At 69.6% G+C, this 52,688-nt stretch carries 51 protein-coding genes, 1 tRNA gene and 2 pseudogenes; 23 read left to right on the forward strand and 31 right to left on the reverse strand.

What is annotated here, in order from left to right:
- Positions 1-415 precede the first annotated feature (415 nt).
- The 15 genes from HLA95_RS03745 to HLA95_RS03815 form a co-directional block, all read right to left on the reverse strand.
- Positions 416-931, reverse strand: coding sequence for an NUDIX hydrolase (locus tag HLA95_RS03745; RefSeq protein WP_191061960.1), 516 nt, complete (start codon positions 929-931; stop codon positions 416-418).
- A 4-nt stretch (positions 932-935) separates the two neighbouring features.
- Positions 936-1,703, reverse strand: coding sequence for a nucleotide-binding protein (locus HLA95_RS03750; RefSeq protein WP_222182452.1), 768 nt, complete (start codon positions 1,701-1,703; stop codon positions 936-938).
- Complete coding sequence (locus tag HLA95_RS03755) at positions 1,700-2,626, reverse strand: flagellar biosynthesis protein FlhF (RefSeq protein ID WP_222182454.1); 927 nt, start codon at positions 2,624-2,626, stop codon at positions 1,700-1,702. Before HLA95_RS03755 ends, HLA95_RS03750 begins: the two co-directional genes overlap by 4 nt.
- Positions 2,627-2,628: 2 nt before the next feature.
- Positions 2,629-4,716, reverse strand: coding sequence for a flagellar biosynthesis protein FlhA (gene flhA / locus HLA95_RS03760; RefSeq protein WP_191061603.1), 2,088 nt, complete (start codon positions 4,714-4,716; stop codon positions 2,629-2,631).
- On the reverse strand, positions 4,713-6,074 hold the full coding sequence (locus HLA95_RS03765) for a sigma-54-dependent transcriptional regulator (protein ID WP_222182457.1): 1,362 nt from the start codon (positions 6,072-6,074) through the stop codon (positions 4,713-4,715). Before HLA95_RS03765 ends, flhA begins: the two co-directional genes overlap by 4 nt.
- 28 nt (positions 6,075-6,102) lie before the next feature.
- Entirely contained in the window at positions 6,103-6,423 is a 321-nt protein-coding gene (gene fliN, locus HLA95_RS03770; RefSeq protein ID WP_191062183.1) for a flagellar motor switch protein FliN, read from the reverse strand.
- Between the two features lie 6 nt (positions 6,424-6,429).
- Positions 6,430-7,185 (reverse strand): hypothetical protein, encoded by a 756-nt coding sequence (locus tag HLA95_RS03775; RefSeq protein WP_222182459.1) that lies wholly within the window; start codon positions 7,183-7,185, stop codon positions 6,430-6,432.
- Between the two features lie 10 nt (positions 7,186-7,195).
- Positions 7,196-8,218: a flagellar motor switch protein FliG gene (gene fliG, locus HLA95_RS03780; protein ID WP_223861842.1), complete on the reverse strand. Its 1,023-nt coding sequence runs from the start codon at positions 8,216-8,218 to the stop codon at positions 7,196-7,198.
- 1 nt (position 8,219) lies between these two features.
- A complete protein-coding gene (gene fliF / locus HLA95_RS03785; protein ID WP_222182461.1) occupies positions 8,220-9,863 on the reverse strand; it encodes a flagellar basal-body MS-ring/collar protein FliF in 1,644 nt (547 codons plus the stop codon).
- Between the two features lie 199 nt (positions 9,864-10,062).
- Positions 10,063-10,362: a CtrA inhibitor SciP gene (sciP, locus tag HLA95_RS03790; protein WP_191061931.1), complete on the reverse strand. Its 300-nt coding sequence runs from the start codon at positions 10,360-10,362 to the stop codon at positions 10,063-10,065.
- A 129-nt stretch (positions 10,363-10,491) separates the two neighbouring features.
- The gene (flgE, locus tag HLA95_RS03795; RefSeq protein ID WP_222182463.1) at positions 10,492-11,838 is read right to left on the reverse strand and encodes a flagellar hook protein FlgE; all 1,347 of its coding nucleotides are present in this window, start codon (positions 11,836-11,838) and stop codon (positions 10,492-10,494) included.
- A 54-nt stretch (positions 11,839-11,892) separates the two neighbouring features.
- A complete protein-coding gene (locus HLA95_RS03800; RefSeq protein WP_222182465.1) occupies positions 11,893-12,570 on the reverse strand; it encodes a flagellar hook assembly protein FlgD in 678 nt (225 codons plus the stop codon).
- 14 nt (positions 12,571-12,584) lie between these two features.
- A complete protein-coding gene (locus HLA95_RS03805; protein ID WP_222182466.1) occupies positions 12,585-14,105 on the reverse strand; it encodes a flagellar hook-length control protein FliK in 1,521 nt (506 codons plus the stop codon).
- 175 nt (positions 14,106-14,280) lie between these two features.
- On the reverse strand, positions 14,281-14,724 hold the full coding sequence (dksA, locus tag HLA95_RS03810) for an RNA polymerase-binding protein DksA (RefSeq protein WP_159713694.1): 444 nt from the start codon (positions 14,722-14,724) through the stop codon (positions 14,281-14,283).
- Positions 14,725-14,887: 163 nt separating this feature from the next.
- Positions 14,888-15,676, reverse strand: a complete 789-nt coding sequence (locus tag HLA95_RS03815; protein ID WP_191061816.1) for a HesA/MoeB/ThiF family protein — start codon at positions 15,674-15,676, stop codon at positions 14,888-14,890.
- A gap of 145 nt (positions 15,677-15,821) precedes the next feature.
- On the opposite strand from HLA95_RS03815, the gene HLA95_RS03820 reads away from it, so the two are divergent.
- The 3 genes from HLA95_RS03820 to fliP are packed head-to-tail and all read left to right on the forward strand — an operon-like array spanning position 15,822 to position 17,238.
- Positions 15,822-16,184: a hypothetical protein gene (locus HLA95_RS03820; protein WP_191061817.1), complete on the forward strand. Its 363-nt coding sequence runs from the start codon at positions 15,822-15,824 to the stop codon at positions 16,182-16,184.
- Entirely contained in the window at positions 16,181-16,507 is a 327-nt protein-coding gene (locus HLA95_RS03825) for a hypothetical protein (protein ID WP_222182468.1), read from the forward strand. Before HLA95_RS03820 ends, HLA95_RS03825 begins: the two co-directional genes overlap by 4 nt.
- A complete protein-coding gene (gene fliP, locus HLA95_RS03830; RefSeq protein WP_191061196.1) occupies positions 16,504-17,238 on the forward strand; it encodes a flagellar type III secretion system pore protein FliP in 735 nt (244 codons plus the stop codon). Before HLA95_RS03825 ends, fliP begins: the two co-directional genes overlap by 4 nt.
- A 44-nt stretch (positions 17,239-17,282) precedes the next feature.
- Here fliP and HLA95_RS03835 read toward each other — a convergent pair whose 3' ends face one another.
- Entirely contained in the window at positions 17,283-17,822 is a 540-nt protein-coding gene (locus tag HLA95_RS03835) for a DUF423 domain-containing protein (RefSeq protein ID WP_222182470.1), read from the reverse strand.
- 201 nt (positions 17,823-18,023) lie between these two features.
- Here HLA95_RS03835 and HLA95_RS03840 point away from each other — a divergent pair, with 201 nt between their 5' ends.
- Positions 18,024-18,614, forward strand: a complete 591-nt coding sequence (locus HLA95_RS03840) for a hypothetical protein (RefSeq protein WP_191061197.1) — start codon at positions 18,024-18,026, stop codon at positions 18,612-18,614.
- A gap of 198 nt (positions 18,615-18,812) precedes the next feature.
- Here HLA95_RS03840 and HLA95_RS29045 read toward each other — a convergent pair whose 3' ends face one another.
- The 7 genes from HLA95_RS29045 to gph all read right to left on the reverse strand — a co-directional run bounded on the left by HLA95_RS29045 (position 18,813) and on the right by gph (position 24,690).
- Positions 18,813-18,971, reverse strand: a complete 159-nt coding sequence (locus HLA95_RS29045) for a DUF6471 domain-containing protein (RefSeq protein ID WP_222182472.1) — start codon at positions 18,969-18,971, stop codon at positions 18,813-18,815.
- Positions 18,972-18,986: 15 nt separating this feature from the next.
- Positions 18,987-20,174: a TFIIB-type zinc ribbon-containing protein gene (locus HLA95_RS03850; protein ID WP_191061198.1), complete on the reverse strand. Its 1,188-nt coding sequence runs from the start codon at positions 20,172-20,174 to the stop codon at positions 18,987-18,989.
- Between the two features lie 3 nt (positions 20,175-20,177).
- Positions 20,178-21,287, reverse strand: a complete 1,110-nt coding sequence (locus tag HLA95_RS03855) for an SPFH domain-containing protein (protein WP_222182474.1) — start codon at positions 21,285-21,287, stop codon at positions 20,178-20,180.
- Between the two features lie 3 nt (positions 21,288-21,290).
- On the reverse strand, positions 21,291-22,598 hold the full coding sequence (locus HLA95_RS03860; RefSeq protein ID WP_255591441.1) for a toxic anion resistance protein: 1,308 nt from the start codon (positions 22,596-22,598) through the stop codon (positions 21,291-21,293).
- Positions 22,599-22,711: 113 nt separating this feature from the next.
- A complete protein-coding gene (locus tag HLA95_RS03865) occupies positions 22,712-23,608 on the reverse strand; it encodes a 5-bromo-4-chloroindolyl phosphate hydrolysis family protein (RefSeq protein ID WP_222182477.1) in 897 nt (298 codons plus the stop codon).
- A gap of 235 nt (positions 23,609-23,843) precedes the next feature.
- Positions 23,844-23,918: transfer RNA gene (locus HLA95_RS03870), tRNA-Val, on the reverse strand.
- A gap of 37 nt (positions 23,919-23,955) precedes the next feature.
- Entirely contained in the window at positions 23,956-24,690 is a 735-nt protein-coding gene (gene gph / locus HLA95_RS03875) for a phosphoglycolate phosphatase (protein ID WP_191061631.1), read from the reverse strand.
- Positions 24,691-24,955: 265 nt separating this feature from the next.
- Between gph and glmU the strand changes: the two genes are divergently transcribed.
- The 4 genes and pseudogenes from glmU to HLA95_RS28025 all read left to right on the forward strand — a co-directional run.
- Positions 24,956-26,311 carry a bifunctional UDP-N-acetylglucosamine diphosphorylase/glucosamine-1-phosphate N-acetyltransferase GlmU gene (gene glmU / locus HLA95_RS03880; RefSeq protein ID WP_191061632.1) on the forward strand — a complete coding sequence of 452 codons (1,356 nt, stop codon included), beginning with the start codon at positions 24,956-24,958 and terminating at the stop codon, positions 26,309-26,311.
- Positions 26,308-27,480, forward strand: coding sequence for a tetratricopeptide repeat protein (locus HLA95_RS03885; RefSeq protein WP_222182479.1), 1,173 nt, complete (start codon positions 26,308-26,310; stop codon positions 27,478-27,480). Before glmU ends, HLA95_RS03885 begins: the two co-directional genes overlap by 4 nt.
- Positions 27,481-27,646: 166 nt before the next feature.
- A complete protein-coding gene (locus HLA95_RS03890; RefSeq protein ID WP_222182481.1) occupies positions 27,647-28,942 on the forward strand; it encodes a D-alanyl-D-alanine carboxypeptidase in 1,296 nt (431 codons plus the stop codon).
- 757 nt (positions 28,943-29,699) lie between these two features.
- Positions 29,700-30,737, forward strand: a pseudogene (locus HLA95_RS28025) (transposase); the annotation flags it as partial.
- A 456-nt stretch (positions 30,738-31,193) separates the two neighbouring features.
- Here the strand turns inward: HLA95_RS28025 and HLA95_RS03905 are convergent.
- Entirely contained in the window at positions 31,194-31,445 is a 252-nt protein-coding gene (locus tag HLA95_RS03905; RefSeq protein ID WP_191060713.1) for a hypothetical protein, read from the reverse strand.
- A gap of 184 nt (positions 31,446-31,629) precedes the next feature.
- Between HLA95_RS03905 and HLA95_RS03910 the strand changes: the two genes are divergently transcribed.
- The 5 genes from HLA95_RS03910 to HLA95_RS03930 are packed head-to-tail and all read left to right on the forward strand — an operon-like array spanning position 31,630 to position 36,076.
- A complete protein-coding gene (locus HLA95_RS03910; protein ID WP_223861615.1) occupies positions 31,630-32,826 on the forward strand; it encodes an ABC transporter substrate-binding protein in 1,197 nt (398 codons plus the stop codon).
- 7 nt (positions 32,827-32,833) lie between these two features.
- Positions 32,834-33,703, forward strand: a complete 870-nt coding sequence (locus HLA95_RS03915) for a branched-chain amino acid ABC transporter permease (RefSeq protein ID WP_191060712.1) — start codon at positions 32,834-32,836, stop codon at positions 33,701-33,703.
- Positions 33,703-34,632, forward strand: coding sequence for a branched-chain amino acid ABC transporter permease (locus tag HLA95_RS03920; RefSeq protein WP_191060711.1), 930 nt, complete (start codon positions 33,703-33,705; stop codon positions 34,630-34,632). The genes HLA95_RS03915 and HLA95_RS03920 overlap by 1 nt, the downstream gene beginning before the upstream one ends.
- Positions 34,629-35,372, forward strand: a complete 744-nt coding sequence (locus tag HLA95_RS03925) for an ABC transporter ATP-binding protein (RefSeq protein ID WP_222182511.1) — start codon at positions 34,629-34,631, stop codon at positions 35,370-35,372. The genes HLA95_RS03920 and HLA95_RS03925 overlap by 4 nt, the downstream gene beginning before the upstream one ends.
- Positions 35,369-36,076, forward strand: a complete 708-nt coding sequence (locus tag HLA95_RS03930) for an ABC transporter ATP-binding protein (protein ID WP_222182487.1) — start codon at positions 35,369-35,371, stop codon at positions 36,074-36,076. Before HLA95_RS03925 ends, HLA95_RS03930 begins: the two co-directional genes overlap by 4 nt.
- Positions 36,077-36,079: 3 nt before the next feature.
- On the opposite strand, the gene HLA95_RS03935 is transcribed toward HLA95_RS03930, so the two are convergent.
- Both HLA95_RS03935 and HLA95_RS03940 read right to left on the reverse strand, forming a co-directional pair.
- The gene (locus tag HLA95_RS03935) at positions 36,080-36,571 is read right to left on the reverse strand and encodes a cytochrome b (protein WP_191062356.1); all 492 of its coding nucleotides are present in this window, start codon (positions 36,569-36,571) and stop codon (positions 36,080-36,082) included.
- Between the two features lie 66 nt (positions 36,572-36,637).
- Positions 36,638-37,147 carry a Spy/CpxP family protein refolding chaperone gene (locus HLA95_RS03940; protein ID WP_222182490.1) on the reverse strand — a complete coding sequence of 170 codons (510 nt, stop codon included), beginning with the start codon at positions 37,145-37,147 and terminating at the stop codon, positions 36,638-36,640.
- Between the two features lie 198 nt (positions 37,148-37,345).
- Here HLA95_RS03940 and HLA95_RS03945 point away from each other — a divergent pair, with 198 nt between their 5' ends.
- The 9 genes and pseudogenes from HLA95_RS03945 to HLA95_RS03985 all read left to right on the forward strand — a co-directional run bounded on the left by HLA95_RS03945 (position 37,346) and on the right by HLA95_RS03985 (position 47,034).
- Positions 37,346-38,080, forward strand: coding sequence for a response regulator (locus HLA95_RS03945; RefSeq protein ID WP_191062306.1), 735 nt, complete (start codon positions 37,346-37,348; stop codon positions 38,078-38,080).
- A 229-nt stretch (positions 38,081-38,309) separates the two neighbouring features.
- Positions 38,310-39,497, forward strand: a complete 1,188-nt coding sequence (locus HLA95_RS03950) for a sensor histidine kinase (RefSeq protein WP_222182514.1) — start codon at positions 38,310-38,312, stop codon at positions 39,495-39,497.
- Positions 39,498-39,734: 237 nt separating this feature from the next.
- The gene (locus tag HLA95_RS03955; RefSeq protein WP_191059399.1) at positions 39,735-41,114 is read left to right on the forward strand and encodes an aminotransferase; all 1,380 of its coding nucleotides are present in this window, start codon (positions 39,735-39,737) and stop codon (positions 41,112-41,114) included.
- A gap of 16 nt (positions 41,115-41,130) precedes the next feature.
- Positions 41,131-41,604, forward strand: a complete 474-nt coding sequence (locus tag HLA95_RS03960; protein ID WP_191059398.1) for a heme-degrading domain-containing protein — start codon at positions 41,131-41,133, stop codon at positions 41,602-41,604.
- Positions 41,605-41,742: 138 nt separating this feature from the next.
- Positions 41,743-42,521 (forward strand): annotated as a pseudogene (locus tag HLA95_RS03965) (MBL fold metallo-hydrolase).
- 397 nt (positions 42,522-42,918) lie between these two features.
- A complete protein-coding gene (locus HLA95_RS03970; RefSeq protein WP_191059396.1) occupies positions 42,919-44,409 on the forward strand; it encodes a SulP family inorganic anion transporter in 1,491 nt (496 codons plus the stop codon).
- Between the two features lie 13 nt (positions 44,410-44,422).
- The gene (locus HLA95_RS03975) at positions 44,423-45,280 is read left to right on the forward strand and encodes a universal stress protein (RefSeq protein WP_191059395.1); all 858 of its coding nucleotides are present in this window, start codon (positions 44,423-44,425) and stop codon (positions 45,278-45,280) included.
- 83 nt (positions 45,281-45,363) lie between these two features.
- Entirely contained in the window at positions 45,364-46,551 is a 1,188-nt protein-coding gene (locus HLA95_RS03980) for an acyltransferase family protein (RefSeq protein WP_191059394.1), read from the forward strand.
- A gap of 165 nt (positions 46,552-46,716) precedes the next feature.
- Entirely contained in the window at positions 46,717-47,034 is a 318-nt protein-coding gene (locus HLA95_RS03985; protein WP_191059393.1) for a hypothetical protein, read from the forward strand.
- A gap of 23 nt (positions 47,035-47,057) precedes the next feature.
- Here HLA95_RS03985 and HLA95_RS03990 read toward each other — a convergent pair whose 3' ends face one another.
- From HLA95_RS03990 to HLA95_RS04000, 3 genes are all read right to left on the reverse strand, one after another.
- On the reverse strand, positions 47,058-47,813 hold the full coding sequence (locus HLA95_RS03990; protein ID WP_191059392.1) for an alpha/beta hydrolase family protein: 756 nt from the start codon (positions 47,811-47,813) through the stop codon (positions 47,058-47,060).
- Complete coding sequence (locus HLA95_RS03995; protein WP_222182492.1) at positions 47,810-48,937, reverse strand: DUF3182 family protein; 1,128 nt, start codon at positions 48,935-48,937, stop codon at positions 47,810-47,812. Before HLA95_RS03995 ends, HLA95_RS03990 begins: the two co-directional genes overlap by 4 nt.
- Positions 48,938-49,252: 315 nt before the next feature.
- Positions 49,253-49,723, reverse strand: a complete 471-nt coding sequence (locus HLA95_RS04000) for an Hsp20 family protein (protein WP_191062222.1) — start codon at positions 49,721-49,723, stop codon at positions 49,253-49,255.
- A gap of 263 nt (positions 49,724-49,986) precedes the next feature.
- Here HLA95_RS04000 and HLA95_RS04005 point away from each other — a divergent pair, with 263 nt between their 5' ends.
- The gene (locus HLA95_RS04005; RefSeq protein ID WP_255591442.1) at positions 49,987-50,973 is read left to right on the forward strand and encodes a Tim44 domain-containing protein; all 987 of its coding nucleotides are present in this window, start codon (positions 49,987-49,989) and stop codon (positions 50,971-50,973) included.
- A 23-nt stretch (positions 50,974-50,996) separates the two neighbouring features.
- Here HLA95_RS04005 and HLA95_RS04010 read toward each other — a convergent pair whose 3' ends face one another.
- Both HLA95_RS04010 and HLA95_RS04015 read right to left on the reverse strand, forming a co-directional pair.
- Positions 50,997-51,920: a sulfotransferase domain-containing protein gene (locus HLA95_RS04010; RefSeq protein WP_191061976.1), complete on the reverse strand. Its 924-nt coding sequence runs from the start codon at positions 51,918-51,920 to the stop codon at positions 50,997-50,999.
- Between the two features lie 126 nt (positions 51,921-52,046).
- On the reverse strand, positions 52,047-52,622 hold the full coding sequence (locus HLA95_RS04015; protein ID WP_191061975.1) for a histidine phosphatase family protein: 576 nt from the start codon (positions 52,620-52,622) through the stop codon (positions 52,047-52,049).
- Positions 52,623-52,688: the final 66 nt, after the last annotated feature.

A 52,688-nucleotide genomic window follows, 5' to 3' on the forward strand; every position in this document is an offset into this window, starting at 1 on the left:
GGCGGCGCTCCTTCCTGACCCGGGAAGTGGCTGCTGCCCATAGTCCATCCCGGCGACTGCGGGTCAGCTCCCACGGCGTCATGGTCCCAACGCGGCCTTGGGCCTGCCGCTCAGCTATGCCGCCACCGCCAGCCGAAGGATCCGCCCATCGGCCGCGGGCAACCCGTACAAGAGCGCCGGCACATGGCAGACGGGCGGTGCCGGGTCGGTCGGCTGCCGTGAAGCTGGCCGCTTCGACACGAGGTACATCTCGAGGTGGGGAAGACCAGCCGGCCGTGACGCCAGCGGCATGGTCACAGTCCAGCCGCATTCGGCCGTATGCGCCTGCCCAACGGGATGCGGGATCGGCCGTGTCCGCCGCCTGGATACCACCAATGACACCGGGCCCATCACCGTCCTCGGCCACGGCTGCCGTTCAGCACTGGCCTGCGTCGTCGCGCGCCGCCAGTTCCGGCTCTGTCCGGCTGTCCAGCCAGCCGCGCAGCACCGGATGCAGGCCCGGCTGGGCCCGCAGCTCGGCCGGCTGGTGCCATGACACGGCCACGACCTCCGCGCCGTCCGGAGAAAGGGCCGGCTGCTCCGGGAGCTCCGCCTCGAACAGATGGACCCGCAGGCTGCGCCGCTCATGGACCAGCTCCTGCACCGGCAGGACGCGCAGCCGGTCGGGCGGCAGGACGAGGCCGACCTCCTCGGCAAGCTCGCGCACCATGCCTGCCCTGGGATCCTCGCCCGGGCGAAGCCCGCCGCCTACCAGGCCCAGGCCCTTGCGGAACGACTGGTGCACCACCAGGACCTGGCCCTTTGCCACGATCGCCACCGCCACCCCGGTGGCGCTGGGCCGGGTGAGCCACCACCAGGCGCGGGCGAGCGGGAAGCCCGCGCGATAGACGAGGCGGCGCAGGAGGTTGGCGAGCGGTCGGGCCCTCGCCATCGGCTCAGGCCGGTGCCTGCTGCCGGCTGCCGAGGCTGCTCATGAGCCCCTGCGCCAGCCGGGTGATGTCCTGCGCCACCCGGCTGTTCGGATGGCGGGTCAGGAGCGGGGTCTGCGCCTTGAGCGCCTCGGCGACCCGCGGGTCACGGTGCACGACCCCGAGCAGCCTCGGTTCGCGCGCCAGGAAGTGGGCGCACACCCGCCGCAGCACGCCGTAGGTGGCCCGGCCCTCGGTCTCGGTTTCCGCCATGTTGACGATGATCTGGTGCTCCTGCCGCTCGCGGGCGACCTTGATGAACGCATAGGCATCCGCAAGGGCGGACGGCTCGTCGGCGGTCACCACCAGAGCCTGGTCGGCCAGTGCCGCCAGGCGACGCACCGACCGCTCCAGCCCGCCGCCGAGATCCAGGATGGTGACCTCGAACCGCGCAGCCAAGTCCAGCAGGTCGCAGCCCAGCCGGTCCATGGCCTGGTCCGTCACTTGGCCCACCAGACCGCTGCCGGACCGGCCGGGCACCACGGTGATCCCGCTGCGGGGATCCTGGACCAGGGCATCGGCGAGGCCGGCCCGCCCGGCCAGCACGTCGGCCAGATCGGTGCGCCGGGCCAGGCCCAGATGGAGGTCGACGCTGGCGGCGGTCAGGTCGGCATCGACCAGCAGCACCGAGCGCCCCGCCTGGGCCAGCGCCTGGGCGATGCCGACCGCCAGGAAGGTCCGCCCGACGCCGCCCTTGGCCGAGCCCAGGGCAATAATGGGGTTGCGCGCGCTCATCGGCCGTCTCCCAGCTCGGCCTTGCTCATCAGGAGCCGTGCCAGGCCGATCGCGGTGAGCGGCTTCAGGCCGCTGCCGATCACCGGCCCGATCCCCGCGGCGACCAGTGCCGGCCCCGCCTCGGCCGCGGCCAGCACCCCGCCCAGCCGGCGCGCATTGTCCAGGCGCGAGATCACCATGCGCCGGCAGCCGATCGCGGCGAAGTTGCCGGCGACGTCCCGGGCCTCGCCGGCCGAGAGGCCCGCCGGCAGGACCAGCAGGAGCTCGGCACGCATGGCGGACGCGAGCTCGGCCAGCCGCATCATCTCCTGCGACTGGAACGGGTTCACGCCCTGGCTGTCCACCAGCAGCGGCCCTTCGCCCTCGCCGGCGACGAACGCGCGGGGATCCAGGCCGGAAGGCTGGATCTGCAAGGGACGCAGGAGGTCGGCCAGCTGGGCCAGGCTGCCGGCCTTGGCGCCGTCCGCCGACAGGACGCGCGGGCGGCGGTCCGCCAGCACGAGAGCAGTCGCGAGCTTGGCCACGGTCACCGACTTGCCGGCCCCGTTCGGGCCCACCACCATCAGGACGCCATTGGATGCGGTGAGCTCGCCGAACGGCAGCACCGCCTGAAGCGCCTGGCCCAGCGCCTGCACCGGGTCCTGCCAGCGCTCGGCGCGCACCGCGGCTAGAAGCCGCTGGACCAGATCGGGGGCGGTCTCGTGCCAGCGCAGCCCGTCCTGGATCCGCGCAGTGTCGGGTTCCGGCAGGTCGGTCCGGAGCAGCTTGTCGAGGTCGAGGCCGGGATCGGGCGCCGCGGCGGTCACGCTGACGCCGGTGCGGTCCTCGCGGGTGGCGATGATCACCGCCTGCTCGCCCAGTTCGGCTGCGACACGCGCGATCGCTTCCGAGGCAGACGGGGCATGGAATACGCGGAGTAGCATGGTCACACCTGCCCCATGGTCTTGATGCGGGCCTTGGGATGGATCTCGTTCTGCGACAGCACGCCGGTGCTGGGCCGGAAGCGCTCGATCAGCGAGCGGACATAGGGCCGAAGGGCCGGCGTGGTCACCAGCACTGGTAGCTCGCCGCGCAGCGCCAGCGCCTCGAAGGTCTCGCGCACCGAGCGCACGAACTGCTGCAGCCGGTCCGGTGCGATCGCGAGCTGGCGCTCCTCGCCATTGCCGACCAGTGCCTCGCCCAGCGCCTGCTCCCAGCCGGCCGACAGGGTGACGACCGGGATGTAGCCGCCCTCGCCGGTGAACATGGTGCTGATCTGGCGGGCGAGGCGGCTGCGGACATGCTCGACGATCACCACGGTGTTCTGCGAGTGGGTCAGGGCCTCGCCGATCGCCTCCAGCACGGTCGGCAGGTCGCGGATCGACACGCGCTCGGCGAGCAGGCCCTGCAGGACGCGGTGCACGCCGCCCATGGAGATGCGCGCCGGCACCAGGTCACCCACCAGCTTCTGCCACTCCGGCGGCAGATCGCTTAAGAGCTTCTGGGTCTCGGCATAGGTGAGCAGTTCCGCGAGATTGTCCTTGACCAGCTCGGTCAGATGGGTGGTGACCACCGTGGCCGGATCGACCACGGTCAGCCCGCGAAAGCTCGCCTCCTCGCGCAGTGCCGGGCTGATCCAGGTCGCCTGCAAGCCGAAGGTCGGCTCGGTGGTCGGCTCCCCCGGCAGGCTGATCGGCCGGCCCTGCGGGTCCATCACCAGCAGCATGTTCGCCCGGATGTCACCGCGCCCGGCCTCCATCTCCTTGATCTTGACCGTGTAGCTGTTGGCCGGGAGCTGGATGTTGTCCTGGATGCGCACCGAGGGCAGGACGAAGCCCAGCTCGATGGCGAGCTGGCGGCGCAGCGCCTTGATCTGGTCGGTCAGGCGCGGCGAGGCGTTCTCGCCGATCAGGCCCAGCAGGCCATAGCCCAGCTCGAGCCGGATCGGGTCCATGACCAACACCGACGCGATCGGCTCGTCGCCGGTGGCAGCAGGTGCTGGCTGGGGCTCGGCCGGGACCGGGGCGGTCGCGCGCCGGGTCGCATGCCAGGCGGCATAGAAGCTGCCGGCGGCGATCAGCAGGAACACCAGGGTCGGCAGGCCCGGCAGCACCGCCAGGATCAGGCTGATCACTGCGGTCAGGCCGAGCGCACGGGGATAGGCACCCAGCTGCCGGAGCAGCGCGGAGTCGGTGCGGCCCTCCACACCGGCCTTGGTCACGAGCAGGCCGGCCGCCACCGAGATGATCAGGGCCGGCACCTGCGAGACCAGGCCGTCGCCGATGGTGAGCAGGGTGAAGGTGTGGGCGGCATCGGCCACTCCCATGCCCATCTGGGCCACCCCGATCACCAGCCCGCCCACGAGATTGATCGCGGTGACCAGCAGGCCCGCCACTGCGTCGCCGCGCACGAACTTGGCGGCACCGTCCATCGCACCGAAGAAGGAGCTCTCCTCTTCCAGCTCCTTGCGCCGGCGCTTGGCGGTCTGCTCGTCGATCAGGCCGGCGGAGAGGTCCGCGTCGATTGCCATCTGCTTGCCGGGCATCGCGTCCAGCGAGAAGCGGGCGGCGACCTCGGCGATGCGGCCCGAGCCCTTGGTGATCACCACGAAGTTCACGATCACCAGGATGGCGAACACGATCACCCCGATCACGAAGTTGCCCTGCATCAGGAAGCGGCCGAACGCCTCGATGATGTGGCCGGCAGCGGCGCTGCCCTCGTGGCCGCTGGAGAGGATCAGGCGGGTGCTGGCGAGGTTGAGCGCCAGGCGCAGCATGGTCGCGATCAGCAGCACGGTCGGGAAGGAGTTGAAGTCGAGCGGCCGCTCGATGAACAGCGCGGTCACCAGGATCAGCACGGACAGGCTGACCGAGCAGGCGAGCAGCAGATCGAGCAGCATGGGCGGCAGCGGCACGACCAGGACGGCCAGGATGGTGAGGATGCCGGCGGCCAGCAGCACCTCGCTGCTGGCACCGGAGCGGCGCAGGCCGCCCAGGAGCTCGCGGCCGATGCCGCCGAGTGCGATCGTCCTCACGAGGCGGCTCCATCGAGGCAGGCCAGCCGCACGCCCTCCTGCGCATATTGCTTCAGCTTGTTGCGCAGGGTGCGGATCGAGATCCCGAGCAGCACGGCGGCATGGGTCCGGTTGCCCCGGGCATGCTGCAGGGTGTCGAGGATCAGGTCGCGCTCCACGGCGGCCACGGTGCGGCCGACCAGCGGCCCGCCCACCCGGCCGGTCGTATCGGCCGGTGCCCCGACCGCTGCCGGTACGGCCGGCTCCCCCTGGTGCAGCCGGTCCGGCTGGAACAGGATCGCCTCGGGCCCGATCTCCGGTCCGGAGGCCAGCAGGACGGCGCGGTGCATGCAGTTGTCGAGCTCGCGGACATTGCCCGGCCAGCGGCAGCGGCCGAGTGCCGCCAGTGCCGCAACGCTGAGCGGCCGGTCGGGCAGCTGGTTGGCGCGGGCGTGCTTGCGCTGCAGCCAGCGGGCCAGGGCCGGCAGGTCGCCCGGACGCTCGCGCAGGCTCGGCAACTGCAGGCGCAGCACGTTCAGGCGGAAGTACAGGTCCTCGCGGAACTGCCCGCTGCGCACGCTCTGTTCCATGTCGCGGTTGCTGGTGCCGATCAGGCGGATGTCGACCTTGACCGGCCGCGACCCGCCGAGCCGGTCGATCTCGCGCTCCTGGATGGCGCGCAGCAGCTTCGCCTGCAGGCGCGGCTCCATCTCGCTGATCTCGTCCAGGAGCAGCGTGCCGCCGTTGGCTTCCTCGAACTTGCCGATCCGCCGGGCCAGCGCACCAGTGAATGCCCCCTTCTCGTGCCCGAACAGCTCGGACTCCAGGAGATTCTCCGGAATGGCCGCACAGTTGACCGAGATGAACGGGCCGGCGGCGCGCTTGCTGTGGCGATGGATGAACCGTGCCATCACCTCCTTGCCGGTGCCGCTCTCGCCCGTGATCAGCACGCTGGCATCAGTGGGGGCGAAGCGGCGCGCCAGCTCCAGCACCTCCAGCATCCTGGGGTCCTCGGCCACGAAGTCCGACTGCTCCTGGGTGGTCTCCTCAAGGATCGCGGCGATCAGGTCCGGATCGGGCGGCAGGGGCAGGAACTCGCGCGCCCCCGCGCGGATCGCCTGGGCCGCCTGGCGGGGGTCGGTATGCACGCCGTAGGCGATCACCGGCAGGTGGATGCGCTCGGCAGCCAGCCGGCGCAGCGCGTCGGCGATGTCGCTGCCGACGTCCAGCAGCAGGAGATCGGCGCCCTGACCTTCGCGCAGGCCGACCAGTGCGCTCGGCAGGTCGTCCTGCCGACGGACGCTGGCGCCGCGCCTGGCGGCCATCTCGGCCGCCAGGGTCACCTCGGGCAGGCTCTTGCCGACGATCAGTAGACGCATCGCTGGATCTCCCCCGGGGCCGCGGAGCCTAGTGCTCGCCCTTGATGATCTCGGTCATGGTGACGCCCAGCCGGTCCTCCACGACGATCACCTCGCCGCGCGCCACCAGCCGGTTGTTGACGAAGATGTCGATCGGCTCGCCGACCTTGCGGTCGAGCTCGACCACGGCGCCGCGGCCCAGGCGCAGGAGCTGGTTGAGCGGCATCGACGCCTTGCCCAGCACCGCCGAAAGCTGCACCGGAATGTCGTAGACCGCACCCAGCGGTGCCGGCGAGGCGGGGGCCGGCCGAGGCTCGGGCTCCTCCGGAGTCGGTTCGAAACTGTCGAGAGGCAGGGGCCGGGAGGTCATGCTGATTCACTCCTGAGGGAAAGCGCTGGACTGGTGGGAAGCACGGGACTTGATGCCGACTTCGGCCGGCACCGGCATGGCTGGATCGTCCGCCGGAACGGGCATGCTCTCGAAGGCAGTGAGAAAGTCCCGGCGCAGCTGCTCGAACGACCATTCCGACCAGCCGGATGGCCAGGACATCGCGACATCGCCAGGCAGCATGCCGGCCTGGCCGCGTACCTGGCAGCTGCCGGAGCCGGGGCTGGTCCCGGCCAGCAGGGCCGTCATCGGCTCCACCAGTTCCGGCGCCACCGTCACGACCAGTTCCTGATCGGCCGGCAGCTCCGCCAGCGTCCGGCCCACCGCATCGGCCATGACTTCGGCCGTGGCCCGGCCGCAGAGCTGGTCGAGGCAGGTGCGGGCCAGGGTGGCGAACAGGCCAGTGGCCTCACGGGCGGCCGCATCGGCCACGGCGCGCCTGGCCGCCTGCAGTTCGGCCAGCTGGTCAGCCAGCCGTTGCGCCACGCGCAGCAGGGCTGCCTCGGTGCTGGCGGCCATGGCGCGCCTGGCGGCGGCATCGGCCCGGGCGGCGGCCCAGGCCATCGCCCGCGCCAGTTCCTCTTCGCCGAAGGCGGGCTCTGCTGCGACCGGGCAGACGGGTGCGGGTGTCGCAGCCTCGATGGGCGACGCCGCCGGCCCGGTGAGGTCGGGGAAGACGAAGCGCACCATCCGGGTGCTGGCCGGGAACAGGCCAGGCTCGACGGCAATGGAACCGGGTGCCACGTCGCGCATCTTAGTAGACCAGCTGGTCGTTCTTGTCGTCGGCGACATAGATCTCGCCGGCGGCCGCCAGATCCTTGGCGGTGTTGACCAGGAACTGCTGCGCCTCCTCGACGTCCTTGAGCCGCACCGGGCCCATCGCGGCCATGTCGTCCTTCAGGATCTTGCCGGCGCGCTCCGACATGTTGCCGAGGATCAGGTCCTTCAGCTGCTCGCTGGCCCCCTTGAGCGCCAGGCCGATGCGCTCGTTGCCGACGCTGCGGATCAGCGTCTGGACCCCGGCGGCGTCCAGACGCACCAGATCCTCGAAGGTGAACATCAGCGCCTTGATCCGGTCGGCCGATTCCTTGTCGCGCTCCTCCAGCGAGGTGATCAGCCGGCTCTCGGTCTGCCGGTCGAGGAAGTTGAAGATCTCCGCCATCACCTCGTGATTGTCGCGCCGGTTGGTGCGGGCGAGATTGCTCATGAACTCGGCACGCAGGGTGCGTTCTACATCGCCGATGATCTCGTTCTGCACGACCTCCATGCGCAGCATGCGGGACACGACCTCGAGCGCGAAGTCGTCCGGCAGGTTCGCCAGCACCCGGGCCGCATGGGCGGCCTCGATCCGGGAAAGCACCACGGCCACAGTCTGCGGGTACTCGTTCTTCAGGTAGGAGGCGAGCACCGCCTCGTTGACGTTGGCGAGCTTCTCCCAGACCGTGCGGCCGGCGGGCCCGCGGATCTCCTCCATGATCGCCTCGACCCGCTCGCTCTCCAGGAACGAGGCGAGCAGCCGCTCGGTCGCGTCATAACTGCCGACCACCCCGCTGGTGGCGCCGACCCGCTCGCAGAACTCACCCAGCACCCGCTCGACCGTCGGGCGGTCGGCCCGGCCGAGCGCCGACATCGCCTGGGACAGGGTGCGGATGTCGTCGAACTCCAGGCTCTCCATGAGGCGTCGCGAGCGGTCGGGGTCGAGCGAGAGCATCAGCACCGCCGCCTTGTCGATCCCGCTCATCGCGGCGGGGGTCAGGGTCACCAGCTGGTTGCCCATGTCATTCTCCAAGCCAGGTGCGGATCATCTTGACCGCCTCGTCCAGCCGCTCGTCGACGATCCGCACCACCGCGTGCAGGAGCTGGTCGTGCGGTGCGGGCGATCCCGGGGCCGGCAGCCGGCGCTGCGGATCGTCGCCGGCAGCCTCGCCATGGCCGGTCACGGCCTCGGCGGACGGCCCGCCTGCCGGCCCATTCGCGGGCCCTGCCGCCAGAAGCGGCACGGTGCCGGCCTGGTTGACGAGCGAAGCCGTTTCGGCGCCGTTGGAGGGCGGCAGCAGCCGGTTCAGGACGGGGCGGACCCCGAAGAAGACGACCGCGAGCGTCAGGAGCGCCAGGAGGCCGAGCTCGCTCCAGCGGGCACCATCGATCCCGAGCTGCTCCAGGAGGCCGGGCTCGGGCAGGGGGGGCACCGTTGTCTCGACGAAGCGGCGGCTGACGATACGGAACACGTCGCCGCGCGCCTCGTCGAAGCCCGCGGCGCCCTTGGCGAGCGCCTCCAGCTCGGCCAACTCTTCAACGGAGCGAGGTGCATAGCCGACGGTGCCGTCGGGGCCGGGCACGCGTAGGCCATCGACCTGGACGGCGATGGACAGGCGGCGAATGCCGCCCGGGCGCTGCACCTCGTTGCGCACGGTGCGCGAGATCTCGAAGTTGACGGTTTCCTCGCTGCGGTTGCTGCGCTCCCGGCTGCCGGCGGACGCACCGGCCGGGGCCGCCGCGGTCGGCAGGTTGCTCGTCACCGAGACGGGCTGATCCGCATCGGTCTCGTCGCGACTGGAGTCTTCCTCGACCGTCTGGGTGCTGCGGGCGACCTGGCTCTGCGGATCGAAGGTCTCGGCAGTGGTGGTGACCTGGTCGAAGTTCATCTCGACCGTCACTTCCGCATCGACCCCGCCCAGGCCGACCGTCCGCTCCAGGAGCTGCACGACCTTCTGCTTGATCCTGGCCTCGTAGCCGCTGCGCAGCTCATCGATCTCGCCGGGGAACATCGCCGCCTCGCCGGCCTCGCCCGAGCGCGCCAGGAGGTTGCCGCGGTCGTCCACGATGGTGATGGCAGATGGGTCCAGCCCGGGAACGGCCGCGGCGACCAGGTTGCGGATCGCCTGGACCTGCCGGCCGTCCAGCCCGCTGCCGCCGCGCAGGCCCAGCACCACCGAGGCACTGGGCCTGGCCTCGTCGCGGCGGAACAGCGAGCGCTCCGGCTGGACGATGTGGACCCGGGCGGCACGGACCGGCTGGAGCGTCGTGATCGAGCGCGCGAGCTCGCCTTCCATGGCGCGGCGCAGATTGACGTTCGACAGGAAGTCGGTCTGGCCGAAGCTGCTGCCCTGGTCGAAGATCTCGTAGCCCACGACATTGCCCTGGGGCATGCCGTCCGCGGCCAGATCCATGCGCAGCCCGCCGATCCGGTCCTGCGGCACCATGATCGCGTCGCCTGCGGCGTTCAGCCGATAGGCCACGCCCTGTGCCTGGAGGCGTTCGGTGATCAGCCGGGCATCCTCCGGGCGCAGCTCCGCGTAGAGCAGCGCGAAGGACGGCTCGAGCGCCCGGCTCGCCACGAACGCGAAGAACATGACGAAGCCCAGGAGGATCGTGCCGAGCGCCAGGAGGCGGGCCGGCCCCAGCGCCTGCGCCGCGGCCATGGCCGCCTGCAGGCGCCCGGCTGCTCCGCCGGCTGGCCCGCCTGATGCTGGTACTGTGCCGATCGAGGGCGATGGAGTGGCTATGTCCATGGGTCCCGGGTCACTCGTCGGCAGCAGGTTGCCGCCCTGACCCGGAACCTAGGCCCGGACTGGTTAAGTGCGGGTTAACGGCCGGGCAGCTTCCAGCCCGGTACCGGCTTCAGGAGTGGCCTCGCTCACGGTCACGACGCTTGATTGCCTGGATCTGGGTGACGCGCAGGCCGCCCAGGCCGTGACGCTGGATGGCGTTCTGCCAGATCTCGAATTCTTCCGCCGAGATGCTGTAGCGGGTGCAGGCGGCTTCCTGGGACAGGATGCCGGCCTGGACCGCGGCCACGACCTCGGCCTTGCGCCGCGCCACCCAGCGCCTGGTGTCGCTGGGTGGCAGGTCCTCGAGGCGCAGGAGCGTGCCGTTCGGGCCGACGGCGGCCTGGACCGGTGCGCCCATCGTTCTGGACATCGTGGTTCTCCTATGACAGCCGACGCGTTTCCATGAAGCTGGAATACTGCCCGCTTCCCTAACCGCCTGATAAGATAGATAGTAAATTAGAGTGGCAGGCGGGCGCGGCACCGTACCCGAATATTATTGTCAGCGCTTGATGCGCATCAGCTCGTCGAGCATGTCGTCCGTGGTCGTGATCACCTTGGCATTGGCCGAATAGGCGCGTTGGGTCACGATCATCTTGGTGAACTCGTCGGCGAGGTCGACATTGGCCGCCTCCAGGGCGGCGGGCGAGATCTGCCCGGCACCGCCGCTGCCGGCGATCTGCAGGTTCGCGTCGCCGGAATCGCGGGTCATCGCGAATACGTTGCCGGACCGGGGCTGCAGGGCGCTCGGGTTCGCGAAGGTGGCGACCGGGATCTGGAAGATCCGGCGCACCTCGCCGTTGGAGAAGGCCGCCTCGACGAACCCGTCCTCGTCGATCCGCACCGCGTTCAACTCGCCGAAGCCGGCACCGTCCTTGGTGACGAACGAGACCGCGCTCTCGCCGGCGAACTGGGTCAGCCCGTCGGTCCCACCGATCGCACCCCAGTCGATCACGATGGACGAATCGGCAGAGTTGATCGAGTTCAGCCAGTCGATGCCGATGGGATCGCCGGCCACGGCACTGGCGGGATAGGTCGGCGTGATGGCGAGGCTGGCGATGCTGCCATTGCCGTTGAAGCTCACCGTGCCCGAGCCCAGCAGACCATTCGGATGGGCGCCGCTCTCGATGTCGGCGGTGTCGGCGTAGAGCTCGACGCTCCAGGTCGCGGCACCCGGCGTGCGCAGGAAGGCCATGGTGATGCTGCGGGCGTTGCCCAGGCTGTCATAGACCTGGATCTGCCGCTTGAAGTCGGGCGCGGTCCCGCCCGCTCCATTGGTCGCGGCATATTCCGCCATGTCGCCGGAAGCATAGGCGCCGGTATGGATCGCCTGGCCGGAATCGAGGTTGGCACCCAGCTTGAGCTGTGCCGTGGCGACCGTGGTGGCGTTGAGATCACGCACGTTGACCGGCTGGGTGACGTTGATGTCGAGCGGTTGCTCGCTGGTGTCGAGCTTCCAGCCCAGCAGGTAGAAGCCGTTGGCGCTGCGCAGATAGCCGTCCGCGTCCGGCGTGAACGAGCCGGCCCTCGTGTAGAGCGGGGGCGAGTTGCCGCCCGGGTCCTGGGCGACCACGAAGAAGCCGTTGCCGACGATGGCGGCATCGGTGGCCGAGCCGGTGGCCTGGACCAGGCCCTGCTTCTCCACCAGGAACCTGGTAGAGTGCTGGACACCGCCGGGGCTGAAGGCCCGCTGCTGGTCGGGGCTCACCACCAGCGAGGCGAAGTTGGACACGCCGCCCTTGTAGCCGATCGTGCTGACGTTCGCGACATTATCGGAGATGACGGACATCGAGCGGCTCTGCGCCGCCAAGCCGGACACGCCGGTGAACAGGGAACCGAACAGGCTCATGTCGAGATGGTCCTTGCGCGAAGGTGGGAATGGAGCTGCCGATGCCGGGCTCGATCAGCCGCCCGGCCGGGCGATCGCGGTGATATCGGTGAGCGGCACGTCGACGCCGCTGACCGACAGGGTCGGCTGGTCGGCCGCGGGGTCGATCGCATCGACCGTGCCGTACAGGTACTGGGTGACGTCGAGGGCCTTGCCGTCCAGCGTCTGGGCGGCGACCGCTACCCGGTAGGTCTCGGCGGGCGCCCGGCCGCCGCTGGAGGTCGCGCCGTCCCAGGCGACCTGATGCCGGCCCGCGGCGGTGGGGCCGCGGGTCTCCGCGACCAGGGTGCCGGACCCGTCATAGATCTTGATGGACACCGAGGCAGCCGCGGCCGGCAGCTCATAGCTGATCCTGCCGGAGCCCTCGCTGCCCAGGGCCATCCGGTTACTCTTCGCCTGCACGGTGGTGCCGAGATAGCCGAGCATCGTGGTCTGGCGGGTGCCCTGCACCAGGCCGATCAACTGCTCCAGGCTGTCATTGGTCTTGATCGACTGCTCGACCGAGGTGAACTGGACGAGCTGCTGGGTGAAGGTCTCCGTATCCATCGGCGACAGCGGATCCTGGTTCTTCAGCTGGGTCGTCAGCAGCGTGAGGAAGTTGTCGAAATGGTCGGTGAGCTTGGTGGCAGCCGACCTGGCGGCGCTGCCACTGCCGTCGGGCAGGGCGGCGAGCGTGGATTCGATGGCGGACATGGGCGGGCCTCTGGCTAGAGGACGAGATCGAACAGGCCGGTAGTCGGCCGCAGGGCAGCGGGTACTGGTTCATCCGGCAGCACCGCCAGCGGCGCGGTCGGGCCGGACGGCGGCCCGGACGGGCCGGACGGCGGCCCATGCCCGCCCGGGCCACGCTCGGGCTGCTGCCCGCCCTGCTGCCCGGACGTGCCGAGGTCGAAGGTCAGGGCGTCGGAGCCGGCGAGGCTCAGGCCGGTCGCGGTGAGCGCCCGCTCGATGCCCGGCGCGTGGCGCTGCAGGAGCTCGACCGTTTCCGGGCGGGCGGCACTGAGCACGGCACGCACCCGCCGGTCCTGATCCACCACGACCCGGATCTGCACCACCCCCAGCTCGGCGAGATGGAGCTGCACCGACACGACCCGGCGGTCGCCCGACAGGCTCTGGGCGATGGTCGGTGCCAGCTGGGCCGCCGGATCAGCCTGCTGTGTCGCCCGCACATAGGCATCGCTGCCCCGGCCATAGGGTCCGTTCATTGCGGTTACGGCCGGTTCCGGGGACGGAGCCGGTCCCGGCGGCGGGGCCGCATCGGCCGGCAGCTTCCCGCCCTGGCTGTCGTCGGGTGCGGATCCGGTCGCGGGTGCCTGGGCGATCGCACCGGCCGGCTCGGCTGGACCGGGATCGGCACCCGCATCGGGCTGGCCGGCGGGCGGTGCTGCCGGGGACGAACTGGTGGCCGCACCCGGCGTCGCCGGGGTGGAAAGCGGATCCGGCCCCGGCTGGCTCGCTGGCACCCCGGATGCACCGCTGGCGGTGATCTCGCTGGCGGTGGCGGTGCGTGCGGGGCTCCCGGCAGAAGTGACCGGGCTGGCGCGCAGCGGATGAAGCGCCGTTTCCGCTGACGCCACGGCTTGGCCGGCCTTGGCCGGAGTGTCCGGCAGCACGGCCGCGTCCGGCGCTTCGGGCAGCACATCCCCGTGTGGTGCCGCAGCGGGCAAAGCGGCGTTGGCGGATTGCGCCGGCTCGGCGGGTGGCGGTGTGGCGGCGCCACCGGCTGACGAGCCGGCTGCCGGCGCCGTGGCCTGTGTGCCGGCAGGCAGGCCCGGTGCCGCCTGGGGCAGCACGGCCGGGATCAGCAGGGGCAGGGCAGCCAGCGGCGTGGCATCGACAGGTGGGGCTGCGTCGTCGGCCGGCGGCAGGTCGGCCGCAATGTCCGTCCCTTGGGGATCGGCGGGGGCTACTGCCTCGCCAGTGCGTGAGGGCGTCAACCCGCCGAGCGACCACGATTCGGCTGTGCCCGCGATGGCGCCCGCACCCGGGAGCGAGCCGTCCGCCACGATGGAGTCTGCCTGCACGGCGCCGGGGGCCGTGGCCATTGCCGGGGCTGGCATGACGTCCGGGCCCGCAGGGACAGCGTCACCTGCCTGGGCGACGGCGATGAACTCGCCGAACGGCGTCGACTGCGTAGCCGGACGCGCCTGGGTGGCCTGGGCGGGAAGCGGACCGCTGGCCGACGGCAGGGCAGGGCCGGGTGGGAAGAGAGCGGCAGGGTCGGGCATGCATCGGTCGCCGGTTGAACTCGGCGAACGAAGCAGCAACACCCGTGCCAGACTAGGCGCCGCCTGGAGATCGACGGTCAGGCCGTGCCGATGGGGGTACGAGCGCGATCCGACCCGGTACGGCAGGCCCGCATGGCGGCAGGATCTGCCCGGCAGCTATTGCCGGGCTACCGCCTCACTCCTCCCGGTAGGTCCGCTCGCGGCGCTCGTGGCGCTCCTGGGCCTCGATCGCCAGGGTGGCGATCGGCCGGGCCTCGAGCCGCCTGATCCCGATCGGCTCCTGGGTCTCCTCGCAATAGCCGTAGGAGCCTTCGTCGATCCGCCGCAGCGCCGCCTCGATCTTGCTCAGCAGCTTGCGCTCCCGGTCACGGGTCCGCAGCTCGAACGAGCGCTGGATCTCGGCACTCGCCCAGTCCGTGGCATCGGGAAGCCGGGTATCCTGCTCCTTCAGCTGCTTCAGAGTCTCGTCCGAACCGCGCAGGATCTCGTCCCGCCAAGCCTGAAGCTTCTTGCGAAAATACGCTTCCTGCTTCGGGTTCATATAGGCTTCGTCGTCGGACGGGCGGTAGTCGTCGTCGATCTCGACGTAGTCGTTCACGATAGCGCCAATGTTGTTCATCGCCCCTGCCTGAAAAAAAGGAAGTCAAGGACACTAGAACGCGCGTGCCATCTCAGGCACTACGTCCGCTTACCGATCCCGGCTCGCCACACCGAGATGGCGCTGGGTTAGTGAAAAGCTCTGGCACATGCAAGAACATCGACGCCACAATCATGGGATCGGCTCAGCCGTCGGCATAGGCGGGTATGCATGGTGCCGCATGACCGGCCGCCGCCGTGCGCGGTATCTCGATCTGATGCAGCATTCCGCCCAGGCCGTCATAGCAGCACAGCGGCGCCGCCACGGCAGGGTCTTCCAGGCCGAGCAGCGTCTTGATGGCGAGCGTGGCGGCAAGCCCCGCTATCGTCGCCGCCACCGGCCCCAGCACGCCTGAGCGGCTGCAGCTCGGCAACTGCCCCGGGCCGGGCGCCTCGGGGTAGATGCAGCGATAGCTCGGATGCGGCGCGCCCAGATAGGGGCGCAACAGGATGAGCTGGCCGTCGAAGCCCTGCACCGAGGCGGAGACCAGCGGGATTCCGGCTGCCGCACAGGCATCGGCCACTAGGCTCCTGACCTCGAACTGATCGGTGCCGTCCAGCACCAGGTCGACGCCCTTCAGCAGCGTGTCGACATTGCTCCGCTCGAGCTTCACCGGGAAGGGCTCGACCCGCAGGCCGGGAGCCTTGGCCGCCAGCCTTGCATCGGCGGCCCCGACCTTGGCCCGGCCGACATCGTCCGGGTCGAACAGGACCTGGCGGTGCAGGTTGGACAGCTCGACCTGGTCGTGGTCGATCAGGCGGAGCGTCCCGATCCCGGCTGCGGCCAGCAGGAGCGACGCCGGCGCGCCGATCCCCCCGACGCCGACCAGTGCGACCTTCGCGCGCAGCAGCCGATCCTGCCCGACGCCGCCCACCTCGCGCAGCACGATCTGGCGCGAGAACCGGGTCAGTTCCTCGTCCGTCCATTCCCGCAATGCCGTGGCTCCCAGGTAAAACTCACCCAGCAGATGGGTAGCCGCCGCCGTGGACGAAGGGCCGCCCGGTAACCGCGGCAACGGAATCTTAACCATCGCGCCCTCAAGATCCGGCCATGCAGCGAACCAGCCAGAAGGACGATGGATGAGCCGGCCGAAAGCGCAGGAGGCAAGATCGGAGCCGGCCGACCCCGGAGCCGCCGATCTGGAATCAGCCAAGTCGGACCAGGCCGATGTCGCAGCGCTGGCCGCCCGGCTCGCGGCGATCCGGCGGGAGGTCGACCGCGACCCCGAGGCCCTGGCGGAACTCCTGCACGATCTCGGGGCGGACCTGCGGGACGTCGAGGTCGGCACCAGGCTGCCTGCCATGCTGGCACTGCTCGACGAGCTAGAGACCCTGGTCGAGCTGCTGGCCGAGCGGGGCACAGCGGCGGCGGAGGAGCTCGCCCGGCAGGACCGGCGGCGGCGGGCGCACGGCGCCTATCGTTCGCACACGGTACGGCCATGATCGACCTCGGCCCCGACCCGCTCCGCATCGTCCTGGCCGTGCTGGTGGCAGCGCTCCTGCTGGCGGGCCTGCCCTTCCTCCTGCGCCGCCTGCCGGGGCGGCTGCCGGCACCCGCCGGGCCCATGTCCGGGCCGGCGATCGTGGCGCAGCGGGCGCTCGACCTCCGCCACCGGCTGCTGGTGATCCGCCACGGCGAGCGCGAGCACCTGATCATCCTGGGCGGCAGCCTGCCGGTCGTGGTGGCAGGCGAGGGGTTCCCAGTGCCGGCGACAGCAGGAGTGACGGCCACGACCAGCCACGCCGGCCGGGACAGTGCGGCATGAAAGCACGCTTCGTCATGCCGATCCTGCTGGCGGCTGGCCTGCTGCCATGGGCAGGCGCACCGGCTAGCGCTGCCGGCCTGACCTTGGACCTGGGCGGCGGCTCCTATACGAGCCAGCTCGTCCAGATCGTGGCGCTGATCACGGTCCTGAGCCTGGCGCCCGGCATCCTGGTGATGGTGACCTCGTTCACCCGGATCGTGATCGTGCTCTCCTTCCTACGCAGCGCGCTCGGCCTGCAGCAGACACCGCCCAACCCGGTCCTGATCGGACTCGCCCTGTTCCTCACGGCGTTCGTGATGGGGCCGACCTTCCAGCGGGCCTACGAGCAGGGGCTGGCACCCTATCTGGCCGAGGAGATCGACGAGGCCACCGCCTTCGAGCGGGCCAGCGCCCCGGTCCGGGCCTTCATGCTGACCCATACCCGCGAGAAGGACCTCGACCTGTTCCTGAACCTCTCGGGCGTGGCGCCCGAGACGGCCGAGGCGACGCCGCTGCGCACCCTCGTCCCGGCGTTCATGATCAGCGAATTGCGGCGCGCCTTCGAGATCGGCTTCCTGATCTTCATCCCGTTCCTGGTGATCGACCTGCTGATCGCGTCGGTGCTGATGTCGATGGGCATGATGATGCTGCCACCGGTGATGATCTCGCTGCCGATCAAGCTGATCTTCTTCGTCCTGGTGGACGGCTGGTACCTGGTGGCAGGCAGCCTGGTGCAGAGCTTCGGCCCGTGACGGTGCGGGGCCTACATGTTCACCGGCTGCAGGCGGCCTCCGCTTCAAGCCGGCCTGGACCCTCGCAGGAGCGCCCAGGTGGCCATCAGCCAGCCGATGATCAGGCCGGTGCCGCCCAAGGGGGTGACGGCACCTAGCCAGGAGGGTGCTCCCAGCGCCAGCAGGACGAGCGTGCCGGCGAACAGCACGGCCGAGAGCAGCAGCACGGTAATGGCAGCCTGAAGCCTGGCCGCCAGCCGGCTCAGCGCCAGTGCGGCCAGGGCGTGCCACATCAGGTACTGGCTGGCGAGTGCCATCAGCTCGGCCCCGCGTGCATCCCCCGCCTCGCGAAAGGCATGCGCGCCCATGGCACCGATCGCGACGGCCGCCCCTGCTGCCAGCGCGCTGCCGACCTGCAGCACCCGGTTGCCCGGCAGGACCGTGCCGTCCCTCGGACCGGGCGAACGCGTCTGGGTGAGGGGGCTCGGCATCGGGTGGACCTTCAGGCTGAACGGCAAGGCGGCATCGGCGGGTCGAGGGACATGCTCTGCGCCGTAGCGATGGGCCGGCGTCCTCTTGGTGGGCACGGCCGCAGGAAGCGGCAAGAGGGTGCGGCTCCGGCTGCGACAGCGTTGTCCGGCAGATCTGTCCTTTCCGGCATGCCGCCGCCGCTCCGGTCTCGTTCGGCCTTAGGTAGCAGATACACCCAACGCCTGAGTTGCTACGCAGGCCGCATGCTCAACCGGGAGAGTAAGCATGCTTGAGTGGACTTGGAGAGTGTCGGAAAGCGCCGCTAGGGTGGCGGCATGCCTTGGTTATCCAAAAACACGATCGCCAGTGTTGTCACCGTCATTCCGGCTATCTACCTCGCATTCGTCGGGGTTGATATGTGGGTCGGCCATCTCACGTTTTGGGATAATTTTAAGGAGAAGGTTCTGCCAATGCTGACGGCAGAGAATCTGGCTTGGGTGTGCTTCCTGGGCGGGATCCTCACGCTAGCTTGGATTAATTTCGGAGGGCAGATCAGGAATCTGCTCGGTTGGCCCGAGACGGAGCCAGGAACAACATCAGAAAGTATGACATCTGAATCTTCGACGAACGGAATCGGAGAAATCGAAGCTCCGAAGGATAAATCTGCCTCACATGACATAAGCTTGCAGGAGACGAAGCGGCAGATTAGCCACATTGCTATGGCGGCTTCTGATATTCTAATTGTTGCTCAGGGGGCAAGTCTACTCGCATCTTCGCCCAGTTTGCCTATCATCGTTGAGATGAATGCCGACTTGAGTTCTTTACGCGCAAAATCGGAAGATGCTGAACATTATATACGACGACTAATCGAAATAGCGGGCTATTGGCCAACGAACATGGTGATCATACCATTTACTCAGCGCTAAATGGCGCTGACAATTTGGCAAGAATCTTCATTGAAAACGAATTGCGGCGTCGCCTTCAAAGCAAGACGGCGCGACAGGTTCACGAGAGATACGTGGTAGAAGCATATCGGGTATCGTCTGCCACGAACTTTGTTCGTGGCGTGATTGAGGATAAAGGGCAGCGCCTCACTGAGTTGAACGGATTGCTGAGCAGTATAGCTACTCCTCAAGAGTAAGACTCTTGCATCCAATTGCCTTCAAGCACTGAACAAAGAAAACGGCTGAGAATCCGCCGCGACTGACCTTGTTTCGCAGATTTCGGCTATTCTCATTCACGCCTGCCTCAATCAGTTTCTCCGCTAGCTGGTCATAGGTCATGTTTCGCCGCGGGCCTCAGAAGCCGCGCAGGATCTGGTCGATGATGCCGCCGTCCTGGAGGAGCGCGAACACGATCACCAGGATCAGGGCGGCGAGGGCGGCGGCTACCGTGATCTTGACCCAGGACCAGGGCCGCTCGCCCTGGACCTGGCCGGTGCGGGCGTTGACCAGGAAGCGGTAGGGCCGGCCCCGGTAGCGGTAGGCGGCGATCCAGACCGGCAACAGCACGTGCTTGAAGGTGACGTCGGCATGGCGGGTCTCGACATGGTCGATCCGCTGCACGTCGCCGCCGATCGCCCGGGCGACGTCCTGGCGGATCACCCCGTCCATCTTGACCCGGGCCTGGTCGAAGCCGGCGGACAGGTCGATGCCATAGGCCTCAGCCTGGAATCCCGCGAGATATTCCTGGCGGTAGAAGCGCAGGTCCTGCAGGTCCCAGGGCTCCAGGCGATCCACCATCGCGACCGGGAGGCTCTCGGAGGCCGGGACCAGCACGTCGTCGAAGTCACGCGCCACCTGGCCTGCGGCCGGGCGCCAGCGGATCCGGGTCACCGGCTGCTGGACCTGGCGGACATTGCCCTTGGCGTCGCGCACCGCCACCCATTCCATCGTGGTGTAGCGGTCGCCGCGCTGGCCGCGATAGGTCGAGCGGGTGGCGCTGTCATAGGTCCAGTAGGGCAGGTAGATCCCGCTCAGCCGCTCGCGCCGCTCCGATCGCTGCTTCAGGTCCGAGGGCGCGAACCACCGGCCCCTGAGCCAGCGGTCGAAGGCCGCCTCGGCGCCGCGACGGTCGATGCCGAACGGCAGGAGCCCGGACGGCTTGATGTGCCGGTTGACCCCGGTATCGGTGACCGTGGCCGAGCCGCAGAACGGGCAGGCGCCGCTGAACCGGTCGCCCTCGAAGCTGAACTCGGCAGCACAGGCGTCACACTTGACGGTGCGCGTTTCCTCGATGTCGCGCTGGTCGGCGAGCCGGCCGAGCCAGGCATGGAAGTCGAGCTCGCGCAGCGAGCCGGGCTTCTCGACCTCCTCGATCCGGTTCTCGTGGCCGCAGAACCCGCAGACCATCACCTGCGTGCCGGGCTTGAAGGTCAGGAACGCGCCGCACTGGCTGCACGGGAACCTTCGGTCGCCCGTCGTCGGCGCTGCCTCGGGCGCACCGCCCGATCCGGCGGCGGCCCGTTCCCCCCAGGGTCCCTGCATCGATCAGCCGGGCGGCAGGGGCGGGGGCTGGTCGGCGAACAGCTCGGCCAGGTCCGGCCGCTCACTCGCCCTGGCCCAGTCAGCCATCCCGGCGGTCCAGACCATGCTGTCCCGGCCGAGCTTGCCCTCGGTGACCAGCCGGCGCAGCGCCGTGCCGTCGAAGGGGCCCTGCGCAGCACCGGCGATTGCCACGTGATAGTTCAGCGCCCGGGGCAAGGGCGGCGGCGTGGCGCTGGCCGCCGACTGGGCAGCGGCGCCGGTAGCACCGAAGGCGCCCGCCACCTGCTGCGCCATGGCCATGCCCGCACCCAGGCCGATCCCGGCACCGAGTGCCCCGTCCGTGCCGCCCTCGCCCAGCGCCTCCGCCGCCTGGAAGCGGGTGTAGCGGTCCAGGTCGCCGATCACACCCATCGAGCTGCGCTTGTCCAGCGCCTGCTCGACGGCAGGCGGCAGGGACACGTTCTCCACCAGGAGCTGGAGGAGGTCGATGCCGTAGGACTCGCGGACCAGGGGTGCCGTGCGCTCGGTGACGAACCGGCCGAGCTTCTCGTAGTTCGCAGCCAGGTCCAGGACCGGCACGCCGCTGGTGGCCAGCCCCTCGGCCATCTTCGCCACGATCAGGTTGCGCAGCTGGTTGGAGATTTCCTCGGTGGTGAAGTGGCCGTCCGTGCCGACCACCTCGCGCAGGAACAAGGGCGCGTCCGCCACCTTCAGCGTGTAGGAGCCAAACGCACGCAGCCGAATCGGCCCGAACTCCGGGTCGCGCAGCATGATCGGGTTGCGCGTGCCCCATTTCAGGTCGGTGAAGCGCCGGGTCGAGACGAAGTAGACGTCGGCCTTGAACGGCGAGTTGAAGCCGTGGTCCCAGTGCCGGATGGTAGTGAGCACCGGCAGGTTGCGGGTTTCCAGGGAGTAGAGCCCGGGCGGGAACACGTCCGCAAGCTGACCCTCGCTGACGAAGATCGCGACCTGGCCCTCGCGCACCGTCAGCTTGGCCCCCTGCTTGATCGCGTCCTGCCAGCGCTCGAACCGCCAGACCAGCGTGTCGGAGCTGTCATCCTTCCAGTCGATGACGTCGACGAACTCGCCGGTCAGGCGCTCCCAGAGCGACATGGCTCAGCTCCTCCAGGCGGGCTGGCCGGGACCGCCGGTGGTCCGCGCGGCCGAGGCGGCGCGCAGCACCTGCTTCAGCTCGTTCTCACACGCGATCAGGCGCTTTTCGGCATCGGCCCGCTTGATCTTGCCCTCGTCCGCAATGCGCAGGCTGTCCTGGATGGTTTCGATCAGGGCGCGATTGGCCTTCTCGACCACCGAGATGTCGAACACGCCGCGCTCGATCTGCTCGCGGACCATGGCGTTCGCGTCCTTCAGGTTCTTCGCGTTCGCCTCGAGCAGCTGGTTGGTCAGGTCGGTCGCCTCCTTCAGCGTCTTGGCGGCCTGGCTCGAGCGGTAGATCGTGATCGCCTGGGCGAGCTGGGTCTTCCAGAGCGGGATGGTGTTGGCGAGCGTGCTGGTGATCTTGGTGATCAGGCCCTTGTCGTTCTCCTGGACCAGCCGGATCGACGGCAGGGCCTGCATGGTGACCTGGCGGGTCAGCTTCAGGTCGTGGACGCGCCGCTCCAGGTCATCCCGGGCACTGCGCAGGTCGCGCAGCTGCTGGGCGGCCAGCACGTCGTCGGACTGCTCGGCCGCGCGGGTCAGGGCCGGGATCTGCTCCGCGTCAATCTTGCGCAGCATCTCCTCGCCGGCACCGATATAGAGCGCCAGCTGGTGGAAGTAGGACAGGGTCGCGTCGTAGAGCCGGTCGAGCTTCTCGACATCGACCATCAGGGTGTTCTTGTGCTTGTTCAGGCTGTCGCCGATCGTCTCGATCTGGCCGCGGACTTCCTGGTACTTCTGGACGAACTTGTGGACGGGCTCGGTGGCGCCCAGCATCCGCTTGATCCAGCCAGGCTTCTTCACGTCCTTCAGGTCGCTGGTGTCGAAGCCCTTGAGGGTCAGCAGCATGCGCGACAGCGCGTCGCCGGCCGGGCCGGCATCCTTGTTGCGCACACCCTCCAGCATCTGCTCGCTGATGTTGGTCAGCTCGCCCTGCGCCCGGGCACCGAACAGGACCACGGAGTTGCTGTCGCCCAGATCGATCTCGCTCAGGAGCTGCTCGATCTTGGCCCGCTGCTCCGGGGCCATCGCCGTGATCGCCTCGATCTCCGCGCTGGTGGCGGTGAGGCCGGGGGAGGTGGACTGGGCGGTGGCGTTGGGCTGGGCCGGTGCCAGCGGCGCCGCCTCGCGCAGCGGCGCCGGCATCGGCCGGGCGATGCCCGGCTCCACCGGGCCGGGGCGGGCTGCCACAGGCGTGGCCACCGGTGCCGGCTCGTCGCTCCAGGTGGGCTGCGGCGGCGGGGAGGTCCTGGACGGCTCGTTCATCGGGGCGTTCCTCCCTGAACAGGATGATGGGATCGGTCGCCGGCGAGAGCCGGCGGGCAGGAAATATCAACTGCGACGGCCTGGCGGGAGCCGGACGGCATCCGTGCCAGCCGTCATCCGTGGATGCCCTCGCTCTTCAGGCGCCGGGTCAGCACTTCCAGCTGGACGTCCAGGTCGAGCGCGTCGGCGGCCAGCAGCTTCTGCTGCTGTTCGGTCATCGCCGCCTCCATGGCGTCCAGGGCCACGGTGAACTTGCGCTCGATCGCGGGGTCGGCGCCGTCCAGGCCGGAGCTGGCGAAGCGGCGGGCAATGCCCAGGGTCTCGTCCAGATAGAGGTTCAGCACCTTGCGCGCCCGGTTGAACGTGTCGGGCTGGCGCTCGATCGTGTCGACCAGCCCCTGGGCCCGCTGCACCACCCGCGACAGGCGCTGGGTGAGGGCCTGCGAGCGGATGCGGCGCCGGATCTGGTCCAGCTCGGTGATTCGGGCGGATGCGGCGTCCAGGGCCTGGCGGAACAGGTCGGTGTCGATACCGTCCACGCTGGCGGCACGCTTCTCGCCGCGCGGGTCGAACCCGTACATCAGCAGGGTGGCGAAGCCCGCACCCAGGCCGAACGCGATCCCGGACAGGAAGTCGTGCCCGGCGCCGGCAAAGGCCAGCGTGAAGGCGGCGAGGCTCAGGGAGGCTGCCCCCAGGAGCTTGCGCGGCAGGCTCGGCGCGCGGGCGACCTTGAGTGCCCGGAACGCCCGCTCGGCCCGGCGGCCGGAACGGATCAGGCCGGCCCCGCCGATCACCAGCGCTGCCGCCAGCACGTCCACCAGTACGGCATCCGCCCGGCCCCGGCTCAGCGCCACCAGGGCACCCAGGATCGGCCAGAGCGCGAACAGATAGAGGACCAGCCCCTCGAACCGCCCTTCCAGGCGCGAGCGGGCTTCCGGGATCCAGCGCTGGGGCGGCGCATAGCCGCCCAATATGTCGCTGCCGGGACCGGCCGGCCGGTCAGAACGCATGGGCGAACAGTGCCTGGCAGCCGGCGATGCCGAGCGTCGCGGCGAGCAGGGCGAATCCTGCGGCCTTGCGCAAGACCATGTTCATGGACGGCGTCTTCCCCTCGTCGAGCGGTTCCTGGTCCCCAGCAGATGTAGGGAGCGGAACAGTCGTTTGCGAGGGCGGACCTCAAGGCCGCGCCTGCGCCTTTGCGAGGAAAAGCGCGCCAGCCGACAGGTCGAGGGAGGGGCGGCGGGATGGTGGGCGCTGCAGGGTTCGAACCTGCGACCCCTACCGTGTGAAGGTAGTGCTCTACCGCTGAGCTAAGCGCCCGACGCCGCCCGTCTGGTGCATCGTCGCCCGCCCGGTGTCAAGACGCAATGCTGCCGACGGGGCTGCCGGCAGGGCTGCCGGCGAGACGGCTGCCCGGGCGCAACTGGTCGATTGCGGCCGGCAATTCGTCGAAACGGTCGATCACCAGGTCGGCGCCCAGCTCGCGCGGCGGGATGGTGGTGTAGCCGAAGCTGACCACGATCACCTTCATGCCGGCCGCGCGCGCGGTGACCACGTCGTTGGTGCTGTCCCCGACGAAGATCGCCTCCTCGGGTGCCACCCCCAGGGGGCGCAGCGTCGCCAGCGCATGCTCCGGGTCGGGCTTGCGCACCGGCAGGCTGTCGCCGCCCACCACCGCGCCGAAGAAGCCGGAAAGGCCCAGCGCATCCAGCAGGCCCAGCGTCGGCGCATGGGGCTTGTTGGTGCAGACCCCCATCCGGATGCCGCGGGCCGCGAGATCGGTGAGCACCGGCACCACGCCCTCATAGGCGAAGCTGTGCCGGCAGGGGTTGGCCGTGTAGCGGGCGAGGAAGTTCTGAAACAGCCGCTCCAGCAGTTCCGGGTCGTCCGGGTGCCCGGCAGCGTCCAGGGCACGCCGAATCAGGACCCGGGCGCCGTCGCCGATCATGGTGCGCAGCTCGGGCAGGCTCGGCGCCTCGACGCCCAGCTCCGCGGTCACCTCCACCAACGTGGCATGGAGGTCCGGGGCGGATTCGACCAGCGTGCCGTCCAGGTCGAACAGGATGGCCCGCAGCGGCGGAAACGAGGCCAAGTTCAGTGCTCCAACAAAGGCTGGGACGCGGCGGTGCCGGCAGCGGGTGCCCCGGCACCGGAGGCAGACATCGCCGCAGGAAGCGGTGCCTGCATTGTCCGGTCAAGCGGACTCGTTACACTCGGGGCCGTTGCGTTCCGCAGCCATACCGGCTTGCTAGGACCGGCTGGTTGGGGCAGGGCGGCAGGGGGGATCGCCGGCCGGACGGGACTCCGGTCCGGTCTACGGCAGGATCGTTGGCCGCAGGATCGAGAGACGGAGATCGATGACGACAGCGCTGCATGTCCTGATCCTGGCCGCGGGCAAGGGTACGAGGATGCGGAACGGCCGGCCGAAGGTCCTGCATCCGCTGGCCGGCCGCAGCCTCCTGGAGCATGTGCTGGCGGTGGCGGGCGAGCTCGACCCGGCACGGGTCGTCCTGGTCCTGGCACCGGGCATGGAGGAGGTCGCGGAGGCAGCGATGCGCTCCGGCCTGCCGCTGTCCGTGGCGATCCAGGACCCGCCGCTCGGGACCGGCCATGCCGTGCAGGCCGGCATTGCCGGGCTGCCGGCGACCGGCGAGGTCCTGGTGCTGTATGGCGACACGCCGCTGATCCGGGCCGAGACCCTGCAAGAGCTGCTGACGGCCAGGCGCGCAGCCGATGCCGCCGTGGCGGTGCTGGGCATGGATCCGCCCGACCGCACCGGCTATGGCCGGTTCCGCCAGGAGGACGGGCGGCTGCTGGCGATCGTGGAGGAGCGCCATGCCGACCCGGAGCTGCGGCGCTCGGGCCTGTGCAATGCCGGAGTGATGGCGATGGATGCCGCGCGGCTGCCCGAGCTGCTGGCGGCGGTGCCGCACCGTCCGGACAAGAACGAGTATTATCTCACCGACATCGTGGAGCTGGCGCGCGAGCGCGGCTGGGCCTGCGTGGCGGTCGGAGGGCCCTGGCAGGACGGGGTGGGCGTCAACAGCCAGCGGCAGCTCGCCGACGCCTACGGGCTGTTCCAGGAGCGGCAGCGCGAGCGGCTCCTGGAACTGGGCGTGATCATGCCGGTGCCGGACAGCGTCCATTTCTCGGCGGACAGCGAGGTGGCACCCGGTGCCATGATCGAGCCCTACGTGATGATCGGGCCAAAGGTGCGGATCGAGGCCGGCGCCAGGGTCCACGCGTTCTCCCATCTGGCGGGCTGCACGATCGGGGCCGATGCCGAGATCGGCCCGTTCGCCAGGGTCCGGCCGGGCAGCCGGATCGGCAAGGGCGCCAAGGTCGGCAACTTCGTCGAGACCAAGAACGCGCAGCTGGGCGCCGGCGCCAGGGTCAGCCATCTGAGCTATGTCGGCGACGCGGAGGTGGGGGAGGCCGCCAATCTCGGGGCCGGCACCATCACCTGCAACTATGACGGGTTCGGCAAGCATCGCACCGCCATCGGGGCCGGCGCGTTCATCGGCTCCAACACGGCACTGGTGGCGCCGGTCCAGGTGGGGGCCGGCGCACTGGTGGGGGCTGGCAGCGTGATCACCAGGGACGTTCCGGACGATGCGCTGGCCGTCACCCGGCCGGAGCAGATCGTGCGCGAGGGCCATGCGGCGACGCTGCGCAGCCGGTACCGGGCGCGCAAGCCGGGAGCCAAGTCGTGACGGCCGGCCGCAGCCCCCGGGGCGCTCCGGGCCGCGCGGGCTGGCGGTGGCGGCGCCATCTGGCGGGCATGGTCGTGGCCGGCTGCCTGACGGTGACCGGCACGGCCGGCGCGCAACTGCCCGACGATCTCCGGCAGGGCTACGAGTTCTACCGGTCCGGCGCGTTCGCCGAGGCGGCGGCCGCGTTCGGCCGGGCGATCGAGGCAGGCGGGCTGGACCCGGAGGCGCTGGCGGTGACGCTCAACAATCGCGGCGTCGCCTACTCGCAGCTCGGCGACTACGATGCGGCGATCGCCGACTATCTCCAGGCGCAGAAGCTCAAGGCCGACGACCCGACCACGATCCGCAACCTCCGCTACGCCTATCTCACGCGCGGGCTGGCCAGCGCCCAGTCGGGCAACCGGAATGCCGCGCTGGCCGACTACGACCAGGCGCTCGCGATCGACCCGAGCTATCTGGAAGCCTTGCAGTATCGGGGTGCCCTGCGGATCGAGCTGGGCATGGTCGAGGAAGCGGCGCGGGATTTCCGCCAGGTGCTGGCGCTGGAGCCCGGCAATGCTGCGGCCACCGCAGCGCTCGCCACGCTGGCGGAGCAGGCGGAAGGTGCCCCGCCCGCCGGGGCTGCAGGCGAGCCCGGTGCGGTGGCCGGGGTAGCGCCGGACGTTTCGCCTGTCGGCCCGGACCCGGATGACCCGGATGGGATGGCGGCGGCGGTCGAGCGCAGCAGGAGCGCGGAGGAGCGGGCGCAGGACTCGCTCGACGAGGCGCTGCGGGCCGCCCGCGAGGCCGAGCCGACCGCCGGGCCGGAGCAGGATCCGGCCGGGCAGGGGGATGAGGCGCAAGGGGACGCCGCGCAGGAGGAAGCGCCGGTGCCCGGGCAGGCGGAGCGTCCGGTGGCGCGGCAGGATGCGCCGGCCGAGCCGGAGCCGGCACCGCCTGCAACCGGACCGGCCACGGCCGAGGCCGCCGAGGCTGGTGGACGCTATCGGATCAGCACCGCGGTGAACATGCGCGGGGGGCCGGACAATTCGTTCGACGTGGTGGGCGTGCTGCCCGAAGGCGTGCTGGTCCAGACCGATCGGGAGCAGCTCGGCTGGCACCGCATCCCCGCCGCGGACGGCCGGCCGACCGGCTGGGTGTATCGCCGTTTCCTCATTCCTGCAGAATAATGCGCGAGCGATTATTCCGGCATTGATTTCTACCTCTGGTCGTGGGTAATCGTGGCTGAGGTACGGTGTGATGCGCACATCGCAAGTGACCGGAACGACTGGCTGAGTCGCGCTCCGCGGGCTCGGCCGGATCGGGTCGGTGCGGCGCGCTCAGGTGGACGTCGGCATGGCTAGCTCAACCGGTTCGAGACGTGTTCTGGCGGCCTTCTGCCTGGCCCTGACCCTGGGGCTCTGTCAGTTGCTGGCCGCAGGAGCCGTGGCGAAGGGCGCGCTGGTGCCGCGCTATGCCGCCGTGGTGGTCGATCATGCCAGCGGCGAGGTGCTGCTCGGCGAGGATGCGACCGGGCTGCGCCATCCGGCCTCGCTGACCAAGATGATGACGGTCTACCTGGCCTTCGAGGCGGTGCGTGCCGGCAAGGTCACGCTGGACACCAGGCTGCCGATCTCTGCCCGCGCCGCGTCCCGCCCGCCATCGAAGCTCGGGCTGCGCTCCGGCAAGTCGATCACGCTCGACGACGCGATCATGGCGCTCCTGACCAAGTCGGCCAACGACGCGGCCAGCGTGGTGGCCGAGGGGCTGGCCGGCAGCGAGGAGGCGTTCGCCGAGCAGATGACCAAGAAGGCCCGCCAGCTCGGCATGAAGAAGACCCGGTTCAAGAACGCCTCGGGCCTGCCGAACCCGGAGCAGGTGACCACCGCGATCGAGATGGCCATGCTGGCCAGCCGGCTGATCGACGACTTCCCCGAATACTACCCCTACTTCTCCCGTGCCGAGTTCAGCTATGCCGGCCGGACGATCCGCAACCACAACTGGCTGCTCGGCCGCTATCCGGGCACGGACGGCCTGAAGACCGGCTATATCAGTGCGTCCGGCTACAACCTCGTCGCCTCCTCGGTCCGCGGCGGGCGGCGGCTGATCGCCGTGGTGCTGGGCGGCAAGACGGCGCGGGCCCGCGACCGGCAGACCATGCGGCTGCTGGACGACGGCTTCGCCTCGGTCCAGATCGCCCGGGCGATGCCGCTGCTCGGCACCGCGTCGGCGAACACCGCCGTGGCCGCGGCCGGCCCAGTGCGGACGCCAGCCGCGCAGGGCGACGGCGTGGACCTCGCCGCCGCGCGCGACCAGGGCGATTCGGAAGGCGGGGCGCTGGCACCGCCGCCGGCCGCCAAGCCCGTGGTGGTCGCTGCGGTGGCACCGCAGTCGCCGGCCGCGGGTCACCGCCACCGCTACTCGGTACAGGTCGGCGGCTTCTCCTCGGAGAAGGCCGCCCACCGTCAGGTCCAGCGCGTAGTCGGCGAGATGGCCAAGAAGCTGCGCGGCAAGCCCACCGTCCTCGCCTCGACCAGCAAGGGCAAGAAGATCTATCTCGCCCGGCTGGTCGGCTACGACCAGAGCAAGGCCGAGAGCGCCTGCAAGGCGATCAAGCGCCAGGGCCACGACTGCCTGGTGGTGCGCTCCTGAGCGGCCGCAGCCCAGTCTACAGGGCGTAGCCGGAGCATTCGGCAGACGGGGCGGAGCGGCCGCTGCTTCGATCACGGCAAGGGGTGCCGTCAGGGCAGGGCTCGTCGACGCCGCGCCGCTCAGCCCGCCACAGAGCGATGGCAGCGGCCAACTCCTCAAGTTGACCCAGGAGGCGCGCACCGCGCCGCGGCCCATGTGAATTCAGGCAGAGCCAGTGGCTGGAAGGGTGCCACCAGGCCGCGGGGGCTGGCTGCCTCCAGGGCAGCGATTGGTAGTCCCCCAGGCATGGCTGGTGCAGTTGCGGCAGGCCATGATGTCTGAGGCCTGCGCCAGGATCGCGAGCCATTACCACGTGCCACCCGCTTCAGGGGGATGGATGGCCGCAGATGCGGGCAGGCTTGGTCAGGAGTCTGAGGGCAGGAGGCCGCTCCAGGCCACAGGATGCGGCGTCTCGGGCGGTTCGGTAGGGCAGAATTCATCGCCGGCATCTTCGTCGGCGCAGATCAGCAGTTCGCCCACCAACCGTCGTGCACCCATGGCAGTCGGCAGAGCGGATGGACCGTCCTTTGCCCGGGCCGACCTTGGGTCGATGGCCCGGGGGAGAGCAGAGTTTTCCTGTGGTCCAGGTAAAGGAATGGGTCACTTTCCATCAGGTTGCATAGGAGCGGGTTACCGCTGAGGCGGTCATTGCCGGTCTTCGGCTAGGGTTCAGCTGCGAAGCTGCACCTGGGCAGGGGAGAAGAGGACCGGCGGCAGGATGGTCCTGGTCGAGCTGGTTGCGAAGGAAGGGGACGACCGACCTCGTCTTCGCGTGGTTGGCCTTGGCTGCCAATCGCATGATGGGCTCCGAGGTTGAGGCTCGGGCGGGTGCGCCAGTCGGCGTCCATAGCCCGGCCCGGCTCACCCGCCGCAATGGCGATCGTGAGAGGGCTGGGAGGCACGGGCCGGGCGGATCACCCGATGATCAGGAGGCCATCGCGGAGAGGGCTACTTGCACGGGATCTCGACGCAGACGGTCGACGATCTCGTCGAGGCAATGGGAGGCACCGGCATCTCCAAGCATGCCCTCGGCCGGACGAAGCCTGACCCGGGGAAGCCAAGTCAGTCGGCTGTGCAAAGAAATCGATGCGGCCTACCCGAAGGTCTGCCCAGCCGGCTGGATCGTGTCTCTCGCCGTGATAGTCGCCGTAAGTTGCCCGGCGTCGCCATCGGCGCATCAAGAGCCGAGCCGTTCTAGAAGGCCTTCCTGTGCTCCTTGGCCAACTGTGGTCTGCGCGGCGTGGAGTTCGCTGTCTCCGGTCACCCCAAGGAATGCGGCGGACACAGCGAAGGTGTTCAGCGCCACCTACGATAGGTGCCGCGTGCACTAGCTCAGGAATGCGCTGGCCCATGTGCCGCCCAAGCTGCACCTGCTGACAATCGCCATGCTGAAGACAATCTTTGCCCAGAGCACTGCCGAGGCCGCCCACGCGCAGTGGCGGCAGGCGACCGACGGGCTGAGCGAGCTTTTGTCAGGCTACCGATGACCCGTGCGAGAACGTGCTCACCCGCATGACCTTCCCGTGCGAGCACTGGCCGCGGATGGAATCCACGAACCCGCTCGAACGTCTCGATAGTCAGATCAAGCGGCGGGCTGATTTTGTCACGATCTTCCCCAACGACCGCTCGTCGTCCGGCTGGTTGGGCGTTGATGTGGGAGTAGTGCGATGAGAGGGCTGTCCACCGACATGGTTTGAGCCGGGATCAGTCGCAGCATTTGAGCGCTGGTTCCGTCCTCAGGTTGCCCGGCGTGGCCGCCTGGTTACCTTCGGGAATCAGGCACTCCTGCACCAAGGCCGGAGACACGGCCGGGAATGCCAGCCGTCGCCGCGTCCAGGTGTTGCCTGGACAGGCAGGCGGCCAGCCCGCCCCGGGTCGGCTTCACCTGTCCAGACGATTATCTCGGCTGTCTGGTCATGGTCCAAACCCGGCGACTCGATCGGTCGCGGTCAGCCCCTTGCCGATCATGATGGTGGCAGGACGCAGGTCCTGCCTGAAGATCCGGCGCGCGATCGCTGCCTGACAGGACGGCACCGCACTGCTGGACGCACCGGCATCGAGACACCGCCTAGGGAGCTGCCAGCTCCGGTCGGCACTCGGCCTGACATCATTCCTGAGTCGGCTGACCATGAGCACCTGCACATCGAGAGCAGGAAGCGCTCATGACGCGTCGTCCGAACGCGGATCAGGCGCGGCCGTCGGCGCCGGCGGTTCAGTTGGGCCGGCTGATGGTCTCCGCGACATGGCGCCAGCGATGGCCGCTCAAGGCGGCGGCGATGGCGGGGCGGAGCTCCGGGCCCTGGTCGGTCAGCTTCTTGAGCAGCTGGCCGACCTCCTCTTCCTCGATCCGGTCGATCGGATCGCGCTGGTCGAGCTGGCTGCGTACCAGCGAAGTCTTGTCGGCCGCATAGGGCCACTCGTGGCGGAGGTGATGCAATACGGATGGTTTACGGTTCATGCTCATGAACATGGTCTTAGCAGGCTAGTGTTACAAGATCGTTAAAGAGAGAAGGCCGGAACATGACCGGTGGAGCCGGGGCAAGCTCGGCCTTGGTGAGACGCAACAGCACGAGTATAGCCCAGCCTGCGGTTCCTGGTGAGCAGGATCGGCGCGAGACAACCGAGAATCATTCTTGAGGAGCTATATCGTGCGTCCCAACCTCCTGACGCGGCGTGGAGTTCTGCTGGGCACGGCCGGTGTCGCGCTCGCGGCGCACTGCGGCGCGCCGGCGGTGGCCCGCTCGGAGCCTTTGCGCATCGGCCTGCTCACCTCCCTGTCCGGTCCCTTCACCTCGCTGGGCGAGAGCATGCGCGCCGGGCTGGAGCTGCTGATCGCGGATGCGGGCGGCCAGATGGGCGGGCGGCCGGTCGAGCTCCTGGTCGAGGACGACGGCGGCAAGCCCGAGGAAGGGCTGCGCAAGGTCCGCAAGCTGATCGCCCAGGATGGGATCGACGTGCTGGGCGGGGTGATCAGCGCCGGCGTGGCGCTCGCGATCCGCGACGTCGTCACCGAGGCGGGGCTGCCGACCTTCATCAGCAACGCCTCGGCCAACGCGCTGGCCCGCGAGGCTGCGAGCCCGCTCGTGTTCCGGCCGACCAAGACCAGCTGGATGCTCGGGCATACCGGCGCACTCTGGACCTTCCAGAACATCGCCAAGGACGGCGGGCTCACCGTGGGCGCCGACTATGCCGCCGGCCGCGAATATATCGGCGATTTCGTCCAGACCTTCCAGGAGCAGGGCGGCAGCGTCGGGACCCAGCTCTGGACGCCGCTCGGCACCACCGACTTCTCGCCGATCCTGACCACGATCGCCGCCGAGCAGCCGAGCTTCGTGTACGCCTTCTTCGCTGGTGCGGACGCGGTGCGCTTCCTGCAGCAGATGCAGGAATACCAGCTCCAGGACCTGGTGAAGCTGATCGGCCCAGGCGCCCTGTTCGACCAGGAGGACGTGGTGCCGGCGGCCGGCTCGGCGGCACTCGGCGGGATCAACACTTTCCAGCAGTCGCCGACCGCACCTGCGGCCCATGGCTTCGTCGAGGCGTACCGTGCCGCACGCGGCCGGCTGCCGGGCGAGGCCAGCACGGCCGGCTACGTCACCGGCCAAGTGATCCGGGCCGGGCTGGAGGCGGTGGCGGGCGACCCGTCCGACCGGGAGCGCTTCCGCCAGGCCCTGCTGGAGCAGCCGATCGAGACGGTGATCGGGCCGATGCGCTTCGACCCGCGCAACAACCAGGCGGTGCTCGACATCTATGTGAACGAGCTGGTGGCGGGGCCGGACGGGCAGCCGCTGAACACGGTGGTCCACACCTATGCCGGCGTGCAGGACCCGGGGCCGGCGGGCTGACGGCCCCATGGGCTTCTATCTCATCCAGACCCTGAACGCGGTGGCGTTCTCGGTGCTGCTGATGCTCTGCGGCCTCGGCCTGTCCCTGGTGCTGAGCCTCATGAACTTCGTGAACCTCACCCACGGCGCCAGCTACCTGTTCGGCAGCTATGTCGCCGTGGTGTGGCTAGGGTCGGGGGCACCCTGGTGGCTGGCCGTCCCGGCGGCATTCCTGGCGGCGGCCCTTGCCGGGCTCCTCCTGGACCGCTTCCCGTTCGCCCGGTTCTACGGGCGCAATCACCTGGCCCAGGTGCTGCTCACCTATGGCCTGTCGGTGATGTTCGCCGACCTGATGCGGCTGGGCTTCGGTGCCGAGATCCGCTCGCCGGCGCTGCCCGACCTCCTGCGCGGCGTAGTGTTCGTGCTGGGCATGCCGTTCCCGATCTACCGGCTGGTCCTGATCCTGGCCGGCGGCGTGCTGGCCCTGGTCCTCTGGTACCTGTTCGACCGGACCATCTGGGGAGCGGTGGTGCGTGCCAGCGTCGCCGACCGGCGGATGGTCGAGACGCTGGGCCTGGACACCAGCCGCGTGTTCGCCGTGGTCATGGCGATCGCAGCGGGGCTGGGCGGGCTGAGCGGTGCGCTCGGCGTGGGCATGCTGTCCGCCTATCCCGGCCTGGACGAGGAGATCCTGCTCCACGCTTTGTTCGTCGTGGTGCTGGGCGGGCTCGGCACGTTTCGCGGCACGGTGGCGGGCGCGTTCATACTGGGTTTTGCCATGACCTTCGCCAGGGTCTGGCTGCCGGAGTTCGCGGGCTTCCTGACCCTGCTGGCCATCGCACTCCTGCTGGTGCTCCGCCCGGACGGGCTGGTGGCGCCCAGGCTGAGGCAGGTGTGATGCGCGCCCATGCCTGGCTGCTCTGCCTGCCGCTGGCCGGCCTCCTGGCCCTCTTCGGCGGCGACTACCACCTGCGCTTCGCCGCCGAGATCCTGATCACCGGCACCGCGGTGATGAGCCTGGACATATTGGTGGGCCAGGGGCGGCTGGTGTCGCTGGGCCATGCCGCGCTATTCGGCGGTGCTGCCTATGTCAGCGCGCTCCTGGCGATCCACGCCGGTGCCGGCCTGATGCCTGTGCTCCTGGCCGGCATCGCCACCGGTATGCTGCTGGCTCTGGTGATGGGGCTGGTCGCGACCCGCAGCGTCGACCTGTTCTTCCTGATCCTGACCCTGGTGGTAGGCCAGATGGTCTACGAGCTGGCCTTCCACTGGCGCACCGTGACCGGCGGTGCCGACGGCCTGCGCGGCATTCCGGCCCTGGCGCTGCATCTGGGCGGCGCATCCTGGCCGATGAGCGGCGCCCGCTCCCTGTTCCTGCTGGCCGCGGGCCTGGCGCTCCTGGCCTATCTCCTGGCCCGCTCCTTCCTGGCAGCACCCATCGGGCGGGCGCTGGTCGCCAGCCGTGAGCAGCCGGTGCGGCTGGCGGCACTCGGCTACGAGGTGCGGCGCCTGCGCCTCCTGGCCATGGTCTTCGCCGGCGGCATCGCCGGGGCCGCAGGCGCCCTCTACCCGTTCGTGAACCTTTATGTCGGGCCGAACCTGGTCCACTGGAGCATGTCCGCGACCATGATCGTGATGCTGGTCCTGGGCGGGGTCGGCACCCTGCACGGCGCGTTCGTCGGCACGGGCCTCTACCTCCTGGTGCAGACCTATCTCAGCTCCTTCACCGATCGCTGGCAGCTCCTGATCGGTCTCCTGTTCGTGCTGATCGTGATCTTCCTGCCCGACGGGATCGTCCGGCCGGGCTGGCGGCGCAGGCAGGCATGAACCTTCTGGCATTGCGCGGCATCCGCCGCTCGTTCGGTGCGCTCGAGGTGCTGCGCGGCATCGACCTGGACATGGCGGAGGGCGAGATGCTGGGCCTGATCGGGCCGAACGGGGCCGGCAAGACCACCCTGTTCAACCTGGTCAGCGGCTTCCTGCCGGCCGATGCCGGCAGCGTCGCCTTCGCCGGCCGGGACCTGCAGGGCCTCTCCCCGGCCGCGCGCGCCCGGATGGGCCTCGTGCGCAGCTTCCAGAAGAGCCTGGTCTTCCCGGGCCTGCCGGTCGTGGAGAACCTGGCCCTGGCAGCGCGCCTGCGCCTGGGCGGCGGCTATCGCTGGTGGCGCGGCCGGGCGGTGGCCGAGGAGGCGGCCGCCCGGGCGACCGAACTGCTGGACCTGGCCGGGCTCGCGGGCAAGGCTGACACCCTGGCGGGCGCCCTGCCGCACGGCCTGCAGCGGGTGCTGGACGTGCTGGTAGCACTCGCCCAGCGCCCGCGCCTCCTGCTGCTGGACGAGCCCACGGCCGGCCTCGCCACGGACGAGGCGCAGCGGCTGCTGGGCCTGCTGCGCACGGTGCAGCCGGCACCGGCCGTGCTGCTGGTGGCCCACGACCTGGACCTCGTGTTCGGCTTCTGCCAGCGCCTGGCCGTGCTCGACCTGGGCCGGCTGATCGCGGTGGGGCCGCCCGACTCGGTCCGGGCCGATCCCGAGGTCCAGCGGGCCTATCTGGGAGGGCTGGCATGAGCCTGCTCTGCCTGCGCGGCGTCTCGGTCGGCCATGGTGGCGCGCCGATCCTGGCCGGGATCGAGCTGGAGGTCGGCCCGGGCGAGGTCGTGGCCCTGCTGGGGCGCAACGGCGTCGGCAAGACCACGCTGCTCCATGCGCTCATGGGCCTGGGGCCGGTCAGGAGGGGCTCCTTCCTGGTCAAGGGCCAGGACGTGCCGACGAGCTGGCCGCCGCACCGGATCGCCCGGCTGGGCCTGGCCCTGGTGCCGCAGGGGCGGGGCGCCTTCGCGGCGCTCACCGTGGAGGAGAATCTGCGCCTCGCCACCCTGGCAGCCCGGCCCTCGGCCTGGACGCTGGCGCGCGTTTATGCGGAGTTCCCGCGCCTGGCCGAACGCCGGCGCCTGCCCGGCGCTGCGCTCAGCGGCGGCGAGCGGCAGATGCTCCTGATCGCGCGGGCACTGCTCACCGGGGCCGACATCCTGCTGCTCGACGAGCCGACCGAGGGGCTCGCACCTTTGGCGATCGAGGCGGTGGTGGTCGAGCAGATCCGGCGGCTGCGGGAGGACGGCCTGGCCGTGTTGCTGGCCGAGCAGAACGTCGCGGTGGCCCTGCAGGTCGCGACCCGGGCGGTGGTGCTGGCCGAGGGCGGGATCGTGTTCGCCGGCAGCCCGGAGGAGCTGGCGAACGACCGCGACCTCCAGCGCCGCCACCTGGGTGTATGAGGCTCAGCCCGACGGCAGCCGCATGGGCAGCATGCGCTCCAGCAGCCGGTCGCGTCGACCGAACTGGTGCCAGAGCGCTGCCAGGACATGGACGAGGACGATGGCGGTGATGATCCAGGCGAGCGCCACATGGACCGCACCGGGCCAGCCGCCCAGCGTCTTGCCGAACGCGGACACGGTGACGATGCCCAGCAGCGGCTGGACCAGGATCGCCAGGTAGAGCAGGCCGTGCGAGGCATGGGCCGCGCTGCGCTGGAGCCGCGACATGCCGTCGGGCAGAGGCGGCTGCGGCACGCTCAGCCGGTAGGCCAGGCGCGCGATGGCCAGGACCAGGATCGCCCAGCCGCTGACCAGATGGGTGCGGAACAGGAAGAAGCGCCCGTCGCTGCCCCGCTCGAACATGCCCCAGCTCCAGCCCGTGGCGAACTGGAGCAGCACCAGGGCGGCGATCACCCAGTGCAGCGTCATGGCGATCCGGTCGTAGCGCGGGCTCATCCGTGCTTCCCACTACGACCCGCAGGGAGGTCGCCCGACGCAAGCGACGCAAGGGCCGCGCGCGGCTCAGCCGCGCCGCATGAACCGGCCCGGGTGGTCGAACATCTTGTCCAGGGTGCGCTTCTGCGCGTCGTCCAGCGTGTCATAGAAGGCGGCATAGGCCGGACGGACGTCGGCGGCAATTGCGGCTGCCCGGCCGAGCGCTTCCTCGACATTGGTCAGCTTCGCCACGGAGTTGCCCTCGCGCAGCTCGCTCAGGTCGGTGCAGATCTCCTGCACGCGGGGCTGGGCGCCGGTGAGCATGTCCCGCAGGGCCACCCAGGTCTCCTGCTGGCGCCCCTCGAACTTGGCGAAGCTCTCGAACGCGGCGAGGCGCTCGGCCAGCCGCTCGCCGGCATTGCCGCTGCAGAACGCGCGCAGCATGCCGCCGTGCCCATGGCCATGCCCCATCCGCACCTCGTGCCGTTGGCCATGGCCCGGCCCCCAGGCCTCGGGCGGCGCCGCGACGACACCGGCACCGCCGATCACCGCGACGGCGGCGATCGCACCCAGACCGGCTGCTGTCCAGTTGCGCATCTCCATCTCCTCCTTGCTGCACCTTCCTTATGGCCCTGCCCGGTGAACGATTGATGTCGCCGGAAGTAACGGGCAGATTCCCGGCAGCCCACCCAGTGCCCGCGGTTCGTGCCGACGATGTCATGCCCTCGATTTCATGAATGTGACGAAGTGCAACGGCTACTGCCGGTATGGTGCCGGCTCCACTAGACTGGTGGCATGGACGTGAACCCCATCGTGCTCATCGTCGACGACGACCAGGAGATCCGCGACCTGGTGGCGGCGTTTCTCGCGCGCCACGGCCTGGCCGTGCGCACCGCCGAGGATGCCCAGGCCATGGATGCGGTGCTGGCGGCCGAGCCGGTCGACCTCCTGGTCCTGGACGTGATGATGCCGGGCGAGGACGGGCTGGCGGCCTGCCGGCGCCTGCGGGCCGAGCGGCCGCAACTGCCGATCATCCTGCTCACGGCACTGGCCGACCCCACCGACCGGATCGTGGGGCTGGAGCTGGGTGCCGACGACTATCTGGCCAAGCCGTTCGAGCCGCGCGAGCTGCTGGCGCGGATCCGCGCGGTGCTGCGCCGCGCTCGCCAGGACGGCCAGGCGGTGCCTGGCGAGGAGGGGGCCAGCCAGGAGCCGACCCTGCGCTTTTCCGGCTGGCTGATCTATCCCGCGCGCCGCGAGCTGCGCGATCCGACCGGCGTGCTGGTGCCGCTCACCGGGGGCGAGTTCGACCTGCTCCTGGTGCTGGCGGGGGCCGCCGGGCGGGTACTCACCCGGGACCAGTTGCTCGACCGGACCAAGGGCCGCCAAGCCCACCCGTTCGACCGTTCGATCGACGTGCTGCTCTCGCGCCTGCGCAAGAAGCTGGGCGACGATCCCAAGGAGCCGCAGCTCATCAAGACCGTGCGCGGCGGCGGCTATGTGCTGTCCGTGCCGGTGACGCAGGGCTGACCGGGCGGTGCGGCTGCCGAGCGGCAATGCCCCGCCCAGGCGGCTGCTGCCCGCCGCCCTCCATGAATGGCTGGCACCCGCCAACCTGACCACGCGGCTGGTGCTGCTGGCGGTGGGCGTGGTGATGCTGGTGGTGGCGTTCGCCGCGGCCTGGACCTTCTGGGAGCGCGCCGACACCGCCAAGCGCCTGGTCCGGCTGGCCACGATCGACCGGATGGCCGCCACCCAGATGCTGGTCGACCGGCTGCCGCCCACCGAGCTGCGCCTGGCCCTGCGCGCGATCTCCGGGCCGCTCCTGTTGGTGCGCGTGCTCGACGGCCCACGCGGGCGGCCGACCGACGACCCGCGCCTGGATCGCCATCTGGTACGGCTGATCGCGCGCCATCCGAGCCATGTGTTCCGCGGCCGCGAGGTGGTGCTGCGTGAGGTCGATCGCGAGCCGGAGCGCGACGAGGACAATCACCCGCCCGACCTTCTGCCGTCCTTCGTCCGTTACGAGGTCGGCATCCGTCAGGACGACGGCACCTGGCTGATCTTCACGGTCCCGGCCGACACCTTGTCCCGGGTATGGCTCGGGCGGGCGGTCCTGATAGCAATCGGCGTGGTCGCGGCCGCGGCCCTGATCGCCTGGCTCCTGTTCCGCCGCATCACCCAGCCGGTCACCGCACTGGCGGTGGCGTCTGACCGCTTCGCCGCCGGCCTGCCCGGCGAGCCGCTGCCGGAAAGCGGCCCGCCGGAGATCCGGCGGGCGACCGCGGCCTTCAACCGGATGCGCCAGCGAATCGGCGATCTCCTGGAGGAGCGCAACTCGATGCTGGCCGCGATCGCCCATGACCTGCGCACGCCGCTCACCCGGCTGCGCCTGCGCCTGGAGGACCTGCCCGACGACGACGCGCGCCACCGCTCGGAGGCGGATGTCCATGCGATGGAAACGATGCTGCGCGAGACCCTGGCCTATGCCAAGGACGTGGCCGGGGTGGAGCAGGCGACCGACCTCGATTTCGCGGCCCTGGTGCGCACCGCCGTCGACGACCTGGAAGATGCCGGCTGTGCCGCCAGCTATGACGGCCCGGATCGGCTGGTCCTGCGCGGCCGGCCAACCGCGCTGCGCCGGGCGATCGACAATGTCATGATCAATGCCGTGACCTACGGCGGCAGCGCCGAGGTGCGCCTGGCCGTGGAGGCCGGCTGGGTCAAGCTGACCGTGGCCGATCGCGGCCCGGGCGTGCCGCCTGCCATGCGCGAGCGAGTGTTCGAGCCATTCTTCCGCCTGGAAACCTCGCGCTCCCGCGCCACCGGCGGCACCGGTCTGGGCCTGGCGCTGGCGCGCGGCATCGTGCGCGCCCATGGCGGCGAGGTCCGCCTGCTGGACCGGCCGGGCGGGGGGACGCTGGTGGAGGTGGCGCTGCCCCGCTGACCGGGCTCAGCGCTTGGCACGGATCGCCCAGGTCCGGACGTGGAAGTGGATGCTGCTACCCGTGGTGATAGGACTCGCGGGATGGCAGGCGGCCCGGCAGCGCCACGACGACAGGGGGTGGCGGGCTCGTGAGGCGGCATGGCAGGATGCGGCCGTCGTCGAACGGCAGCCAACCGACGAGAGAAAGGCAAGCAGTCCCGCCTGGAGCCTCGCCCGGCGGACCTTGGAAGGTGAATCATGGATCTTCAGGGCGCGATGCAGCGCTGGCAGGAGCTGGATGCCGAGCACCACCTGCATCCCTTCACCACCCACCATGAGCTGGCAGGGAAGGGCACCCGGGTCATCGAGCGCGGCGAGGGCTGCTATGTCTGGGAAGCGGACGGCCACAAGCTGCTCGACGGAATGGCGGGCCTGTGGTGCGTCCAGGTGGGCTATGGCCGCGAGCGTCTGGCGCGGACCGCCTATGAGCAACTGAAGAAGCTCAGCTACTACAACAATTTCTTCCAGTGCGCTTCCGTCCCGACCATCGAATTGTCCGCCAAGCTCGCCGAGATCCTGCCGGCCGGCATGAAGCGGGTGTTCTTCGCCTCCTCGGGCTCGGAAGCGAACGACACCGTCATCAAGTCGGTCTGGTACTACTGGAACCTGATGGGCAAGCCGGAGAAGAAGAACTTCATCTCCCGCAGGCTGGGCTACCATGGTGTGGGCGTGGGCTCCGCCAGCCTGACCGGCATGTCGTTCATGCACGGCATGTTCGACCTGCCGCTGCCGCGCTTCCACCACATCATGAACCCCTACTGGTGGGGCGAGGCGCAGGACGGCGAGACCGAGGAGCAGATCGGCCAGCGCGCCGCGAAGGCGCTGGAGGACAAGATCCTGGAGCTGGGGCCGGAGAACGTCGCGGCCTTCGTGGCCGAGCCGATCCAGGGGGCCGGCGGCGTGATCATCCCGCCGGACAATTACTGGCCGGCGGTCCAGGCGATCTGCCGGAAATACGACGTTCTGCTGGTCGCCGACGAGGTGATCTGCGGCTTTGGCCGGACGGGGGCCTGGTGGGGCAGCGAGACCTACAAGATGCAGCCGGACATACTGGCGATGGCCAAGGGCCTGTCTTCCGGCTACGTGCCGATCTCGGCGGTGGCGTTCGGGCCCAGGGTCGGCGACGCGATCTTCGCCGGCGAGAAGGAATACGCCCACGGCGTGACCTATGCCGGTCATCCGGTGGCAGCCGCGGTGTCGCTGGAGAACATCCGGATCATCGAGGAGGAGGGGCTGGCGACCCGGGCCGCCGGCCCGATCGGCGCCTACTGGCGCGAGGTCCTGGAACAGACCTTCAAGGACCACCCGATGGTCGGCCAGGTCCGGACCAAGGGCCTGCTCGCCTGCCTGGAGCTCAGCGAGGACCGGGCGACGCGCAAGCGGTTCGACGAGCAGCGCGAGGTCGGCGCCACCTGCCGGAACTTTTCGGTGCAGAACGGCCTGGTGATGCGGGCGGTGCGCGACGGGATGATCCTCTCGCCGCCCCTGATCATCACCGAGGCGCAGATCGACGAGATCGCAACCAAGGCGAAGAAGTCGATCGACCAGACCATGGCGGCGATCGGCTTCAAGGGCTGAGGCGGAGAGGCGAGGCATGTCCGATCACGAGGATCTGGAGGAACTGCTGGCAGAAGAGGAACGCCTGCAGTTCGACCGGTTCGACAACGACACCGCCCTGGAACTGGGCCAGTTCATCCTGACAGCGGCGCGGCGGCGCGGGCTCGGCGTCACCATCGACATCACCCGAGGCGAGCAGCAGATCTTCCACGCTGCCCTGGCCGGCACCAGCGCCGACAACGATGCCTGGGTGCAGCGCAAGGCGCGCGCAGTGCGCCGGTTCGGGCACAGCTCCTGGTATCTGGGCTGCCTGTCCCGGGCCAAGGGCTACGACTTCCACCAGAAGTTCCTGCTGGACCCTGCCGAGTTCGCCCCGGCCGGCGGCAGCTACCCGATCGCCGTGCGTGGTACCGGCCTGGTCGGCACGGTGACGGTCTCGGGCCTGCCGCAGAAGGAGGACCACATCTTCCTGACGGAGGTGCTGGCCGAGTTCCTGGCCAGGGCCGGCTGAGCGGAGCCTGCCGGCGCATCCGGCTCGGACCGGCCGGAGGAGGAGCTTTACGCGTACCGGGTGAAGTGCTCACCTCACGCGGCTCGGCAGGTGGCGGCTCCAGGGGCGGGCGACCTGGCAACGGCGGGAGCTGGACCGATGGTGACGCGGCTGAGGTTCCTCGGGAGCGGCAACGCCTTCACCGTCGGCGACGGCAACTGGCAGTCCAACATGCTGATCGAGAGCGACGCGGGCCGCCGCCTCCTGGTGGACTGCGGCAGCGACGCGCGGCTGTCCCTGGCCGAGCAGGGGCTGGGGCGACCGACATCGACGCGGTCTATGTCAGCCATCTGCACAGCGACCATATCGGCGGCCTGGAATGGCTGGGCTTCTCGACCTTCTTCAACCCGGCAGCAGGCCGGCCGCGCATGTTCGTCGAGCAGAACCGGGTGTCCCGCCTTTGGGCCAGCAGCCTGAGCGGCAGCATGTCGCGCAGCGGGATGGCAAAGCTGGAGGACTATTTCGACGTCGAGCCGGTACCGGCCGACGGCGGCTTCGAGTGGGAGGGCCAGCGCTTCGAGCTGACCGGGATGCTCCATGCCATGGACGGGCCGGTGCCGCTGATCAGCTTCGGCCTGCGCTTCGCGACTGGCCGCGGCTGCTTCCTGATCACCAGCGATACGCGCTTCGAGCCCGAGCGCTACGGCGCGCTCTATGAATGGGCCGACACCATCTTCCATGATTGCGAGACCACCTATCGCACTGACGGCGTGCCCGCACCGTCGGGCATCCACGCGCATTACGAGGAACTGAAGACCCTGCCGGCCGCATTGCGCGCCAAGCTCTGGCTCTACCACTACCAGCCGGGCTGGCGGCCCGATGCCGAGACCGACGGCTTTCGCGGCTTCGTCGCCAAGGGGCAGTGCTTCGAGCTGTGAGGATCGGGCTCGCCGTCGAGCGCGGCCGACCTGGGCAGCGGTGGTGACCTGCGTCGCGCCTTGCGGCGTGAGCGGATCGGTCAAGGCTGCGACAAGGAAACGTGATCGGAAGTGAAGCCCCCGGTTGCCGGCATCGGTGACAGCCTCTACCCTCCGCCCGGCGGCGCCGATCGTGCCCGTCTGAAGACGACCCCTGTCGTGTCGAGGCCAATGTAGGATCCGCTACCATAGCGCCCTAGCGTCCGGCGGCTGCAGCTTTCCCGCAGCCCGAGCGGCCTTGCGTCCGTGGCGCAGGTGAGCCTCCGCGATCCTGTACGACCTGTCGTCCCAACCCTGCAGCATTTCCCGGCGACCCACCGCACCTGGCGGCGGCGTTGCCGGTTCATCGGATAGATTCATGCCTTCTCAGCAGGTTGCCCCCTTGCGCGAACAGTGGTTCGGCAACATCCGCGCGGATGTGCTGGCCGGCTTGGTCGTGGCCCTGGCCCTCATTCCCGAGGCGATCGCATTCTCGATCATCGCCGGCGTGGACCCCAAGGTCGGCCTCTACGCCTCCTTCTCCATTGCGGTGATCAGCGCCATTGTCGGCGGCCGGCCGGCCATGATCTCGGCTGCCACCGCCGCCACCGCGGTGCTGATGACCAGCCTGGTGCGCGACCACGGCCTCCAGTACCTGCTGGCCGCCACCGTGCTCGCGGGGGTCATCCAGGTCCTGGCCGGCGTCTTCCGGCTGAACTACGTGATGCGCTTCGTATCGCGCTCGGTGATGACCGGCTTCGTCAACGCGCTGGCGATCCTGATCTTCCTGGCCCAGGTGCCGGAGATGGTGAACGTGCCGCTCCTGACCTACCCGATGATCGCGGCCGGCCTCGCGATCATCTACCTGTTCCCGCGCCTCACCACGGCGATCCCGTCGCCGCTGATCTGCATCCTGGTGCTCACGGCCGTGGCGCTCGCCTCCGGCATGGAACTGCGCACGGTCAGCGACATGGGCGCCTTGCCGGACTCCTTCCCGACCTTCTTCGTCCCCGACGTGCCGTTCAACCTCGAGACGCTCCGGATCATCCTGCCCTATTCGCTGGGCGTGGCGGCGGTAGGCCTGCTCGAATCGCTGATGACCGCGCAGATCGTCGACGACCTGACCGACACCTCGAGCAACAAGCGGCGCGAGTGCTTCGGCCAGGGCATCGCCAATTTCTGCACGGGCTTCATCGGCGGCATGGCGGGCTGCGCCATGATCGGCCAGTCGGTGATCAACGTGAAGTCGGGTGGCCGCGGGCGCCTGTCCACCTTCTGCGCCGGGATCTTCCTGCTGTTCCTGATCGTGGTGCTGGGCGACCTGGTGGGGATGATCCCGATGGCGGCGCTGGTCGCGATCATGATCATGGTCTCGGTCGGCACGTTCAGCTGGCGCTCGCTGCTCAACCTGCGCACCCATCCGCGCAGCTCCAGCATCGTGATGCTGGCGACCGTGGCCGGCGTGGTCATCACCCATAACCTCGCGATCGGGGTGGTGATCGGCGTGCTGCTGTCCGGGATCTTCTTCACCTGGAAGATCGCCCAGATCTTCCGTGTCACCTCCGAGCTCTCGCCGGACGGCACCCACCGGACCTATCGGGTGGAAGGGCAGGTTTTCTTCGCCTCGGCCGACGAGTTCGGGGATTCCTTCGACTTCCGGGAAGCGCTGGAGAAGGTCACCATCGATGTGAGCCGCGCCCATATCTGGGACATCTCCAGCGTGGCGGCGCTCGACCGGGTGATCCTGAAGTTCCGGCGCGAGGGCGCGGAGGTCGAGGTGGTCGGCCTGAACCAGGCCAGCGAGACCATCGTCGACCGGCTCGGCGAGCACAACAAGCCGGGTGCGCTCGAACGCCTGGCGAGCCACTGAAGGGAGGTCAGTCATGCCCAGCAAGATCCTGGCCCTGATCGACGGATCGATCTACGCGCAGAGTGTGTGCGATCTCGCCGCCTGGGCCGCGAAACGGTCGGGACTGCCGGTGGAGGTGGTCCACATGCTGGGCCGCCGGGACACGTCGAGCACCCCGGCTGACCTCAGTGGCAGCCTGAACATCGACGAGAGTGAGACGCTCCTGTCCGAGCTCGCACGGCTGGACGAGCAGAAGGCCAGGCTGGCGCACCAGCGCGGCCGCCTGATCCTCGACGGCGCCGCAACCCGCCTGCGAGAGGCCGGCGTGCCGGGCGTGACGAGCAAGCTGCGCAACGGCGACCTGATCGAGGCGGTTCAGGAATTGGAGGTGGACGCGGCCTATGTCGTGATCGGCAAGCGCGGCGAGGCGGCGGATTTCGCCAGGCTCCATCTCGGCTCGAACCTGGAGCGGGTTGCGCGCAGCGCACGCAAGCCGGTCCTGGTGGCGGCCCGCGCTTTCAAGCCGATCCGGCGGGTGATGATCGCCTTCGACGGCGGGACCAGCGTACGCAAGGCCATTGCCCACATCGCGCATGGTGACCATTTCCGAGGGCTGCCCCTGCATCTCCTGATGGCCGGAGCGGACAACCGCGAGAACCAGGACCAGCTCGGTCAGGCGAGCGGCTATCTGCGGAGCGGCGGCCACGAAGCGACCACCCAGATCCTGCCCGGGGAGCCCGAGACGGTCATCGCCCGTGAGGTCCAGGAGCAGGGCATCGATCTGCTGGTGATGGGCGCCTACGGCCACACCCGTCTTCGCAACCTGATCATCGGCAGCACGACCACCGAGATGATCCGGTCCTGCAAGGTCCCGATCCTCCTGTTCCGCTGAGCTGGGCCCCGTTCCTGGCCGGCCCCTCGACCAGTATCGCTACCCCGCGTCCGAACCCGGGCAGAAATCAGGAAAGCCTCCAGATGGCGCAGTCGATCAGCCTGTCCTCCCGTGCGGACCGCGTGGCCAGCGCCGAGCCTCGTCCCGTCCATGGCCGTCTTCTGCCCCTGGACGGTCTGCGCGGCATCGCCGTCTTCCTGGTGATCCTGTTCCACTGGAAGTACCTGCCGTTCGGCTGGAGCGGCGTCTGGCTGTTCTTCACCCTGTCCGGCTTCTTCATCTTCCGGAACCTGCTGGCGACCCGGCAGGCCGAGCCGCACATGCCGTTCGGGCTGTTCTACGGCCAGTTCATGGTCCGGCGCTGCCTGCGCCTCCTGCCGCTCTACTACCTGCTGCTCCTGGTCATGACAGCCGTGGTGGTGATCCTCCAGCGCTGGGAGCACCTGGCCGTCACCGTGCCAAGCCTGGCCCTGTTCGTGCACAACCTGGTCAAGCCGTTCTCGTCCGTCCAGCACACGCTCTACTACGACCACTTCTGGAGCCTGGGGGTGGAGATCCACTTCTATCTCCTGGCCCCGTTCCTGCCCTTCTTCCTGGGGCGCAACGCCCTGCGCAATCTGCTGCTCGCCATCGTGCTGATCAGCCCGATCCTGCGCCAAGCGGCCTTTTGGTACTTCTCGGCCGATCCCGGCCCACTGACGCTGCGCCCGTCCGGCTTCGTCTACTTCTTCTCCTTCTTCCACTTCGACGCCTTCGCCCTGGGCGGGCTCGCAGCGCTGCACGAGCGCGACCTCCTGCGCCTGGGGCGGCGCGCCTGGTGGCTCCTGCTGGTGCCGGCCGCCCTGTTCGTCTTCTACTCGCTGGGCGTGGGCCTGCTGTTCCGCGACGTGCCCTATCTCCTGTTCATGGGTGATCATCTCCAGGCAAGCCTGGGCTACACCCTGCTGATCCTGTGCTGCACCGGGCTGATCTGCGTGGCACTGGTGGATGATGGCCTGCTCGGCCGGGTCCTGACGCTGCCGCCGCTGCTCCTGCTCGGCAAGATCTCCTACGGCGTCTACCTGATGCACGGTGCGATCCTGCTGGTGACCTTCCAGCTCATCGAGGCGTGGCTGCCCGGCTATGGCCGCTTCAGCCCGCAGATCCTGGCGGTCTTCGCCGCCTATCTGGCGGTGACGGTGGGGATCTCCTGGCTGTCGTTCAGCCGGTTCGAGAGCCGCTTCCTGCCCCGGCCGAAGCTGATCTCCGCCCGGGCGCTGGGCGGCGGGTGATGCCCGGCCGGCAAAGCTCCGGCGGCACCGGCTAAATCGGTGGACGCCGCCGGCCGCAGCCAATAGGTCGAAACCGGCGCCTGTGCGCGGGACGATGTGCAGCCGAAGCCGCCTTCGGCTCGGGCATCGGCCCCGCCGGACGGTCAGGGCCCGACAGGGGGATCGATGAGCGACCGGGAAGTGGAGCGGCTGGAGCGGCAGCTCCAGCGGATCGAGAAGGAGCTGCCCGTCCGGGCGGCCAAGACGCTCCGCTGGCTGCGCGAGCCCTCGTCGCGCTGGGTCCGCATCCCCGTAGGCATCCTGGCGATCGTCGGCGGCCTGTTCAGCTTCCTGCCGATCCTGGGCATCTGGATGCTGCCGCTGGGCCTCCTGCTCCTGGCCCAGGACATCCCGCCGCTGCGGCGCCCCACCCGGCGGGCGCTGCTCTGGTGCGAGCAATGGTGGCTGAAGCGCAAGCGCAAGCGGATGGCAAACGGGGCATGAACTCGCGGCGGGCTGCGGACCCGCTATCTGCCCGGGGCCTCGGCCCTGGCGCGGCCGATCCCCACCTCGCTCACCCATTTGAGCAGGATCGCGGTGTAGTCCTGCTGGGCGCGCTCGTCGGAGAGGCCGTGATCCGCATCCCGGATCATCCGGTAGGTCAGGGAGCGCACCTTCTCGCAGGCCGCCATGTAGTTGGTGAACACCGGGTGCGGGACGATGTCGTCGTGCTCCGATTCCACCAGCAGCACGTCGCCCTCGAACCGAGCGCAGGCGCCGAGCGCCCGGTTCTCGTCCGGGCTGATGATCTGGCGGCGATAGGCGGCAAGGCCATACTTGCGGAGCTGCTGCTTGGGCAGCGCCCAGTCCTCGTCCCGGTAGAGTGCCGGCACGCGCAATCCCAGCCAGCGGACCGGCCGCAGGTCCGTCAGGATCGCGGCCAGGTAGCCGCCATAGCTGCTGCCGATCACCGCGATCGCCTGGCGGTCGACGAAGGGCTGCCGGGCCAGCCGGTCATAGGCCGCGATCACGTCCCGCAGATTGTCCTCGCGGGTCACCGTCTCCTGGCGCTCCGCCGAGCCGCCATGGCCGCGCAGGTCGAAGGTCAGGCAGATGCAGCCGAGCTCCGCGATCTGCCGGGCGCGCGCCAGATATTGTTCCTGGGTGCCGCCCCAGCCATGCACGAACAGCACGCCCGGCAACTGCCTGGCCGGCCGTACCAGCGTGCCCACGACCGTCTCGGCGTCGACCTCGAGCGTGATCGGCTCGTCCCTGGTCGTCATGCCCGCTCGACCGTCACGTATTTGAGCATCGGCCCGTTCTGGGCGTCGATGCCGTCGAAATACACGACCACACCCTCGGGCACAGGCGCCGGCCCATAGATCTCGACGGTGCTGGCGCGGATGGAGGGCAGCAGCGGGTCGGCGGCGAACGCCTCCAGGGCCGCGATCTCCGCACCGCTCGCACCGCCGATCCGCCAGGACTGCTCAAGCACGCCCGAGCGCCACACACCGGCCGGGTTCTTGCCGAATGCCACGTCGTAGTTGCGCCGGGACGCCCGCAGCTCCGGCCAAGCCAGATCGGCTGCGCGGTCATAGCGGCAGGCCTGGCTGATCGCGTGGCGAATCGGCGGGGGCAGCGGGAGGTCGCGCAGCCGGCCGAGCGGGCCCGGCACCAGCCGGAGATCGGAGCCGCCATAGACGGTCTGCCTCAGATGGTCGGTGGTGGTGCGCTGCGTGCCCCAGTAGGAGACGATCTGGCCGGCCGCCTCGACCTGGCCGACGCTGACCGTCGTGACCTCCTCGAGATTTTCTTCCAGCACCAGCCCCTCCCGGGCGAGCCGGGCCGTGCCGAGCTCGTCCAGCAGCGCATCGAGCGCCCGCTCGTCCGCCACGACGCGCTGGCCACGCCCGGCCACCCCGTGGACCAGCTTGGCCCGGACCGGGCCGGACTGCCAGAGCAGGCGGGCGGCGCGCCGGGCATCACCCGGCTCGAACACTGAATAGCCCGCTAGCACCGCATCACCGGCCGCGGCCGCGAAGATCGGCGCCCAGCCATCGGGTGCTGCGGCATCCGGCCGGACCAGGCCGTGGCTGATCGCCTTGGTCGCGACGAACTGGCAGGGCACCAGCCCGCCGAACAGATCATGCACCGAACGGGTGCCGCCTGCTTCCACGAGCGTGTCGCTCGGCACCAGATAGGGGTTGCCCGGGTCGGCCCCGGCGGGGTCGGCAAAGCCGCCATAGACATAGCCATGCAGGCGGGCCAGGCGCCGCGCGATCTCGGCGTGAGTCGCCGCCTCGTGGCCGCCATGATAATGCCCGGTCCGCCGCGTCTGGTTCAGCACGGTCCGGACGGTCGGGACGACGGCCGGCTCGGCCGCGTTCGCTTCCGCTGTGTTCAGCACGTCGTTCCCCGCGGCTCGGGCCCGGCTGCGACGGTCCGTCGGGATGGGCGCCGGGACCGTCGTGCCGTCGCTTTCAATGCACGGCGAGGCAGGGGGTTCCCGGGCCTTCGGTGCGGCGTGATCGACCTGCCGGAGCCGGCGGGCGTGCGTGCGAGCGGCGAGCCGGGCCAGTCGCAGGGAGCCCGGACCAGCGGGATGCGAGAAACACAAAAGGAGCCGGTCGCTGCCCCGACCGGCTCCTTTTTCATGCTTGGCACAGCCGCCGCTCATGCATCGGCGGCTGCGTGGATCGCCTGATCCAGGCGGCGATCCCGATTACGCGGCGGCCTTCTCGGCCTGCTGCTCGATCACCTTCGGCTCCGCTGCGGCGCCGATCGAGATCTTCCTGGGCTGCAGGGCCTCGGGCACCTCGCGCTTCAGCTGCACGTCGAGCAGGCCGTTGACCAGGTTGGCGCTCACCACCTGGACGTGGTCGGCCAGCTGGAAACGATGCTCGAAGGCACGCTGGGCGATGCCGCGATAAAGATACTCCACACCCTGCTCGGGCTTGGAGATCTGGCCCTTCACGACCAGCTGGTTCTCGTGGACGGTGATGTCGACGTCCTCGGGCCCGAAGCCGGCGACCGCCAGCGTCACCCGATAGGTGTCCTTGCCGGTCTTGACGATGTTGTAGGGCGGATAGCCCTGCTCGCGGCTAGCCTCGCCGAACGCAGTCTCGAACAGCTTGTCGAACCGGTCAAAACCGACCGAGGCGCGAAGAAGGGGAGAAAGGTCGAAGTTACGCATCAGAAGTCCTCCGTTGAGCGACTTGCCGAAGGCCGACCCGTACCGTCCCGACCGGAACGTCCGGGCTTCCAGCCTTGCCATCGGACCCGTATCGGCATCCGACGACTGTGATTTGGTAAGTTGGTACCTCGATTCAAGAGGGTCGGTGGGTCTTCCGATGCATTTTTCGTCGCCCGCGCGCGCTCGCATGAAGGAGGCTGCTCCCCCTGAAAACGAGCCGGTCCAGCGCCCATATGATGCCGATGACATACGGAGTGGAGGTGATGGTGAGGAAGTCGGCAACGTCCAGCAAGGGCAGGTGGCACAGGCTGGCCGCGCTGACGCTGGTGATGGTCCTGGCACTGGGTGCCGGGGTGGCCGAGGCGCGCAAGGGCGGCTCGTTCGGCAGCCGTGGTGCCCGGACCTACCAGGCGCCGATGGCCACGCCCACCGCACCGGGTCAGGCAACGCCGATGCAGCGCTCGGCGACCCAGCAGCAGGCCGGCCCGAGTGCTGCGGCACCGGCGGCACAGCAGGCCCGCGGCGGGATGTTCTCGCGCGGCGGCTTCATGCCGGGCCTCATGGGCGGCCTCCTGGGTGCCGGCCTGTTCGGCATGCTGTTCGGCGGCGGCTTCTTCGGCGGGCTCGGCAGCTTCGCCGGCGTGCTGGGCTTCCTGCTGCAGATCGCGCTGGTGGTGGTCATCGTCCGCCTGGCGATGAACTTCTTCCGCAGCCGCCAGGCGCCGGCCTATGCCGGGGCGGCTGGCGGGCGGCCGGTCCGCAGTGCCCAGCGCGCGGCGGGCGGGCCGATGGCCGGCGGCCTGGGCGGCACGGCCAAGGCCGCACGCCCGGGCGTGCGGGATGAGATCGGCATCACCACGGCCGACTACACCGCGTTCGAGAACAGCCTGCGGACCGTGCAGACTGCCTATGGCCAGGAGGACCGGGCGGCCCTGCGCGGTGCCGTCACGCCGGAGATGTTCGGCTACTTCGTCGAGGAGCTGGAGGCGAACCACGCGCAGGGCCGGGTGAACCGGCTGGCGGACATCAGCCTCCTGCAGGGCGATCTCGCCGAGGCCTGGCGGGAAGGCCCGACCGAGTACGCGACCGTGGCGATGCGCTACAGCATGAAGGACTGGACCGAGGATCGCGCCAGCGGTGCGGTGGTGACGGGTGACCCGAACCGGCCGGAGCAGATCACCGAGATCTGGACCTTCAGCCGCCCGCGGGGTGGCGAGTGGGTGCTCTCGGCGATCCAGCAGGCCAGCTGACCGTCCCCGGGCCGGCCACGTTCCTAGCGGCCGGCCGGCATCGCCTGCTCGCCGGTGGCCAGCCACCGGGCGCAGTCAGGGCCGAGCTCGCTCAACGCGGTCTCCTCGTAGTGCCGGATGTCGTCCGCGCTGAGCACGTTCCGCCAGCGCCCGTTGCAGCCCTTGTGGACGAAGGTCTGGGCACCTCCCTCCCAGAAGATGCCGCCGGCCGGCGCGCTCCGCTCGGCATGGGCCTTCATGTACGCGAAGCTGCAATGCTCCACGATCCGTGGAAAGTCCCGCTCGTCGATGGGGATGTCCAGGAAGGCCGCGATTCGGCGGATCTGACCCGGCAGGTCGGCCTTCAGCTCGTTGAAATGCAGGAGCATCAGGTTGGGCAGGTGGCGAATCCCCCACCAGCTCCGGATGTTTTCCCAGAACGGCCACAACGGGTAGCCGTCGCCGTCCAGCCACTGCCGGAAATACTGCCGGATGTCACCCGGCGGCGGCTCGATCGGCGGGCCGACCCGCCCCGGCGTGTCGTTCAGCGCCTGGTACCACAGCGCGTTGGCATGGGCGTGATGGTTGTAGAGGCTCCAGACCACGTCGCGCCCGTCACGGCCGACATAGAGATATCTGGCCTTGGGCGAGTAGACGAGCGCATCGACCGGCAGATGGGTCTTCAGGAAGCGCCGGTGGCGCTGCGCCATCACCGCCGGCAGCTTGACCTCGCGAGGCGGCACCCGCAGGTCCAGCCAGGGCGAGAGCGCGGCCACCTCGACCTCCGGTGACCCACCGAACAGGAGCTGGCCGATGATCTGCTGCGTCCAGGTGGTGCCGGACTTCGCATAGGTGGCGATAACGATGTCGTCGTCACGGAAGTCGAGCGCGTCCCAGATGGTCGAATCCATGTGGTGGTTGTGCAGGTCGCGCTGCTTGCGCGGCCAGTGATGCGCCGGATCGGCCATGTTCGATGCTGCCCCGATTGCCCGGCCGCATCTCCTGCCGGCCGGCTCCATGGGCGGCATATGCGCCGAGAACCGGCTGGCTCGGGGTGACGCAGATCACCGCCTAAGGGACGATCCGGCGGGCGGTCAGCCGTCGATGGGCTGCCAGCCGTGGAGGAGCCGGCCGGCGTCGACGTCGAAGGAAAAATAATTGCCGCCATTGCCGGGCGGCTGGTCCTCGTCGCGGCTGATCGGGCAGCGCTTGAGGTAGCAGAGCAGGAGCGCGCCGACGGCACCATGCGCGACGATCGCGATGTCGCCGGCCGGGCGGGGCGTCAGGATGCGCGTCATCGCCTGGACGATCCTGGTCTGGGCATCCACCGCCCGCTCCCAGCCGCGCACGCTCTCCTCCGGGCGGGCGAAGAACGCATCAGCCGTGGCCTCGAACTCCGCCTTGGGCAAAAAGCCCGTGGCCGAGCGGTCGTTCTCGCCGAGCTCGGCCATGGTATGGTGGGGGATGCCGAGGCCCCGGCTGAGGATCTCGGCACCCTCGACCGCCTTGCGCTCCTGGCTGGACCAGACCAGGCGCAGCTCGGCCATCCAGGGCAGGGCTAGGGCCCGCTCCATCCGCTCCCGGCCCCGTTCGGACAGGGACCAGTCCGGCACCGGGACGTCCGGCTCGATCCGGACGTCCGGGTGGGTGATGAAGCGGACGATGCTCAATAAACGACCACGGATCGGATCGACTTGCCCTGGTGCATGAGGTCGAAGGCGTCGTTGATGTCTTCG

This window comes from Geminicoccus harenae (assembly GCF_019800005.1).
GTDB lineage: Bacteria > Pseudomonadota > Alphaproteobacteria > Geminicoccales > Geminicoccaceae > Geminicoccus > Geminicoccus harenae.

What these genes read in the sequence shown, in the direction of transcription:
- HLA95_RS03745 (WP_191061960.1), bottom strand. Translation starts at nt 931, where the DNA reads ATGGCGAGGGCCCGACCGCTCGCCAACCTCCTGCGCCGCCTCGTCTAT.
- HLA95_RS03750 (WP_222182452.1), bottom strand. Translation starts at nt 1,703, where the DNA reads ATGAGCGCGCGCAACCCCATTATTGCCCTGGGCTCGGCCAAGGGCGGC.
- HLA95_RS03755 (WP_222182454.1), bottom strand. Translation starts at nt 2,626, where the DNA reads ATGCTACTCCGCGTATTCCATGCCCCGTCTGCCTCGGAAGCGATCGCG.
- HLA95_RS03765 (WP_222182457.1), bottom strand. Translation starts at nt 6,074, where the DNA reads ATGCGTCTACTGATCGTCGGCAAGAGCCTGCCCGAGGTGACCCTGGCG.
- fliN (WP_191062183.1), bottom strand. Translation starts at nt 6,423, where the DNA reads ATGACCTCCCGGCCCCTGCCTCTCGACAGTTTCGAACCGACTCCGGAG.
- fliG (WP_223861842.1), bottom strand. Translation starts at nt 8,218, where the DNA reads ATGGGCAACCAGCTGGTGACCCTGACCCCCGCCGCGATGAGCGGGATC.
- fliF (WP_222182461.1), bottom strand. Translation starts at nt 9,863, where the DNA reads ATGGCCGCGGCGCAGGCGCTGGGGCCGGCCCGCCTCCTGGCGCTCGGC.
- sciP (WP_191061931.1), bottom strand. Translation starts at nt 10,362, where the DNA reads ATGTCCAGAACGATGGGCGCACCGGTCCAGGCCGCCGTCGGCCCGAAC.
- flgE (WP_222182463.1), bottom strand. Translation starts at nt 11,838, where the DNA reads ATGAGCCTGTTCGGTTCCCTGTTCACCGGCGTGTCCGGCTTGGCGGCG.
- HLA95_RS03800 (WP_222182465.1), bottom strand. Translation starts at nt 12,570, where the DNA reads ATGTCCGCCATCGAATCCACGCTCGCCGCCCTGCCCGACGGCAGTGGC.
- HLA95_RS03805 (WP_222182466.1), bottom strand. Translation starts at nt 14,105, where the DNA reads ATGCCCGACCCTGCCGCTCTCTTCCCACCCGGCCCTGCCCTGCCGTCG.
- dksA (WP_159713694.1), bottom strand. Translation starts at nt 14,724, where the DNA reads ATGAACAACATTGGCGCTATCGTGAACGACTACGTCGAGATCGACGAC.
- HLA95_RS03820 (WP_191061817.1), top strand. Translation starts at nt 15,822, where the DNA reads ATGAGCCGGCCGAAAGCGCAGGAGGCAAGATCGGAGCCGGCCGACCCC.
- HLA95_RS03825 (WP_222182468.1), top strand. Translation starts at nt 16,181, where the DNA reads ATGATCGACCTCGGCCCCGACCCGCTCCGCATCGTCCTGGCCGTGCTG.
- fliP (WP_191061196.1), top strand. Translation starts at nt 16,504, where the DNA reads ATGAAAGCACGCTTCGTCATGCCGATCCTGCTGGCGGCTGGCCTGCTG.
- HLA95_RS03840 (WP_191061197.1), top strand. Translation starts at nt 18,024, where the DNA reads ATGCCTTGGTTATCCAAAAACACGATCGCCAGTGTTGTCACCGTCATT.
- HLA95_RS29045 (WP_222182472.1), bottom strand. Translation starts at nt 18,971, where the DNA reads ATGACCTATGACCAGCTAGCGGAGAAACTGATTGAGGCAGGCGTGAAT.
- HLA95_RS03850 (WP_191061198.1), bottom strand. Translation starts at nt 20,174, where the DNA reads ATGCAGGGACCCTGGGGGGAACGGGCCGCCGCCGGATCGGGCGGTGCG.
- HLA95_RS03855 (WP_222182474.1), bottom strand. Translation starts at nt 21,287, where the DNA reads ATGTCGCTCTGGGAGCGCCTGACCGGCGAGTTCGTCGACGTCATCGAC.
- HLA95_RS03860 (WP_255591441.1), bottom strand. Translation starts at nt 22,598, where the DNA reads ATGAACGAGCCGTCCAGGACCTCCCCGCCGCCGCAGCCCACCTGGAGC.
- HLA95_RS03865 (WP_222182477.1), bottom strand. Translation starts at nt 23,608, where the DNA reads ATGCGTTCTGACCGGCCGGCCGGTCCCGGCAGCGACATATTGGGCGGC.
- glmU (WP_191061632.1), top strand. Translation starts at nt 24,956, where the DNA reads ATGACGACAGCGCTGCATGTCCTGATCCTGGCCGCGGGCAAGGGTACG.
- HLA95_RS03890 (WP_222182481.1), top strand. Translation starts at nt 27,647, where the DNA reads ATGGCTAGCTCAACCGGTTCGAGACGTGTTCTGGCGGCCTTCTGCCTG.
- HLA95_RS03905 (WP_191060713.1), bottom strand. Translation starts at nt 31,445, where the DNA reads ATGAGCATGAACCGTAAACCATCCGTATTGCATCACCTCCGCCACGAG.
- HLA95_RS03915 (WP_191060712.1), top strand. Translation starts at nt 32,834, where the DNA reads ATGGGCTTCTATCTCATCCAGACCCTGAACGCGGTGGCGTTCTCGGTG.
- HLA95_RS03920 (WP_191060711.1), top strand. Translation starts at nt 33,703, where the DNA reads ATGCGCGCCCATGCCTGGCTGCTCTGCCTGCCGCTGGCCGGCCTCCTG.
- HLA95_RS03925 (WP_222182511.1), top strand. Translation starts at nt 34,629, where the DNA reads ATGAACCTTCTGGCATTGCGCGGCATCCGCCGCTCGTTCGGTGCGCTC.
- HLA95_RS03930 (WP_222182487.1), top strand. Translation starts at nt 35,369, where the DNA reads ATGAGCCTGCTCTGCCTGCGCGGCGTCTCGGTCGGCCATGGTGGCGCG.
- HLA95_RS03935 (WP_191062356.1), bottom strand. Translation starts at nt 36,571, where the DNA reads ATGAGCCCGCGCTACGACCGGATCGCCATGACGCTGCACTGGGTGATC.
- HLA95_RS03940 (WP_222182490.1), bottom strand. Translation starts at nt 37,147, where the DNA reads ATGCGCAACTGGACAGCAGCCGGTCTGGGTGCGATCGCCGCCGTCGCG.
- HLA95_RS03945 (WP_191062306.1), top strand. Translation starts at nt 37,346, where the DNA reads ATGGACGTGAACCCCATCGTGCTCATCGTCGACGACGACCAGGAGATC.
- HLA95_RS03950 (WP_222182514.1), top strand. Translation starts at nt 38,310, where the DNA reads ATGCTGGTCGACCGGCTGCCGCCCACCGAGCTGCGCCTGGCCCTGCGC.
- HLA95_RS03955 (WP_191059399.1), top strand. Translation starts at nt 39,735, where the DNA reads ATGGATCTTCAGGGCGCGATGCAGCGCTGGCAGGAGCTGGATGCCGAG.
- HLA95_RS03960 (WP_191059398.1), top strand. Translation starts at nt 41,131, where the DNA reads ATGTCCGATCACGAGGATCTGGAGGAACTGCTGGCAGAAGAGGAACGC.
- HLA95_RS03970 (WP_191059396.1), top strand. Translation starts at nt 42,919, where the DNA reads ATGCCTTCTCAGCAGGTTGCCCCCTTGCGCGAACAGTGGTTCGGCAAC.
- HLA95_RS03975 (WP_191059395.1), top strand. Translation starts at nt 44,423, where the DNA reads ATGCCCAGCAAGATCCTGGCCCTGATCGACGGATCGATCTACGCGCAG.
- HLA95_RS03980 (WP_191059394.1), top strand. Translation starts at nt 45,364, where the DNA reads ATGGCGCAGTCGATCAGCCTGTCCTCCCGTGCGGACCGCGTGGCCAGC.
- HLA95_RS03985 (WP_191059393.1), top strand. Translation starts at nt 46,717, where the DNA reads ATGAGCGACCGGGAAGTGGAGCGGCTGGAGCGGCAGCTCCAGCGGATC.
- HLA95_RS03990 (WP_191059392.1), bottom strand. Translation starts at nt 47,813, where the DNA reads ATGACGACCAGGGACGAGCCGATCACGCTCGAGGTCGACGCCGAGACG.
- HLA95_RS04000 (WP_191062222.1), bottom strand. Translation starts at nt 49,723, where the DNA reads ATGCGTAACTTCGACCTTTCTCCCCTTCTTCGCGCCTCGGTCGGTTTT.
- HLA95_RS04005 (WP_255591442.1), top strand. Translation starts at nt 49,987, where the DNA reads ATGGTGAGGAAGTCGGCAACGTCCAGCAAGGGCAGGTGGCACAGGCTG.
- HLA95_RS04010 (WP_191061976.1), bottom strand. Translation starts at nt 51,920, where the DNA reads ATGGCCGATCCGGCGCATCACTGGCCGCGCAAGCAGCGCGACCTGCAC.